The organism is Vibrio mangrovi, assembly GCF_024346955.1.
Lineage (GTDB): Bacteria > Pseudomonadota > Gammaproteobacteria > Enterobacterales > Vibrionaceae > Vibrio > Vibrio mangrovi.
Genome location: NZ_AP024883.1, coordinates 3,460,285 through 3,517,955 on the forward strand (window position 1 = coordinate 3,460,285; position 57,671 = coordinate 3,517,955).

At 46.5% G+C, this 57,671-nt stretch carries 54 protein-coding genes (2 of these 54 only partly in view); 19 read left to right on the plus strand and 35 right to left on the minus strand.

Annotated elements, in window-relative coordinates; all coding sequences use genetic code 11:
• On the plus strand, nucleotides 1–207 hold the final stretch of the coding sequence (locus OCU74_RS15435) for a Dps family protein (RefSeq protein ID WP_087481907.1). Its footprint begins 264 nt before the window's first position; the window shows 207 of its 471 coding nt (coding positions 265–471); its start codon lies beyond the left edge, outside the window; the stop codon is at nucleotides 205–207.
• 69 nt (nucleotides 208–276) lie between these two features.
• On the opposite strand, the gene OCU74_RS15440 is transcribed toward OCU74_RS15435, so the two are convergent.
• Nucleotides 277–1,503 carry an EAL and HDOD domain-containing protein gene (locus OCU74_RS15440; RefSeq protein ID WP_087481908.1) on the minus strand — a complete coding sequence of 409 codons (1,227 nt, stop codon included), beginning with the start codon at nucleotides 1,501–1,503 and terminating at the stop codon, nucleotides 277–279.
• Between the two features lie 8 nt (nucleotides 1,504–1,511).
• Nucleotides 1,512–2,129, minus strand: a complete 618-nt coding sequence (gene rhtB, locus OCU74_RS15445) for a homoserine/homoserine lactone efflux protein (RefSeq protein ID WP_087481909.1) — start codon at nucleotides 2,127–2,129, stop codon at nucleotides 1,512–1,514.
• Nucleotides 2,130–2,200: 71 nt separating this feature from the next.
• Between rhtB and OCU74_RS15450 the strand changes: the two genes are divergently transcribed.
• Together OCU74_RS15450 and OCU74_RS15455 are read left to right on the plus strand one after the other, a co-directional pair.
• On the plus strand, nucleotides 2,201–3,217 hold the full coding sequence (locus tag OCU74_RS15450; protein WP_087481910.1) for an alpha/beta fold hydrolase: 1,017 nt from the start codon (nucleotides 2,201–2,203) through the stop codon (nucleotides 3,215–3,217).
• A 135-nt stretch (nucleotides 3,218–3,352) separates the two neighbouring features.
• Nucleotides 3,353–4,174: a Cof-type HAD-IIB family hydrolase gene (locus tag OCU74_RS15455; RefSeq protein ID WP_087481911.1), complete on the plus strand. Its 822-nt coding sequence runs from the start codon at nucleotides 3,353–3,355 to the stop codon at nucleotides 4,172–4,174.
• Nucleotides 4,175–4,273: 99 nt separating this feature from the next.
• Here OCU74_RS15455 and OCU74_RS15460 read toward each other — a convergent pair whose 3' ends face one another.
• The 3 genes from OCU74_RS15460 to OCU74_RS15470 all read right to left on the minus strand — a co-directional run bounded on the left by OCU74_RS15460 (nucleotide 4,274) and on the right by OCU74_RS15470 (nucleotide 9,347).
• Complete coding sequence (locus OCU74_RS15460; protein WP_087481912.1) at nucleotides 4,274–8,386, minus strand: non-ribosomal peptide synthetase; 4,113 nt, start codon at nucleotides 8,384–8,386, stop codon at nucleotides 4,274–4,276.
• Nucleotides 8,383–8,595: an MbtH family protein gene (locus OCU74_RS15465; protein WP_087481913.1), complete on the minus strand. Its 213-nt coding sequence runs from the start codon at nucleotides 8,593–8,595 to the stop codon at nucleotides 8,383–8,385. The genes OCU74_RS15460 and OCU74_RS15465 overlap by 4 nt, the downstream gene beginning before the upstream one ends.
• Nucleotides 8,596–8,657: 62 nt before the next feature.
• Complete coding sequence (locus OCU74_RS15470; RefSeq protein ID WP_087481914.1) at nucleotides 8,658–9,347, minus strand: 4'-phosphopantetheinyl transferase family protein; 690 nt, start codon at nucleotides 9,345–9,347, stop codon at nucleotides 8,658–8,660.
• Between the two features lie 607 nt (nucleotides 9,348–9,954).
• On the opposite strand from OCU74_RS15470, the gene OCU74_RS15475 reads away from it, so the two are divergent.
• On the plus strand, nucleotides 9,955–11,913 hold the full coding sequence (locus tag OCU74_RS15475) for a TonB-dependent receptor plug domain-containing protein (RefSeq protein WP_087481915.1): 1,959 nt from the start codon (nucleotides 9,955–9,957) through the stop codon (nucleotides 11,911–11,913).
• Nucleotides 11,914–11,963: 50 nt separating this feature from the next.
• Here the strand turns inward: OCU74_RS15475 and OCU74_RS15480 are convergent, their stop codons facing one another.
• Nucleotides 11,964–12,422, minus strand: a complete 459-nt coding sequence (locus OCU74_RS15480; protein ID WP_087481916.1) for an EVE domain-containing protein — start codon at nucleotides 12,420–12,422, stop codon at nucleotides 11,964–11,966.
• Between the two features lie 47 nt (nucleotides 12,423–12,469).
• Between OCU74_RS15480 and OCU74_RS15485 the strand changes: the two genes are divergently transcribed.
• A complete protein-coding gene (locus tag OCU74_RS15485; RefSeq protein WP_087481917.1) occupies nucleotides 12,470–13,483 on the plus strand; it encodes a hypothetical protein in 1,014 nt (337 codons plus the stop codon).
• Nucleotides 13,480–14,094 (plus strand): tRNA-uridine aminocarboxypropyltransferase, encoded by a 615-nt coding sequence (locus OCU74_RS15490; RefSeq protein ID WP_087481918.1) that lies wholly within the window; start codon nucleotides 13,480–13,482, stop codon nucleotides 14,092–14,094. The genes OCU74_RS15485 and OCU74_RS15490 overlap by 4 nt, the downstream gene beginning before the upstream one ends.
• A 2-nt stretch (nucleotides 14,095–14,096) precedes the next feature.
• Here the strand turns inward: OCU74_RS15490 and OCU74_RS15495 are convergent, their stop codons facing one another.
• The 7 genes from OCU74_RS15495 to lptM all read right to left on the minus strand — a co-directional run bounded on the left by OCU74_RS15495 (nucleotide 14,097) and on the right by lptM (nucleotide 21,330).
• Nucleotides 14,097–16,571 (minus strand): bifunctional diguanylate cyclase/phosphodiesterase, encoded by a 2,475-nt coding sequence (locus OCU74_RS15495; protein WP_087481919.1) that lies wholly within the window; start codon nucleotides 16,569–16,571, stop codon nucleotides 14,097–14,099.
• A 95-nt stretch (nucleotides 16,572–16,666) separates the two neighbouring features.
• Complete coding sequence (gene yigB, locus OCU74_RS15500) at nucleotides 16,667–17,383, minus strand: 5-amino-6-(5-phospho-D-ribitylamino)uracil phosphatase YigB (protein ID WP_087481920.1); 717 nt, start codon at nucleotides 17,381–17,383, stop codon at nucleotides 16,667–16,669.
• 3 nt (nucleotides 17,384–17,386) lie between these two features.
• Nucleotides 17,387–18,316 (minus strand): tyrosine recombinase XerC, encoded by a 930-nt coding sequence (xerC, locus tag OCU74_RS15505; RefSeq protein ID WP_087481921.1) that lies wholly within the window; start codon nucleotides 18,314–18,316, stop codon nucleotides 17,387–17,389.
• 29 nt (nucleotides 18,317–18,345) lie between these two features.
• The gene (locus OCU74_RS15510; protein ID WP_234993612.1) at nucleotides 18,346–19,032 is read right to left on the minus strand and encodes a DUF484 family protein; all 687 of its coding nucleotides are present in this window, start codon (nucleotides 19,030–19,032) and stop codon (nucleotides 18,346–18,348) included.
• Between the two features lie 50 nt (nucleotides 19,033–19,082).
• Nucleotides 19,083–19,913, minus strand: a complete 831-nt coding sequence (dapF, locus tag OCU74_RS15515) for a diaminopimelate epimerase (protein WP_087481922.1) — start codon at nucleotides 19,911–19,913, stop codon at nucleotides 19,083–19,085.
• An 8-nt stretch (nucleotides 19,914–19,921) separates the two neighbouring features.
• Nucleotides 19,922–21,175: a diaminopimelate decarboxylase gene (gene lysA / locus OCU74_RS15520; protein WP_087481923.1), complete on the minus strand. Its 1,254-nt coding sequence runs from the start codon at nucleotides 21,173–21,175 to the stop codon at nucleotides 19,922–19,924.
• Between the two features lie 32 nt (nucleotides 21,176–21,207).
• Nucleotides 21,208–21,330: an LPS translocon maturation chaperone LptM gene (gene lptM, locus OCU74_RS15525; RefSeq protein ID WP_087482045.1), complete on the minus strand. Its 123-nt coding sequence runs from the start codon at nucleotides 21,328–21,330 to the stop codon at nucleotides 21,208–21,210.
• A 76-nt stretch (nucleotides 21,331–21,406) separates the two neighbouring features.
• On the opposite strand from lptM, the gene cyaY reads away from it, so the two are divergent.
• Nucleotides 21,407–21,721: an iron donor protein CyaY gene (gene cyaY, locus OCU74_RS15530; RefSeq protein WP_087481924.1), complete on the plus strand. Its 315-nt coding sequence runs from the start codon at nucleotides 21,407–21,409 to the stop codon at nucleotides 21,719–21,721.
• Nucleotides 21,722–21,875: 154 nt separating this feature from the next.
• Here the strand turns inward: cyaY and OCU74_RS15535 are convergent, their stop codons facing one another.
• Nucleotides 21,876–24,410 (minus strand): class I adenylate cyclase, encoded by a 2,535-nt coding sequence (locus OCU74_RS15535; protein WP_087481925.1) that lies wholly within the window; start codon nucleotides 24,408–24,410, stop codon nucleotides 21,876–21,878.
• 407 nt (nucleotides 24,411–24,817) lie between these two features.
• Between OCU74_RS15535 and hemC the strand changes: the two genes are divergently transcribed.
• From hemC to OCU74_RS15555, 4 genes are read left to right on the plus strand one after another with little or no spacing between them, the layout of a single operon-like run.
• Nucleotides 24,818–25,756 (plus strand): hydroxymethylbilane synthase, encoded by a 939-nt coding sequence (gene hemC / locus OCU74_RS15540; protein ID WP_087481926.1) that lies wholly within the window; start codon nucleotides 24,818–24,820, stop codon nucleotides 25,754–25,756.
• A 2-nt stretch (nucleotides 25,757–25,758) separates the two neighbouring features.
• Nucleotides 25,759–26,511, plus strand: coding sequence for a uroporphyrinogen-III synthase (locus OCU74_RS15545; RefSeq protein ID WP_087481927.1), 753 nt, complete (start codon nucleotides 25,759–25,761; stop codon nucleotides 26,509–26,511).
• The gene (locus OCU74_RS15550; RefSeq protein WP_087481928.1) at nucleotides 26,508–27,668 is read left to right on the plus strand and encodes a uroporphyrinogen-III C-methyltransferase; all 1,161 of its coding nucleotides are present in this window, start codon (nucleotides 26,508–26,510) and stop codon (nucleotides 27,666–27,668) included. Before OCU74_RS15545 ends, OCU74_RS15550 begins: the two co-directional genes overlap by 4 nt.
• On the plus strand, nucleotides 27,668–28,852 hold the full coding sequence (locus tag OCU74_RS15555; RefSeq protein WP_087481929.1) for a heme biosynthesis HemY N-terminal domain-containing protein: 1,185 nt from the start codon (nucleotides 27,668–27,670) through the stop codon (nucleotides 28,850–28,852). Before OCU74_RS15550 ends, OCU74_RS15555 begins: the two co-directional genes overlap by 1 nt.
• A gap of 72 nt (nucleotides 28,853–28,924) precedes the next feature.
• Here the strand turns inward: OCU74_RS15555 and hemN are convergent, their stop codons facing one another.
• The 5 genes from hemN to OCU74_RS15580 all read right to left on the minus strand — a co-directional run bounded on the left by hemN (nucleotide 28,925) and on the right by OCU74_RS15580 (nucleotide 33,384).
• Nucleotides 28,925–30,310 carry an oxygen-independent coproporphyrinogen III oxidase gene (hemN, locus tag OCU74_RS15560; RefSeq protein ID WP_087481930.1) on the minus strand — a complete coding sequence of 462 codons (1,386 nt, stop codon included), beginning with the start codon at nucleotides 30,308–30,310 and terminating at the stop codon, nucleotides 28,925–28,927.
• A 140-nt stretch (nucleotides 30,311–30,450) separates the two neighbouring features.
• Nucleotides 30,451–30,939, minus strand: coding sequence for a DUF2489 domain-containing protein (locus OCU74_RS15565; protein ID WP_087481931.1), 489 nt, complete (start codon nucleotides 30,937–30,939; stop codon nucleotides 30,451–30,453).
• Nucleotides 30,940–30,951: 12 nt separating this feature from the next.
• Complete coding sequence (gene yihI, locus OCU74_RS15570; protein ID WP_087481932.1) at nucleotides 30,952–31,497, minus strand: Der GTPase-activating protein YihI; 546 nt, start codon at nucleotides 31,495–31,497, stop codon at nucleotides 30,952–30,954.
• Nucleotides 31,497–32,135: a class I SAM-dependent methyltransferase gene (locus OCU74_RS15575; RefSeq protein WP_087481933.1), complete on the minus strand. Its 639-nt coding sequence runs from the start codon at nucleotides 32,133–32,135 to the stop codon at nucleotides 31,497–31,499. The genes yihI and OCU74_RS15575 overlap by 1 nt, the downstream gene beginning before the upstream one ends.
• 604 nt (nucleotides 32,136–32,739) lie before the next feature.
• A complete protein-coding gene (locus tag OCU74_RS15580; protein ID WP_087481934.1) occupies nucleotides 32,740–33,384 on the minus strand; it encodes a c-type cytochrome in 645 nt (214 codons plus the stop codon).
• A 171-nt stretch (nucleotides 33,385–33,555) separates the two neighbouring features.
• Here OCU74_RS15580 and yihA point away from each other — a divergent pair, with 171 nt between their 5' ends.
• On the plus strand, nucleotides 33,556–34,215 hold the full coding sequence (gene yihA / locus OCU74_RS15585) for a ribosome biogenesis GTP-binding protein YihA/YsxC (protein ID WP_087482046.1): 660 nt from the start codon (nucleotides 33,556–33,558) through the stop codon (nucleotides 34,213–34,215).
• A 719-nt stretch (nucleotides 34,216–34,934) separates the two neighbouring features.
• Here yihA and polA read toward each other — a convergent pair.
• Together polA and hemB are read right to left on the minus strand one after the other, a co-directional pair.
• Nucleotides 34,935–37,709, minus strand: coding sequence for a DNA polymerase I (gene polA, locus OCU74_RS15590; protein ID WP_087481935.1), 2,775 nt, complete (start codon nucleotides 37,707–37,709; stop codon nucleotides 34,935–34,937).
• Nucleotides 37,710–38,412: 703 nt separating this feature from the next.
• Entirely contained in the window at nucleotides 38,413–39,456 is a 1,044-nt protein-coding gene (gene hemB, locus OCU74_RS15595) for a porphobilinogen synthase (RefSeq protein WP_087481936.1), read from the minus strand.
• A 285-nt stretch (nucleotides 39,457–39,741) separates the two neighbouring features.
• On the opposite strand from hemB, the gene OCU74_RS15600 reads away from it, so the two are divergent.
• Entirely contained in the window at nucleotides 39,742–40,506 is a 765-nt protein-coding gene (locus tag OCU74_RS15600; protein ID WP_087481937.1) for a TatD family hydrolase, read from the plus strand.
• A gap of 38 nt (nucleotides 40,507–40,544) precedes the next feature.
• Here the strand turns inward: OCU74_RS15600 and OCU74_RS15605 are convergent, their stop codons facing one another.
• The gene (locus OCU74_RS15605; RefSeq protein ID WP_200807760.1) at nucleotides 40,545–41,516 is read right to left on the minus strand and encodes a LysR family transcriptional regulator; all 972 of its coding nucleotides are present in this window, start codon (nucleotides 41,514–41,516) and stop codon (nucleotides 40,545–40,547) included.
• Between the two features lie 206 nt (nucleotides 41,517–41,722).
• Between OCU74_RS15605 and OCU74_RS15610 the strand changes: the two genes are divergently transcribed.
• Together OCU74_RS15610 and OCU74_RS15615 are read left to right on the plus strand one after the other, a co-directional pair.
• Complete coding sequence (locus OCU74_RS15610; protein WP_087481939.1) at nucleotides 41,723–42,247, plus strand: NAD(P)H-dependent oxidoreductase; 525 nt, start codon at nucleotides 41,723–41,725, stop codon at nucleotides 42,245–42,247.
• A 155-nt stretch (nucleotides 42,248–42,402) separates the two neighbouring features.
• A complete protein-coding gene (locus OCU74_RS15615; RefSeq protein WP_087481940.1) occupies nucleotides 42,403–43,056 on the plus strand; it encodes an SDR family oxidoreductase in 654 nt (217 codons plus the stop codon).
• Between the two features lie 83 nt (nucleotides 43,057–43,139).
• Here the strand turns inward: OCU74_RS15615 and OCU74_RS15620 are convergent, their stop codons facing one another.
• Nucleotides 43,140–43,643, minus strand: coding sequence for a lactoylglutathione lyase family protein (locus tag OCU74_RS15620; protein WP_087481941.1), 504 nt, complete (start codon nucleotides 43,641–43,643; stop codon nucleotides 43,140–43,142).
• A gap of 117 nt (nucleotides 43,644–43,760) precedes the next feature.
• On the opposite strand from OCU74_RS15620, the gene OCU74_RS15625 reads away from it, so the two are divergent.
• A complete protein-coding gene (locus OCU74_RS15625) occupies nucleotides 43,761–44,678 on the plus strand; it encodes a LysR family transcriptional regulator (protein WP_087481942.1) in 918 nt (305 codons plus the stop codon).
• 19 nt (nucleotides 44,679–44,697) lie between these two features.
• Here the strand turns inward: OCU74_RS15625 and tatC are convergent, their stop codons facing one another.
• The 8 genes from tatC to OCU74_RS15665 form a co-directional block, all read right to left on the minus strand.
• Nucleotides 44,698–45,447: a twin-arginine translocase subunit TatC gene (tatC, locus tag OCU74_RS15630; RefSeq protein WP_087481943.1), complete on the minus strand. Its 750-nt coding sequence runs from the start codon at nucleotides 45,445–45,447 to the stop codon at nucleotides 44,698–44,700.
• Nucleotides 45,448–45,532: 85 nt separating this feature from the next.
• Nucleotides 45,533–45,964 carry a Sec-independent protein translocase protein TatB gene (tatB, locus tag OCU74_RS15635; RefSeq protein WP_087481944.1) on the minus strand — a complete coding sequence of 144 codons (432 nt, stop codon included), beginning with the start codon at nucleotides 45,962–45,964 and terminating at the stop codon, nucleotides 45,533–45,535.
• Nucleotides 45,965–45,972: 8 nt separating this feature from the next.
• Nucleotides 45,973–46,194 carry a twin-arginine translocase subunit TatE gene (gene tatE / locus OCU74_RS15640; RefSeq protein WP_087481945.1) on the minus strand — a complete coding sequence of 74 codons (222 nt, stop codon included), beginning with the start codon at nucleotides 46,192–46,194 and terminating at the stop codon, nucleotides 45,973–45,975.
• Nucleotides 46,195–46,236: 42 nt separating this feature from the next.
• On the minus strand, nucleotides 46,237–47,871 hold the full coding sequence (gene ubiB, locus OCU74_RS15645) for a ubiquinone biosynthesis regulatory protein kinase UbiB (protein ID WP_087481946.1): 1,635 nt from the start codon (nucleotides 47,869–47,871) through the stop codon (nucleotides 46,237–46,239).
• Complete coding sequence (locus OCU74_RS15650; RefSeq protein WP_087481947.1) at nucleotides 47,868–48,473, minus strand: ubiquinone biosynthesis accessory factor UbiJ; 606 nt, start codon at nucleotides 48,471–48,473, stop codon at nucleotides 47,868–47,870. The genes ubiB and OCU74_RS15650 overlap by 4 nt, the downstream gene beginning before the upstream one ends.
• A gap of 13 nt (nucleotides 48,474–48,486) precedes the next feature.
• Entirely contained in the window at nucleotides 48,487–49,239 is a 753-nt protein-coding gene (ubiE, locus tag OCU74_RS15655) for a bifunctional demethylmenaquinone methyltransferase/2-methoxy-6-polyprenyl-1,4-benzoquinol methylase UbiE (protein WP_087482047.1), read from the minus strand.
• Between the two features lie 114 nt (nucleotides 49,240–49,353).
• A complete protein-coding gene (gene rmuC / locus OCU74_RS15660; RefSeq protein ID WP_087482048.1) occupies nucleotides 49,354–50,901 on the minus strand; it encodes a DNA recombination protein RmuC in 1,548 nt (515 codons plus the stop codon).
• Nucleotides 50,902–50,997: 96 nt separating this feature from the next.
• Nucleotides 50,998–51,231, minus strand: a complete 234-nt coding sequence (locus OCU74_RS15665) for a hypothetical protein (protein ID WP_087481948.1) — start codon at nucleotides 51,229–51,231, stop codon at nucleotides 50,998–51,000.
• Between the two features lie 243 nt (nucleotides 51,232–51,474).
• Between OCU74_RS15665 and OCU74_RS15670 the strand changes: the two genes are divergently transcribed.
• The 3 genes from OCU74_RS15670 to OCU74_RS15680 all read left to right on the plus strand — a co-directional run bounded on the left by OCU74_RS15670 (nucleotide 51,475) and on the right by OCU74_RS15680 (nucleotide 53,451).
• The gene (locus tag OCU74_RS15670; protein ID WP_087482049.1) at nucleotides 51,475–52,074 is read left to right on the plus strand and encodes a pentapeptide repeat-containing protein; all 600 of its coding nucleotides are present in this window, start codon (nucleotides 51,475–51,477) and stop codon (nucleotides 52,072–52,074) included.
• A 17-nt stretch (nucleotides 52,075–52,091) separates the two neighbouring features.
• Complete coding sequence (locus OCU74_RS15675) at nucleotides 52,092–52,994, plus strand: DMT family transporter (RefSeq protein WP_087481949.1); 903 nt, start codon at nucleotides 52,092–52,094, stop codon at nucleotides 52,992–52,994.
• Nucleotides 52,995–53,070: 76 nt separating this feature from the next.
• Complete coding sequence (locus OCU74_RS15680; RefSeq protein ID WP_087481950.1) at nucleotides 53,071–53,451, plus strand: hypothetical protein; 381 nt, start codon at nucleotides 53,071–53,073, stop codon at nucleotides 53,449–53,451.
• A 71-nt stretch (nucleotides 53,452–53,522) separates the two neighbouring features.
• On the opposite strand, the gene OCU74_RS15685 is transcribed toward OCU74_RS15680, so the two are convergent.
• The 4 genes from OCU74_RS15685 to araA form a co-directional block, all read right to left on the minus strand.
• Entirely contained in the window at nucleotides 53,523–55,763 is a 2,241-nt protein-coding gene (locus OCU74_RS15685) for a type III effector HrpK domain-containing protein (protein WP_143693255.1), read from the minus strand.
• A gap of 295 nt (nucleotides 55,764–56,058) precedes the next feature.
• Nucleotides 56,059–56,895, minus strand: a complete 837-nt coding sequence (gene araC / locus OCU74_RS15690; RefSeq protein WP_087481952.1) for an arabinose operon transcriptional regulator AraC — start codon at nucleotides 56,893–56,895, stop codon at nucleotides 56,059–56,061.
• 129 nt (nucleotides 56,896–57,024) lie between these two features.
• A complete protein-coding gene (locus tag OCU74_RS15695) occupies nucleotides 57,025–57,546 on the minus strand; it encodes a hypothetical protein (RefSeq protein WP_087481953.1) in 522 nt (173 codons plus the stop codon).
• 49 nt (nucleotides 57,547–57,595) lie between these two features.
• On the minus strand, nucleotides 57,596–57,671 hold the 3' end of the coding sequence (gene araA / locus OCU74_RS15700) for an L-arabinose isomerase (protein ID WP_087481954.1). 1,427 nt of this gene lie beyond the right edge of the window; 76 of the gene's 1,503 nt are visible here — the last part of the coding sequence; its start codon lies off the right edge, out of view — the gene reads right to left on this strand; its stop codon occupies nucleotides 57,596–57,598.

Below are 57,671 nucleotides of genomic sequence, written 5' to 3' on the forward strand. Positions count from 1 at the left end.
TCAGAAATTCAGGAGCACAAACAGGCTTCTCAGGCTAAATCGACAGTAGAAGGTCTGGTTCAGGGATTTGGAACACTGGTCAAACAGCAAAGAGAAATTCTGAACATTGCCGGAGAAGCTAGTGACGAAGGAACAGCAGCGTTAATGAGTGATTATATCCGGGAGCAGGAAAAACAAATCTGGATGTTCAATGCCTGGTTACAGTAAAAATAACCTCAGGCTGAGGGCTCGCGATACCACTCACTGGTTTTGAAGATAATCGGTCAGAGGAAGCGTTTAGACAACATATTGTGCATTATTGCTCCAGCATAATGCCTCATAGAGTGACTGACTGACTTCCTCGACCGGAATACCGATTTTCTGGCTCTCAGTTTCAACGCCATGCCAGTCCCCTTTTTCAAAATATTCCTGAATTGTCAGTAGATCACCAAAGGCGCCTTCTCGCTTCGCTAACGCTTCTTTGGCAGGTTCAGGTAACGGCAGTTGTTCCATTAAATCATCGATTGAAGTATCTAGAATCGCATCCAGCACAGAAAAAAGTCCGATCATAAATGCCTGAGCTTTTAATTCACGGAAAGGTGCATGAACCGACATCAGCTGACAAAAGTGTGCACGCTGTAAAGATAACCGGTAAAGTTCTTTGGGCTTATTCACGGCAACATAAGATGCAACCGTCAGAGAGACGAAAGACCTGAGTTTCTCCTGTCCTAAATAAATAAGAGCCTGACGAAAAGATGAAATACTGACACAGATACGATCCGAGAGTGCATTCACAAAACGCAGTAACTTATAAGATAAGGCCACATCTTGTGACAGTATTTCTTCCACTCGATCAAAATTTACTTCAGTCTGGCAGACTTCGTTGAATAAGTTCATCGCCGTCAGATACTCAGGCATAACATACTGCCTTTTCATCACCTGAGGCTTCTTGAAATAATATCCCTGAAAGAAAGAAAAACCGGCGGCCTTCGTCTGAAGAAACTCCGCTTCCGTTTCTACACGCTCTGCCAGAAAACGACATTTACAGTCACTGGATATTTTCTGCTGTACAAACTGACAGGCCTCATCTACACCCATGGCCATAATGTCCAGCTTCACAATATGTACATAGGGAAGAAAGCGTTCCCAGGCCGGAGAATAGACAAAATCATCCAAAGCCAGCAAATATCCCTGACGGTATAAATCGCGGACAACACTGTATAACGCATCTGTCGGCTCACAGGTCTCCAGAACTTCAACGACAATCTGGTGTTTAGGTAGCATAAAAGGGAGGCGACGGATCAGACTTTTATAAGGGAAATTAATAAAGCAGCGGGAGGTTCTTCTGTCCGATGTCCTGCCAAGGGTCAGAAAATTTTCGGCAATCAAACGGTATGTTGCCCGTTCTGAACTGACATGAGATGGAAAAGCATTCATTTCCCCATCCCGGAAAAGTAACTCGTAGCCTAACGTCACACCTTTTGCATTTAATATCGGCTGACGGGCAACATATGTATATCGCATTTTCGAACCTAGGCCTTCGCCACAGCTAATAAAGCCCCACAACCTAAAAATGCTGACCCAAAGATCTTGTTCAGACGGCGCATAACCGATTCAGATCGGGCAAACCGCCCTAACTTTGCTGCAAGTGTGGTATATGTCAGCATAACTAATGTATCAATGATTACCGTTGTTCCCCCCAAAATGATCAGTTGCATCATTTGAGGTTGCTCCGGTTGAATAAACTGGGGGAAAAGCGCGACAAGGAAAACGATTGATTTCGGATTAGTCAGATTGATCAGCATTGATTTACGTAGCATGGCCCAAGGCTGATGAGAGATTTGAGCATCAGGATGAAAAGGAGTACCGGAATCCCGCCACTTTTGTATTCCCAGCCAGACAAGATAAGCAACGCCAATCCATTTGATGATACTGAAAGCAAGAGCGGATTGCGCAACCAGCGCACCAATACCAGCACCAACCAAAAGAATATGAAAACCTAATCCCAACTGAAGCCCGGCAATGGCAAACAGAGACTTACGGGTTCCGTAATTTAATCCGTTACTGATTGAATTTACGGTCCCTGACCCCGGAGCCAGACTAAAAATAACCGCCGTGGCCACATAAGCCAGCCAGACGTGTAGTTCCATGGGAATTCCTCTATACTAAACTACGCTTAAAAATCTTAGTATTGCGAATACTATCAGCAATAAGTCCGATTATGAACCAACATTCAATACCGACCTACCCTTATACGCAAGAGTCTCTCTTTGAGCAAGCAATCAACAATGATATTTCGTGTTTTTGGGAAAATAGACAAGAGGGAACGATCCCGGCATTTGACCGGAAACAACTCTACTGGTGTCGCTTCACTCATCCCGATCATAACCAGATGATATTTATTGCTAATGGTCGTATCGAATCAACATGGAAATATCAGGAATTACTCTACGACTTATTCAGACAAGGGTATGACATTTATACTTATGATCATCGTGGTCAGGGCTTTTCGGCGCGGCTTTGTGATGATGAACAAATCGGACATGTCGGTGAATTTGATGATTACATACGTGACATGGAAACACTCCTCGAGCATATAGAGACAAAAACTTATCAGGCCCGGTTTCTGTTAGCTCACTCAATGGGAGGAGCCGTGGTCACCCGGTATATTCAGACTCATCCCAGACATGGATTTCATGCGATGGCATTAACGGCACCGATGTTTGGTCTGAATATTCCTCGTCTGCTTCGCCCAATCGCTCTGCCTCTGACTCAGATTTTATCCGGTCTATCTGCAAAACCAACATATGCTCCGGGTTATCAGGCTTACTACCCGAAACCATTTGAAGACAATCCACTAACTCACAGCCAGATCAGATATCAGTGGTTCAGAGCACTTTATGAAGAGCATCCCGAACTAAAAATCGGCGGTCCCAGTACTCATTGGGTCTGGCAAAGTCTGATCGCGATTCGTCAATGCCACCAGCTTACCCGGCAAATCACACTTCCCACCCTGATACTACAGGCAGGTGAAGACACGATCGTCAACAACCATGCGCAAGATTTGTTTTGTCGTAAAGTCGCAAAAACCAATCCGCAGATCGACCTTGTGAATATCGCAGGGGCAAAGCACGAGCTTTTATTCGAAACGGATCAGTACAGAACCCCAACACTGGATGAAATTCTTAAACACTTTTCATCCTGTAGCCCAGATGTATCAGCGGTCTCAGCTTATTGATATATTCCCTTCGACAACACTTAGAGAAAAAGAGGAAAGTCAGATCTGATGATTTTACCCTCTTCTTCCCCTTTATCTTTTCGTAAAATAGTCAATAACGCAGTTTTGTATTTGTTTCTATCTAATGAGGATTTTATGACGTCAACCAGCAAAGATATTCGCATTGTTGCTTCTGACCTTGATGGTACACTGCTCGCCCCGGACCATAAATTGAGTTCATTTACCAAGAGCACGCTGAAAACACTCCATCAGAAAGGTTATACATTTATCTTTGCGACCGGGCGTCACCATGTTGATGTGGCTGGAATCCGGGAAATCGCAGGTATCCCTGCGTTTATGATCACGTCTAATGGAGCCCGTATCCATAGCCCTGATAACCAGTTGATGTTCAGCCGCAACGTACCGGCAGAAATGATCCAGAGTCTGATAGATGTCTGTAAAGATGACGAAGATATCTATATTCATCTATATCATGAAGATCAATGGCTTATCAGTCAGGCAGACGAAGCTCTCAGGCAATATCACAATGATTCCCGTTTTACTTTTCAGTTGTTTGATCCGGAAAACCCACCATTGGATAACGTGTCAAAGATATTCTTCACTCACAAACAACGCAGCCATGACGCTCTGGCACACTACGAAGAAATGCTGAATCAGCGCTTCGCCGGGCGGGTTACTATCGCATTCTCCAGTCCATGGTGTCTCGAAGTCATGGGACCGGAAATATCAAAAGGACATGCACTACAGGTCGTCGCCAATTCACTGGACAAAACGCTGACTCACTGTCTTGCTTTCGGAGACGGTATGAATGATGTTGAAATGCTCTCGATGGCCGGGCGGGGACTTGTGATGAATACTGCCCATGAGAAGGTATTGTCTGCACTGCCGCAAATTGAACGAATCGGCAGTAATGAAGACGATGCTGTTGCGCATTATCTCAACACGCATTTACTGTAAACAGCACTCAGATTTCATAGTCAGTGACAATCTGCACCTGAGGACAGTTCCGGGTTGTCACCATCATGGTGACAACCACTCCGGATCAGCACACTGAATTTACATCAGCATACTGACTTTCTGCACCATCGTTACCGAATCTACAGGTAAGCTTTTTAGCGCGCTACCGGAGTTCTGCGGCAGTATTGCAACCGGACTCAACGAATATTGCTCCAGCGGAATCATCGGACGCTCAATAATCTGAATCAATAACTGTTCGAGCTGACTCGCCAGATGTTGAGGAGAGTATCGTGTTGAGCGGTAAGCAACCAGAACTTCCAGCGATTCTCCGGGCGTCACAAAAATCGTCAGCGGCAGATGTGTATATCCCCGGTTCTCCATTGCTGTCAGTTTCATCCCATCATAATCGGTTGAAAACCAATGATCGTAATTCGGATAGTTATCGACAGATAACATCGTATCAAACCAGCATTCCTTATTTGTGAGCTGCTGTATCTCATCCAGTCCCAACATGTCCTGCTCAGACAAATGGATCTGTTCCGACTGAATCTCCCGTAGCTGTTCAATCAGGGAAATTTCCGGTCGAAGCCGGATACGAACCGGAATTGTATTGGTAAACAACCCGACATAGGACTCAATCCCTTCAATATCACAAAAACGCCCGGATATCGGTGAGCCAAAAACTACATCCTTACGACCTGTCATTGCGCCCAGAACCATTCCCCACACACCTTGCATCAATGAATTCACGGTCAACCCATTTTGTCGGCAAAGTGCGGTCAATTTTTGTGTCATCTGTGGTGATAAGCTGAATGAAGCTTCTTTAACCTGAGTCGCCGGTATTTCGCCCTGATATACCAGTGTCGGTTCAGCACCGGCAAGCGTCCGTGTCCATATTTGTCTGGCAAACGATTTGTCCCGGGATGCCAACTGACTGACAACACGTGCATAACTCTCAGGGCACTCCGGTGTGTCCAGAGTTTCCTGATAGTACGCCCGCAAAAGATCCCGAATCAGAATTGGCATTGACCACCCGTCGATGACTAAGTGGTGTTCAGAAAGAAACAGTGTATGCTGATTATCATGATGATGAACTAATACGGCATAAAGCAACGGTTGCCGGGAATCCAGCATATCAAATGGTCGTAAAACTTCCCGGCCTTCAATTGCTGCCAGAGCACTATCCTGCTCTTCAGAACTCAGAGTGTGGAGGGAACAGATTTCCAGTGGCCATAAGCCTGTGCACCTGTCATCACGGTCATTCGGAACTTCCGGTAACACCTGAACAGGACGACCTAATATACGCAAGTCAAAACGGGCCAGCAGTTGGGGATGACAAAGAACGACTTCATCCAGAGCTCTTTGTAAACGCATTACATCCATCTCTCCGACAAATCTCATTTTTGTCAGTGCATTGTAATTACTATGCTGACTGCCGGAACGAACCATAGACAGCAATCCATCCTGAACGGGTAACGTCGGAATGATTTCCTGAATGGCACCATATACCGCCGTAAACTCTGCTTTTTCTGCATCACTTATCTGAATACCGCAGCCAAAGGAAGGCGGAACAGGTAATGTTTGCCTGTCTTTACGGGACTCAATTTTCAGTGCTATTTTTTCCGGAGTCTTCTGTGCGAAAATATCTTTCGCTTTCAGAATATATCCATGCTGACGCACCCGGTTCACCAATGACATGGCAGAAATACTATCGCCTCCTAACGCAAAGAAATCATCTTCTGCCGATACCGCCGACAAACCAAATAAAGACTGAATCTCCTGACACAGAAAAGTTTCAGTATTAGTCTGAGGGGCTCGTCCTGATTGTCTGGTCAGAGAAACCGGCATTGTCGCCAACATTTTTCTGTCGATCTTGCCATTCGGATTGACTGGCATATGTTCCAGAATCACTATCACTGCCGGAACCATATAATCAGGTAAAACCTGAGACAGAGCCGCTAACAAACTTTCACTATCCGGTTGTCCGGAACACCCTGAATCTAAGACACAAAAACCGATAAGCCGGTGAGTCCCGGCAAAAGGTTGGGCAAGGACGACGGCCTGACTGACACCTTTCTGCACTGACAACGCACTTTCGACTTCCCCTAGTTCTATCCGGTAACCCCGGATTTTAACCTGGTCATCACAGCGCCCGACAAATGCAAGCTGACCATTCTCATACCAGCGAACCAAATCCCCGGTACGATACATCACATCACCGGCAGCAAACGGGTTCGCCACAAAACGCTCAGCTGTCATTCCAGGTTGATTCAGATATCCCTGCGCCATTCCTTCTCCGGCAAGATAAAGTTCTCCGACACAACCTGTTGGGACTGGCATGAGCGATTCATCTAAAACATAAGTCCGGGTATTTGCGATCGGACGACCGATAACCGGCGTATCATCCGCCAGCAGCGTGGCACTTACTGCATCAACCGTATATTCCGTCGGCCCATAGAAGTTTTCCACGATCAATTCCGGATACTGACTGGCCTTTTGCCATAACTTATATGGCACGGCTTCGCTGCCAATCAGAACCAGTGTCGGCACATGAGACCGGGTCATCAACCCAGCCTCCAGCATCTGATAAAACAGTGATGGAGAGAGATCCAAGGAGTCAATACGATCCTTCTCAACAAGCCGGGTCATTTCAAAAGCATCCCGCCGTTGTTCATTAGAATAGATATACAACGTATGCCCGTGGATCATCCATAGGATCTGTTCCCAGGACGCATCAAAAGAAAAAGATGTCGTATGGGCGGCTCTGACTATGGGTAAATCCCGGAATTGCTCCAGCCGGGACAGTGCCCGGCCAAAAACGGTTTTCCTGTGAGACAGTGCCAGATTAAGCAATGCGCCATGACGGTTTAAAACCCCTTTCGGCTTACCGGTCGAGCCTGATGTAAAGATAATATAGGCGGTGTCATCTTTTTCCGGTTGCGGATAATCCTCCGGAAAATGTTCCCATCGACAAAGGAGCTGCTCGACAGCCCATCTCTCCACTGTAGCATTCTGAATAGCTTGCTGTAGATACACTGAAGCATTCGAGTCCGTGATAACACCATGAGGACACGCCTGTTCCAGAATCGCATCAATTCGTTCCTGGGGATAATCTGGATCAATCGGCAAATAAACCGCACCACATTTCATGATCGACAATAACGTAATCACCGCCAGACCACTTCTCGGTAAAGCGACCCCAACAACATGGCCCCGTTGTACTCCGCTACGCAGCAGGCTAGCGGCAACAATACTGACCTGTTCACTCAGTTGTGCAAAGGTCCATGAATACTGTCCGTCACGTAGTGCCACCCGTTCCGGAAACATTCCAACCTGCTGCTGCAATATATCAAGAATCGTTTTGTATTCTCCGGACAAGAGCAACTCAGGCCCGGTAGACCATGTCCGGATATCATTTTTCTCCTGCGGTGGCAGCCATGATAACTCAGCAATCTGCTGCGCCGGGTACGAAGCCAGTTGTTCGGTCAGGTGTGCAAACCTCTGGCCATGGATAGCTAATCCGGCCTCAGTGTATCGCTGAGCACTGGCACATAATTCCAGATAAAATCCATTAGCTCCCGAACAGAGAGAAAATTCAATATCACTGACCGGCTTCCGTATCAACTGATGTGCTTCTGCCACCCCTGCCTCAAGCGGAACATCACCCAGAGACTTTCTAAAATTCAGCAAAGGACCGTCCCATGCTGCATTGCATTTCTCTAGGGACTGACTGAACGCTTCACGCTCATACTGTTGACCATGGGAAACCAGAAATAACGTTTTTCTCAGAGCATGAACCACCATGGGAAAAGACATGTCTGCCGAAAGTGTCAGACTTACGGGACACACTTTCTCTCTGGCACCGAAGAGCGCATCCCCAGAGGCTGAGACCGGCATACCCACAGTCACTTTTTCCTGACCACAGATCAGATAAAGGTAGAGAAACACACAAGCCAGAGCGATTTCAGCGTCATCACATTCCCCAAGATCATGTTGTAATAATGCATCGGACAGCCGGACCACATGATGAATCACTCCTTTTCGGTCCCGGTTCTCCGGTCGGGACGATAAGCCGGGCGGAGATATATTCCGACCATATTGTGACCAGAATTCTTCCGGATGATCATGGTGTTCAGACTGCCGTTCAGCCGAAGGCCATGACGAAACAAATCCGTTCATGTTTTTCGGAGACATAGTGATTAATTCCTTCATGATTTAAACCTGGAGGGGCGAACATTCTGCCAGTTCCGTTCGACATAACAGAGACAGGCCGACTTCTCATCCGGGCCAAAAACCACGTTCCAGCCCTGTGGTACCGGGCTGAATTCAGGCCACAAACTATGTTGGTTTCTGTCATTGGTCAGTACCAGAAACCGATGACTAAGATCATCAAATGGATTGGTATATTTTTCTTCATTCATTATTTTTAGCTACCCTGCCACCCTTCCTGCCAACTAAGGGAAATATTTGTGCTTTATCTACATCAGGAATCCTGTTCAGTACAAATCAGAGTCACGACCGCATCATCCAGAAACAGATAGTGTCCATGACAAAACTGTCTTCCGGTTTGCTGCTGAAGTATCTGGGAAAGTTCAAAGGTGAAGAGGGAATGCTCCGGATCAAGAGACACCAGCCGGGCATCATGAAAATCAAGATATCGCTGGACCAAAGGATAAAGAGCCTTAAAGAGACTCTCTTTTGCCGAAAACATCAGAGAAACGAATGTGGTTTCATCCCAGTCAGTGACACTTCGTATCCGGAGCTCCTGAGGTGTTGCCACCATTTTAGTCACCGACTCACAAAGTGTTTCGTTCATCATATTTTCAACATCAATGCCAATCGATAGCAGTTGACCATTCTTAGCAACAACACTAATTGCAGTATTATCCGTATGGGAAATTGAACCAACAAATCCGTCAGGCCATACTGGTGAGCGATGATTGCCGATACTGACCCAGGGTTCCGAAGCTCCCTGATTCAGTAAAGCATGCTTCGCCGCAATCCTGCCGGCAACAAACTCAGCTTTTCGTTTACTAACGGCCCGTTGCAGGGATTCAGGTAACGTGATGCCCTCTTCCGCTGCTCCGGTTTCATAATGTTCCCGCACGTAGCGATTCATAAAAATAGTCTGTCCACCCAAGCATAACTGCTCTTGCCAGGTCAGAAATGTCATCGCGTATCGTCCCTACATTCGTTCATGTTACCTAAAAATCAAACGACAATGATGGGCCAGAACAAGGGTAAGCCGTCCCGAGTCTGAGCACTCAATGTCGTTTGCCGGGGAAATTGCTCATTATCATTTTTCTGATCTTCCCCGCAAAATACCGACTTCACCGTTGCAGTGCAACAGCAGTTATTAGCATACAACCAATACGCGTATAAACACCAATAAAAAACCTCGGAACTCGCTGCGAAGATCGCATTATTTCCTATATTTCCTACCCATATAGTGTCAATTCTCACGATAACAGCCCAGCTCGAAAATCCAGTTGCCCCCGAATCACAGACCTGAATGCACCATTAGTCACAATAAATTCATCAAATATTCTTTACCTGCGAGTTGCAATCCGTATAATTCCAAATGAAAATGATATTAATAATAATTATCAATTAAATAGAGAAAGTAAGTTCATCTTGCCACCGGAGAACCTCTTCTCCGCTATGAAAACTGACTGCAAACCACCATCGTCAAACACAAGATGATGTAACAGATACACGAAGCACTGATGGCAAACGTTTTGGTTACCAAATCATTTTTCAATGAACATTTAAGGACAAGTATGAAACTCTTAAAAATAAGTTATGCAGTGGCTACAGCATTAACTGTCAACGCAGCTATCGCAGCAGAAAACGGGCAATCTGTCAGCTCAGATGTCATGGTTGTAACCGCAACCTCAAATCAAATGTCACTACAGGATGCTCCGGCTTCCGTTAGTGTCGTCACCAATGAAGAGATCAACCGTCTGCCAGCCACTGATGTTGCCACCGTTTTGGAAAATGTTTCAGGTCTTCGCGTCATTCGTTCGTCCGGCAGTGAGCCATATGTTGTCATCCGTGGTCTGCATAACTCGACAATGGCTCAGGACAACTACACTCTTCTTCTGGTGAATGGCAGAAGAATTAACTCGAGTGAAACATTAATCCGTGGAGCTGGCTTTGACTTTTCCAGCATCCCGATGAGCGCTATCGATCACGTTGAAGTTATCCGCGGGCCAATGTCGGCACTCTATGGCAGTGATGCCCTCGGCGGTGTTGTCAATGTTATCCTGAAAAAACCGACAGAAGAAACCCGGGTCAATGCCAGTGTCAGCTACAGTCAGCCTCAGGAAGGTGACGGCACCCTGCAAAAAGCCAATGCGTTTATCAGCGGTAGTGCGATTCCTGAAAAACTGCATTACACCACGGCTGTTGAAATCAGCGATCTGGACACATGGTTCCCGGATGATGTGACCAATGCTTCCTTTACCGGAAATGCAGAACAGGAAAGACGCGGGATTAACACGGAACTGAGCTGGCTTGTAAACAGTAGCAATAAGGTCTTACTTAATCTGGGCTACCTGAGAGACGACCGGACTTTCCCGAGAACAGACAAATATGACACTTCCGACGACACGGTTTACAACAGTGAAAAATTAACCACCTCATTGGGCCATCAAGGCTTGTGGAGCTGGGGAAGTACAGATTTAAACTACCTGTACGAACACTCGGAAATCGACTCATATAATCCCAGAGAGTTACCCACGCCGACAGCCAATGCAAAACAAAACAATCATACGATTGATGGTCAGCTGGCTATCACCACACTCGACAAACAGATTATTACGACAGGCTTTGATATTGCCTACACGTCGATCAATATCGATCGGAACTACAATGGAAGCCGCTCAGCCACTCAAGACAGTCTCTATCTGCAAGATCAAATAGAACTGACTGAAGCACTCGCGGCAACATTGAGCGGACGGTTTACGAACCATAATCAGTTTGGCAGCGATTTCACTCCCCGCGCCTATCTGGTCTACGGAGTCACGGATAGATTCACACTCAAAGGTGGATATGCCGAAGGATTTAAGACACCGACAATTTACCAGTCTTCCGAAGACTTCTCGATGGCAAGTTGTGGTGGTAGCTGTGAGTTAACAGGAAACAGCAACATCCAGCCACAAGAGTCCAAAAGCTATGAATTCTCCGGTAGCTATCAGGCTGATCGCTGGTTTATTCAGGCAACGGCTTTCTTTAACCAGATTGATGAGATGATATATGTGGATCGTTCTACCAGAGCGACAGGCTTTATCAGTTATAAAAACCGCGACGGAGATGTTGAGTCCAAAGGGCTTGAGCTGGAAGGCGAATTCGATTTAACGGATAGCTTATATCTGACAGCAAATGCAACTTATACCCACACGAAAAATAAACTCACTGATCTGGAACTTGCCAATACCCCCAGATGGCTGGCAAATGCCAATATCACCTGGACAGCAAACGACGAATTATCGATGTTTGCCGGGCTCAATTTTACGGGAAGTCAAAAAGACGAAGATCAGGAGGGAGATAGCAATCACAGTAAACTCAGCGCCTATGCGGTTACAAACATTGGTGCCAGCTACCGTCTGACCGATCAATTTACCATTAAAACCGGCATCACGAATCTGCTGGATAAACGGTTGGACAAAACCGATGAAGATTATGAAGAAAATCTGGTCGGTCGCAGCTACTACCTGACCGTCAACTACGACATGTAATTTACCATATCGATGGTACACAAAGGCGGACTTGTCCGCCTTTTCTGCGGTTATCCCAACTCTCGGGCAAGAATTGCCAGCCACTGTGCTTCCGTCACCGGCATGATCGAAAGTCGGTTTCCCCGTTTAACCAGAGGCATTTGAGCCAGTTCAGGCATAGTTTTCATCTCCGCCAGTGGAATAGTTCGCTGCATTTTTCGGACAAAAGCAACATCAACCATCACCCAACGCGGGTTTTCCGGGGTCGATTTCGGATCGTAAAATTCACTGGCAGCGTCAAAAGCGAAATGATCCGGATAAGCTTCCCGAACGACCTCAGCAATCCCGGCCACACCAACATTTTTGCAGGATGAATGATAGATCAACACCAGATCTCCCACATGTATCTCATCCCGCATCATATTCCGGGCCTGATAGTTTCTGACACCTTCCCAGCAAGAACGCTGCTGAACACATAAAGTATCAATTGAAAATGTGTCGGGCTCTGTTTTAAATAACCAATATGCCATAATGTTATGCTGTTTCTATACGATGCTCCGATGAAGGAAGATATACCATGAAGATACAGAGAATCCTAATACTAAGCCTGCTGTTCCCATTATTTCAGGCCTGTACCTCATCAACAGGTTCCTCTTCTTCAAAACAGGTATATCTGGGGCAATCGACTGAAATTCAGGTTCCCCGGATACTGTTCCGTGGTCAGATCGTAATTGGCCCTCAGACCAGCTCATTTACGCCCTGTCACAGTAATCAGCAATTTTTACTCACCTTACCCGCCGAACAGAATCAGGCTCTCAGCAAACAGGTTACATCGCCTTATCAGGCAATTTACGGAGAGATCATCGGATTCCTGACCGCACCCAGCCAGACAGGCTACAATGCCGACTTCCGGGCCCGGCTCATCGCCCGTCAGGTTAACTATGTTTCAGAGGATGCAGTCAAAGGTTGTAGTCAGCCGGTTCAAAGTACCGAAGCCCGGGGACAAGACCCACACTGGCGTGTGCGTATGACTTCACCGGATACATTTGATGTTACTTTCTCCCGCTTGCAACCTCAGGAATGGTCCTTCAAACTAACCCGCCATACAGTAGAACACCGCGTCTACACCGCACAACAAGGCACACTGACATTATCACCATCACTCTGCCAGCTCAGTGACCAGACTCTGTATGGCTGGATGGCAACATTCAATACTCAGAAAGGACGATATCGTGGCTGCGCCCGGCTGGGAAATCAGGATCCATCCATGTCATGGACAGCAACTTATCAGGCAACATCAACCCAGCAGGAAAACTTCACGGTATCATTAATCCTGAAGGCCGATCATTCGGCTCAAACCTTCTATTATTATCAGAATGATCCGGACCCGATTATAGAAACCGGCTTCTGGCAGGCTCTCAATCAGGATCAGGTACAAGTCGTCATGACACAGCATCAGCAACAGTATCTGCTCTCTCAGCGGATTTTTACCCGGAAGGGCAATCAGCTTTATGCACCGAAAGAACAAGTCGGCCGGCAGATATACGATATCAGCAATGGCGGGCTGACACTCTACCGGACAGCACCATGAGCCGGATTCAGCCCCCGCAGACATGCCCTCGTTGTGGATTGATGTATCAGTGTATCTGTCAGAAAATTCCCCGGCTCAGCAGTGAAGTAGAACTCTCGCTGCTGACTCATGAAAGAGAACTTCCCCGGGAAACCAATACCGGCCGATGGCTGGTTCATGCGTTGCCACAATGCCATTCATTCTTATGGCAACGCAAACAGCCCTGTGAGAAATTTCAGCAACGGTTAGATAAGGAACATTTATTTCCGGTGCTGCTCTTTCCTTCCCCACATGCCCTATCTGTTAATGATGTCAGCCAGCGTGCTCGGGAAGGCCACAAGAAACCCCATTTTATTCTACTCGACGGCACCTGGCAGGAAGCCCGGAAGATGGAAAGAAAAAGTACCTGGCTGGCAGAGATTCCCCGAGTACAAATCACCCCGGATTCGGCTTCAGCTTACCGGCTGAGACGTAACCAGCAGCCCGACGCACTCTGTACACTGGAGGTTATTGCAACATTGCTCCAGCAATTAGGAGAAGACAGACACGCACAGGCATTAAAACAGTTTCTCTACCAGTTCATGGATGCGCTGTCGGCAGATAAAAGCGGACATGCCAGTCACCGGGAATGAAGCTACTTCAGAGGCTTGGGTTTTCCCAGATAAAATCCCTGCATATAATCGACGCCCATATCTTCCACAATACGACAAATCGTTTCGTTATGAACGAACTCGGCAACCGTTTTGGCATTGAGGACCTGACACAGTTGAATCAACTGCCGGGCGATCTTACGCTGTTTCGGATGATGATCGATATTGCGAATTAAACTACCATCAATTTTGATCACTTGTGGTTCAAGCTTAATGATCTCATCAATATTCGAATAACCGCTACCAAAGTCATCCACGATAATTTTTACGCCCAGTTTACGGAAGTGATTGCAGACATCAATCATGTGTCCATAGTCTTTGATTTGCTCGGTTTCCAGAACCTCAAGCCCGACCCGGGACGGGTCATCCAGCAGACGAATGGCATTTTCCAAATGATCCAGCGTCCGTTCGCTCATAAAATCCTGAGGTGACAAATTAATTGAGAATGACTCAGTCCGGGGATTCATAACTTCAAAAGTCCGGGTAATCAGCTGTCGGCTCAGATGAGTATACAAATGCGTTCCTTCAATAACCGGCAGAAAATGACCGGGCAGAATAATTTCACCATCATCTTCGATACGAACCAGCATTTCATAAGAAGAAACCCGATGATTATCCGCTTCGACAATTGGCTGGGCATAAACCAGTACATGATCATTCAGAATTGCCCGGCTCACACAGGACAGCCAGTTGAGCTGTTCCTGACGAAGCACTTCCTGATGACGCAGACTGCCGGCATCGCAGAAATGCTTATTCTCCTGAGCGGCGATTCGTCTGGCTTCAATGGATTTCATCAGTAAATCATCAACATCTTCATCCGGAAAACTGCGCTTACTCACCATTCCGGTACAAATCGAAACCGAAAGATAATCAACTTCTGGCAGCCCGGCCGGTTCAAAGTTCATATTTTCCAGCTGATCGATGAACAGAGAGAGCTCATAATGAATCCCCTCAGAGGAATAGTTGCTGGCAAACACAGCAGCCCATTCACCGATGCCGATCGAAAACAGAGTGCTTCTTCCAGGCAATTCTTCTTCTAAAAATTGTACAAAGTAGCGGGTAAGATCCTGAACAATCTGATCGCCAACCTGATAGCCGTACTTTTCATTAATACGGCTGAAATTGGTCAGTTTAACGGATAGCAAATGTTCATTCTCAGCTAACCGGGCCAGCCTTTCCCGAAGCATCGCCCGGTTCGGTAAACCGGTCAGCGGGTCGGTCCGGTAACTTTGCATCAACGCTTCTGCCTGAGCCTGAAGTTTATTGGCCATATTCAGATTCATTTCATCCAAGTCCAGAAAAGAGTTCCGGATCAGACTGAACAACGGAGAAACAGATCCCAGATAGTGAGCATCCACTCGGGATCTACGGGCCGGAGGACAATCTCCTTCTCTCAGTGCCAGAAACGTCATACTGTGATGCATGATTTTCTGCCGGAAAAACTCACCCATACAATAACAACCGTCGGTATTAGCGACTTTCTGTAATGGCTGGAACTCCTGATTCTCTTCCATAAAGCTCAGACGGGAAACACAGCTATAAACGAAAAACTGTTGTGGCTGAGAGGATTCCAGCTGGCGGGCTTTCAGGTAGACCTGTTCTAAAGTCAGCAACGGGTGATCATAGCTAAAACGTACCTTATCTCCGACTTTCAGTGGATAATCGAAGCTGATACCTTCATCAAGTGTCTGGCTCAGTGGGATAAAAGTATGCTGGTTAGGGCCTTCTTCCCCCAGAAATGGAAAATTCTGTAAGAACTCAAAAGGCAGCTCATTCCCATTGCCGAGATACTGGTTGTAAACCCGCCGGATAGGAAGGTCATCCAGCCGGTAAACAATATCCTGTTTCACCTCAGTGACCTCAAACGCCTTTCCGATCGGGTTCCATTCAGAATATCCGGCAGTTGCCTGCCAAAGACGATGACCATGCATTGCAACAGCAACAAATGCATTGTGATAAATCTCTTTGCCGTATAAGACCCACTGACCATGCCGGGTCATACAGGAACAACCACCAGCAATCGGTAAATTTTCCGGTGCAGTCGAAAAAATCCTGAAAAAAGATCGAGTGGCTAAATCGAACCGATCAGCAAAGCAGATCATAGCTTGCGTTTTGAGGCCAATATTCAGATCGCGTAGTAACAGCTCACTATTCTGCTCTAACTCATCTTCATAAGGCACTATCGAGCTGGTCAGTGAGGTTTCCTGAAATACCGAGATCAGAACCAGCGTTTTACGAAAATAGATCTCACTGTGATAGATGACTTGCTCACTACTTAATCCAAGCAAATGAGCCTGCGGAAAACGCTCAAGAATCACCCCGGCCATCTCCAGAACCGTCGTCTGTACCTGATCGGAAAAAAGCTGAACAAGCATCGTTTGCTGTTCATCAAACGATAACCGGGCCAGCTGCGCTTTCAAATCATGGCAATCATCAAGCAATAAAGAAACGGTGAACATGGACTGTGTACACTACCTCGTTCAATCATCATCCGAGCGTGCAAACAACATAGTGGGTCATTACACGATAACAACATATCTCAGACATGGTACGCTTACAGTAAGTGTAACAAACTTTGTAACTGATGGATCTCCAAGTCCGGTAACAGCATCGCAGCATGTGCCGTACGCATATTTTTTCGTCGGTCATTCAGCCAGCAAGCACCGAAACCATTCATTTTTGCACCGTAAACATCCGTTCTCAGATGATCACCCACATGCAAAATATGGGAGGAAGGCAAACCCAGATCGCGTTGTGCTTTCACAAATAAATCGGGGTAAGGTTTAGAAAATCCATCCGGACCGGCTTTCAGGATCCGCTGAAAATAATGTCCCAGACCAATCTTCTCCGGATCAACATTACCGTTGGTAATGGCTACCAGCGGAATTTTACGGCTCAATAAAGTCAAAACCTGATGGGTTTCTTCAGGAACATCTATCTGGTTACGCCAGTAAAACATTTCATTAATTGCGTCTTCGGCTGCGTTCCGGGCATCATGGGCTGCATACCCCAGTAGTATCAAACCCTGCATTACATTTTCATAACGCCACTGAGTTACATCATGAACCAGTTCTGGGGATGACTGAGCTAAAGAAGCTTTCAGCTGCTTCCACCACTCATCCGGACGCAATGCACTAATTGGATGATTCAGATGCATCCAGTCCAGCATTTTATTTTCCAGCCGCCGAATCACCGGAACGTTATCGTAAAGCGTATCGTCCAGATCAAATGTCATCGCCTGAATAGAAGGAAGAAAACGATAGTAATACATAAGTTATGGTTTCCGTTTTTTCTTTGCCCGGGGATGAGCCTGATCGTAGGCCTGAGCTAAATGCTGAAAATCCAGATGCGTATATATCTGAGTCGTTGAAATATTCTCATGACCAAGCAATTCCTGCACAGCCCGGAGATTATGGCTCGACTCCAGAATATGAGTAGCAAAAGAGTGGCGTAATTTGTGTGGGCTGATATGACTGGCAACCGACTGCTTCATCCCCCATTCAGACATTCGTTTCTGAACATTACGATGTGAGATTCGGCTTCCCCGACTGGAAACAAACAGAGCAGGTTCATCACTACGGGCAAGCTGCCCCCGGACTGCAATCCACTTTTTCACCCAAATCACAGCCTGACCGCTAAACGGAACTTTACGTTCTTTATTCCCTTTCCCGATAACCCGAATCTCCCCAAGCCCGAGATGGATATCTTTCAGATTCACACTCACCATTTCAGCCAAACGTAATCCGGCACCATACATCAATTCCATCATCGCCCGGTCACGAATAGCCAGTGGGTCATCCTCATTGACTTCCAACAACTGAGCAACTTCATCGACATCCAGATTTTTAGGTAAGGGTCTTTTTTTCTTCGGTGCTGAAACACCTTTCGCCGGATTCGCCGCCAGCTCGCCTCTCAAAACCAGAAAATCGAGAAAACTCCGTAACGCAGACAAGCGAGTCGACAGACTGCTGGCCTTCATGCCATCACGCATTCCTTTTGCTGCAAGCTGTCTGACCCAGGCTGAGTCCAGTTTCTGCCAAACGGTAACACCCTGCTCAGCCAGATAAGCAGCCATCAGCGTCAGTTGTTGCTGATAGTTCCGCCGTGTATATAAACTCAACCCCTTCTCACTTCTCAGATATTCATAGAAGCGCTGAAGGGGTTGTTGTAGTCCATCCGGCAGTACCGGGCTTTCAGTATTCATCACGACGACTCATCACAAATATACTTGTACTATGAACTTTTCCACGGCAGAACACGCATCAGATGTGTCAAAACCGCAGCCAGATAACGCAGAAAGAGCGTATCCATACTCGGCTGGAAGTGCCCACCATCTTCACTGGAAAATGCCAGCACACCATGCATGGTATCGCCTCTGACCGGGAGAACAACATAAGAACCGAATTCGGGAGCTAATGAAAGTTCTCCAAACAAACCATCCCGGTCAGCTTTGCGCATTCTTCCCAGATAAGCACTGTTCCCATTAAAATAGTTCATGGCAAAACGTTGCCAATACTCCTGATCCAGAGCGTACTGTGCCGGAGCATCAGACAGACGGACATGTGCTTTCAGAGATAATTCCTGAGCTTTATGTTCAATTGCCCGGATAACCTGAGACAGGTCATCACACTGAAACATCTGCTCCTGCAAGTCCATAAATGCATGGAAGGTCCGGTCATTACTTGCAGCCAGAGACATCAGTGCCGTGATTTCTTCTTCCAGCTCCTCGATCCGGTGCCTCTGCCGATTCATCTGAATATGAACCAGCGACACCGCACCAAGCTGCTGATGAGGAAGCGCCAGCCGATCTACCAACTCCGGCCGACTCATAAAAAAGTCAGGATGATTTTGCAGATACTCGGCAACCACCTCAGCAGTTAACACATCATTTTCATCAAATTCAGTTTCAGTGTTTGACACGACAACCCTTTCTAACAGCTTGTTTCAACAACTTTTTAGCAATTCTTCTTTTAACAAGAGATCTGACCATCGAAAACATGGGTAGCAGGACCAGTCATAAATAAAGGCTGCCCCGGCCCTTTCCAACAGATTTTCAGCTCTCCGCCAGGCAGATGAACGCTAACGTGCTCACCCAGTTGCTCCTGAACAATCCCTACAGCAACAGCGGCACAAGCGCCGCTGCCACACGCCTGCGTTTCACCGGCACCACGTTCATAGACGCGCAACCGGACTTCATTCGGATTCACAACCTGCATGAAACCGGCATTTACCCGTTCAGGAAAACGCTCATGAGATTCGAGTAACGGACCAAGCGTCTCAATATCCGCCGTATCAACATCATCAACAATCGTGACCACATGCGGATTTCCCATACTTACTGCACCACAGAACAAGGTTTGCTCCGCCACCCGTAAAATATAGGTCTTTTCTGACTGCTTCGCTTTAAACGGGATTTTTGCCGGTTCGAACTCCGGCACACCCATGTTGACCGTAATCTGATCATCGTCTTCAACATTCAGCACCATTTTTCCTTTTTTGGTACTGACATGAATACTGTATTTGTTCGTCAGACCTTTGAGACGAACAAATCTGGCAAAACAACGCGCACCATTCCCACACTGTTCAACTTCACTGCCATCGGAATTGAAGATCCGATAATGAAAATCCGTTTCCGGATCATAGGGAGCTTCCACCAACAGCAGTTGATCAAAACCGACACCGGTATGCCGGTTTGCCAGACGGCGAATCAGCTCCGGTGAAAAGAAAATATTCTGGGTAATACAGTCTACGACCATAAAGTCATTACCCAAACCGTGCATTTTAGAAAAATGAAAATGCATAGGCCTTTTTACTCCGGTAAAACACTTTCCAGGGCCCACAAACTACTGAGCGGCTCACGCTGGCGCACCAGATGAACCTGCTCACCATCGACCATCACTTCTGCGGCACGTGAGCGTGTATTGTAATTGGATGACATTGCAAACCCGTATGCACCAGCAGAACGAACCGCCAGAATATCACCTTCCTCAAGAACAAGCTCTCGCTCTTTACCGAGAAAATCGCCGGTTTCGCAGACTGGCCCAACCAAGTCATAAACTTGTGCAGCACCGCTTCGCGGAATGACCGGAACAATATTCTGCCATGCCTGATACAACGCAGGCCGCATCAAGTCGTTCATCGCTGCATCTATGATTGCAAAATTCTTGTGTTCGGTATGTTTCAGAAATTCAACCTTCGTCAGTAACACACCCGCATTTGCAGCAATCGCCCGTCCCGGTTCGAAAACCAGTTCCAGATCCTTATGGTTCTCCAAACGAGAGAGCAGTGCTTTTGCATATTCTGCCGGCTGTGGTGGTGTCTCTTCATGATAGACAACCCCTAAACCACCGCCGACATCCAGATGACGAATATGGATACCTTCAGCTTTCAGATTATCAATCAGAGCCAGCAAGCGGTCGGTTGCATCGATAAATGGTTCAATTTGTGTCAACTGCGAACCGATATGGCAATCAATACCATGAACCTCAAGATGTTCCAGTTCATGAGCAAGACGATACACTTCAGGTGCGCGTTCAAAAGCAATACCAAACTTATTGTCACGCAACCCAGTCGAAATATATGGATGTGTTTTAGCATCAACATCCGGATTGATCCGCAAAGATACCGGAGCTTTAACTCCCAAAGACTGTGCGACACAATTCAATCGGTGTAACTCAGGTTCAGACTCGACATTGAAGCATTTAATCTTCAGTTCAAGTGCACGTTTCATTTCAGCTTCAGTTTTACCGACACCGGAAAATACAATCTTCGCTGGATCACCTCCGGCAGCCAGAACTCGTTCCAGCTCACCGCCGGAAACAATATCAAAACCGGACCCCAAACGCGCTAATGCACTCAAAACGCCTAAGTTTGAATTTGCTTTCACTGCATAACAAACCAGATGAGGATGTTCCCCAACAGCCTGATCAAACGCATGCCAGTGACGTTCAAGCGTCGCCTTAGAATAAACATAAAGCGGTGTGCCATAGTCCTTTGCCAATTCTGCTAAACGGACTTTCTCAGCCCAAAGTTGGCCATCATCCTGGTAATTAAAGTAATCCAAAATATTTTCCTACAATTATCAACAACTAAGGATTAAGGTTGTGTCTGTTCTGTTTGCGGCGTGTCGTCCTGAGGCATATACAACGGACCTGTCTGTCCACAACCTGCCAACGCTAACACGCACAGCACCAAAAGTGCAGTAAACTTTTTATTCATTTTGCATATATCGTGATTATTCATTCAATGATCCCTATAATCGCACCAGATTCAGGAAAAGCAATAGGATGTGAGGATGAACGACACTGAATTCCACCAACTTGTCGATCAAATGCTGGAACAAATCGAACAAATGATTGATGACTCGGGTGCAGATATCGACTATGAAACCACCGGTAATGTAATGACGCTCGATTTTGAAGATCGCAGTCAAATCGTGATTAACCGTCAGGAACCGATGCATGAAATCTGGCTGGCTTCAAAATCAGGAGGATTCCATTTCCAATATAATGAACAACAATGGATTTGTTCAAAAACTGGTCTGGAGCTGCTGACGTTAGTCAAACAGGAATGTGACAAACATGCCGGAGAATCGATAGACTGGGATTGATTCCATCCTTGTCAGCAACACCAATCGATATTAAAGGCTGAGCGTCCCGGCGGACAAATTATTATCCATACAAAACATTGCAGCTAGAAACTTAAACGCCGGGGCTCTGTGACATGAACATCCCCGAGAGAGAAAGCATAAGAAAGGTGGTGATTCAGGCGTTTACGGCTCTTGTCGGGCCGGTGCCGGAAGAAGTATCACTCCGGTAAGGGATAATATAGTTGCTGCCGTCATCGGCGTGAATAACCTGATAATACTGTGGCAAATTGAAATTAATCAGTTTCGATGCCACCTTCTTCTCATCCCGCATTGATGTGTAGAATCCGTTCAGGCTGGTAATCATTTCATCTTTACTACCGCTAAACTGATGATAAACCTCAACCCGGTTCGACTCATCAAGCACATAGATATTAAAACCGGCATCGGTATCTTCAAAGAAAAACTGAATTAACCCTTCACTGGCAAAACCGTCAATCGCCTCGGGCAGGTGATAATCCTGCTCCCGATCGATCATCATCAATGGGGAACCTTTGAGTTTATTCGTCGAGATACTGCGATAAAAATCGACCGAATTTTCCAGTCGCTGTACCGAAACACCCCGCCGCTCAAAGAACAGCCCATACATCTGGCGACCAACACGCAACGCTTTAAAACGACGGCGCTTTTCCTGCTCGACTTCGACCGGTTTCAGACGTAAATCAATACACTCAGCCAGCAATTGATAGATAGCATTGCGGATCAGACCGCGCAGGTTTTTACTATAACAAAAAACATCAACAGACTCCGGGGGCAAAGCATCCTGATGCATTTTGCACAGTACAGTTTTTAACGCATCGAGTATCGCGGTTTCCCCTTCAAAATGCAGGGTTCTGACTTCATGCCATGAATTGCGATAGACCAAGTCAATACTGCCGACCAGACAATGCTGCTCCGGACCGAAACTCAAAATATCAACGGATTTTAAATCAACCCGCAACGACTTTCCGGAAACCTCATAAGTCGGATCCTGTTCGAAATTAATAAACATCGCCAACTGGCTGATTTCACACGGACTGGCCAATGCATGCATGGTCGGACGACGCTTATGCAGCGAAAATGTATTTCTCAGATCACCGACCATCTGATAGAACTTATCAATATCCAGCTGCGCATCCTGAACGACCGCCTGTAATCGCGTCGATTCAGTGATCAGGCCATTAAAAAATGCCCATGCCACCAGCTTACTCAGATATTCATGGTGCTCCAGATAGCGTTGTCCCATCATCCGGCGCGGAACCAACGGCTGCTTATACAAATACCAGCCGGGAGGATTACTGCGGTTCTCCTGCACTTCAATAAAAGTCAGGTCCGGTTCGTGCAGGTCAGGAGAAATCTGTGGATTAAGCTGGGTTACTTTTCCCGGAAGAATTTCAAAAGCAGCATAAAGTTTACGGGAAAGAATTGAGATATCCTGAGGGCTGATTGATGAAGTAATATCGTTCCGGCGGGCAAACTGAATCAGATTACGATAGCTCTGCATTAAAGCATCCAGTAATCCGGTATGCATAAAGGCGACCTGCTCGACTTTCCAGTTACGCCGGTTATCCAGTTCAGCAATCACACTCTCAGACCAATCCCATGACTGAGTCAGTTCTTCTAACGCCATACGTCGCCACGGAACAGAACCAGCTCCAGGTTCGCGGGATAGCTTTTCATGCGTTTTCAGATAAAAACAGCGCCGCACCAGATCCAGCCGCGACTGGTCATTGATCCGCTCTAAATAACGGGTCACTTTTTCCAGCATCAGATAATAAGCATCCATCCCATAAAGATCCGGCTCATGGGTGAAAAAACGTCGCTTCGTATCGATACTTAATAACTGAGTATGAGGATATTCCCAGGAATAGGCCTCAAGCAGGATAGCTTTCAGAACAGATTTATAAGGAGAATCAATACTCTTATATAGCTGCCACAGACTGGCACCAAAATACTCTTCTGCCGGAATATGATTCAACCGACCAAAATCAAACCACTCAACACATTTGATATAAGATTTGCTACACAGATGGCTGACATACTCGTCATAGCACTCTTCCATCTCCGGTGGAATAATTTGCCACAGGAGCCGTTTTCCGGCCATGCGTACCGCCGAGCGGTAGAATTCATCAAGTAACAGCAAGTGTTGTGAAGATCCACAGTTTTCACCGGTCATTTCATCCGATTGCTTACACCGGAAACGTTGCTCATCCATGATGAAAAAGTTGGCTTCGACCCCCTGAGTTTTCGCCCAGTCAGTGATCAGCAGGCACTTATTAGCCAGTTTTTCCCGGCGGCCTGCACTCATCAGCGAAGACACGCAAACCCAGATATCCAAATCGCTGGATGTACTCTGACCAATCGAAGAGGTACTTCCCATGGTGTACAGCCCCTGAATTTCAGGTTCGCTGGATATCGGTAACGACTGTCCCAGAGTCAGCTCAGTATCATGAATAAACTGCTGCTGCATTTCATCCGCCTGAAATCCCCAGACGCCGGAAGGAACATCTTGATCGTAATAGCCGGGAATCACTGGATGGTTGAACTGAAAAAATGCGGGGATCAAGTGAAAAACACGTCGACTTTGTAAATCCATTAATGCCAGCGCACGCTCTGTACGTTGCCGGTTCAGATTATCTAATCTTTTGATTAAAGTCTCAGTGTAAGTCTGCAAGGGTAATATCCTTGGTTGAATCAAAACTCAACGATCTGTTTGCTCTTTATGCAAATCTGCCGTTAAAACGTGATCAATTTAACACTTTATGTATCAATGGTAAAGCAAACTCTCCCGGCATTCCCTTATGGAAAACGCGGAGAATTTGAGAACTGTTTTCATTGACACACATCTCACTCATGCTGTCTGATAATCATAGCTCAAACTATAAACAAGAGCTACATCACAGAATTTAAATTAGACTATGGTCGTATATCTCAAAATTTACAAGTTTTCTTGTTTACTTTTTCATTAGAGAAACGACAAACCGCAAATGCTATCTTTTCAAACGGTTGGGTGAACTTGGGGATCGAAAAGAACAGTGATAGGATATTGCTTATTATCCTTCCCAGATCAACTGACTATATATGACTGATTCATCGCCTATCCGTATTGCTACCCGTAAAAGTCCACTAGCCCTCTGGCAGGCAAACTATGTCAAGGATGCGCTTCAGGCCGCCCATCCGGGATTAATGGTCGAACTTGTCACGATGGTGACCAAAGGAGATGTGATTCTGGATACACCGCTGGCAAAAGTGGGTGGCAAAGGGTTATTTGTCAAAGAACTCGAAGTCGCAATGCTCGAAGGACGAGCGGATCTTGCGGTCCATTCAATGAAAGATGTCCCGGTTGAATTTCCGGAAGGACTGGGGCTGGTCACAATCTGCGAACGCGCCGATCCCCGCGATGCATTTGTCTCTAACAATTATCCGGGGTTCGATGAACTCCCTGAAGGTGCGGTCGTCGGCACCTGTAGCCTGCGGCGTCAGTGTCAGATCAAAGCGGCCCGCCCGGATATTATTATCAAAGAGCTTCGGGGGAACGTCGGAACACGGCTCGCCAAACTAGATGCCGGAGAATATGATGCCATTATTCTTGCTGCCGCAGGCCTGAAACGCCTGAATCTCGAAGACAGAATCCGGAATTATCTCGAACCTGAACAATCTCTGCCGGCTGTCGGCCAGGGAGCTGTAGGTATTGAGTGCCGTCTGAATGATGAACGATTGATTGAGTTACTGAAACCACTCAATCATCCGGAAACGGCTGACAGAGTTCGCTGTGAGCGTGCGATGAACACTACTCTCCAAGGCGGTTGTCAGGTACCGATCGGTAGCTACGCGCTTCTGGAAGGTGATGAACTGTGGCTACGAGCGCTGGTCGGTGAGCCTGACGGCAGTCAGATTGTCCGGGGAGAAATTAAGGGACACCGGCAGGATGCAGAACAACTGGGTGAAACACTCGCACAGCAGCTCTTACAGCAAGGCGCTCAAGAGATTCTCTCCGCCCTTTACCATGAGCACGACTGACCATGTCCGTACTGGTGACCCGTCCCGGAAAACCGGGGAAAGCTCTCTGTCGTCAGTTGGAAAATGTGGGTATTCAAGCAATACACCACCCTTTAATCCGTTTTCATCCGGGAATGGAACTACATCAGCTTCCAACCCGGCTCCAGCAATGTGATTTGGTTATTGCGGTGAGTCAGCAGGCGGTTCACTATAGCCAGGAATATCTTCATCAACACGCACTGCAGTGGCCTTCTGATATCCGATACCTTGCCATCGGTCAAAAAACCGCACAGCTTCTAAGCAATTTTACGCAACAGGCGGTAAACTACCCGCCAGTGAGTGACAGTGAAAACTTTCTTTCACTGCCTGAGCTTCACTCCCCGGCCGGTCTGCGGATTGAGATCCTGAGAGGAAACGGTGGCAGGGAGCTGATTGCTCAACAATTAAAGTCTCTGGGAGCGTTGGTGAACTATTGCGAAGTTTATCAGCGGGAGATGCTCCCTTTTGATGGTCGGATCGCTGTTTCCGACTGGCAAAAGGCAGCCATTGATTGCATCATCATGACAAGTGAGCAACAACTCCGGTTTTTCTTAACACAGATCTCAGAACACGATTCTCAGTGGTTATTGAATCAAACACTTTTTGTACCCAGTGAACGGATTGCACATTATGCCCGTTCGCAGGGAATTAAGAATATCATTGCTGTAGGTAGTGCCAGCAATTCAGACTTAATGGCCGCACTTCTGGCCGAGAAGAATGACAGGAATCATCAATGACTGATAAACAAAACTCCGTCACCCCGACATCAGAAGAAAAGCAAAAACCGACCTCATCTTCTTCCGAATCATCAACTGCAGCGTCCAAAACGGAAGTGAAGAGCTCTTCAGTAAAATCAGAGAAAAAAACACCGGCTTCAGGAGCAAGACTAAGCAAGATTGCGATTGTTCTGACCCTGCTGATTGGCGGTGGCGTAACGGTTTATGTCCAGCAGACGATGCAAGCCTATCAGGAACAGATCAGCCAGCTCCGGCAACAACTGAAACAGTCTGTTGGTCAGGTTGAGACTCGTGTTTCTCAGCTGAGTCAGGAAACGGATGAAAAAACAGCAACAGTCATCAATCAGGTGGATACAAATCTGAATCAGCAGCAGAACAGTATTGAAAGTCTGCAACGGGCTTTGGCTGATATCAAAGGCCGCCGTCCCAATGACTGGCTGCTGGCCGAATCCGATTATCTGGTCAAACTGGCCGGACGCAAACTGTTCCTCGAACATGATGTACTCACAGCGACACACTTGATGGAGAGTGCAGATGAACGAATCGCAGCTCTGAACGATCCGAGTCTGGTGCCATTACGTCAGGCGATGGCCAATGATATGACCGCGCTCAAATCCCTGCCATTGATCGATAAAGATGGTCTGGTTCTGCGCCTGACTAGTCTGGAACAACTCATTGATAAACTCCCACTGGCCAATGCAATTCTGCCGGATGCTCCCGAAGAGAAAAAACCGGAAGTCAGCGAAGATATCAGTCACTGGCAGGACAACCTGTTAACATCTCTGAAAGATTTTTCCGAACAGTTCATCACTTTCAGGACCAGAGACGGTAATGTTATTCCTCTCCTCTCTCCGGAACAGGATTTCTACCTGAGAGAAAACCTCAAGGCCAAGATAGAAACGGCTATCAGAGCAGTCTATGACGAGCAACAGGAAATTTATACAACGGCACTGTCAACCGCCAGTCAATGGTCGGCAGCATTCCTTAATCCTGACAACAATGATGTGAAACAGTTTAATCAGGCAACTCAGACACTGAGCCAGAACGAAATCACCATTAACTATCCGGTAAAACTGGAATCACAACATCTGCTGACCGATATCATTCATGAACGTCTGCGTAAAGAAGTCTCCGGTTTGATGAAGGAGGGAGAATAATGATTCGAGCCATTTTTCTGTTCGCAGTACTCGGTATCGGATTATATGTGGGGACACAATACTCCGGTCAGCAGGGATACGTTCTGATCTCAATTGCCAGTAAAACGATAGAGATGAGTGTCACGACCCTGATCCTTCTGGTCATTGCTTTACTGGCAATCCTTTTTGGTATCGAGTTTCTGATTAAAAAAGCACTGCGTATCAGCAGCAGTACCTGGCATTGGTTTGGTTCACGCAAACTAAAACAATCCCGTCGGAATACCAATGAAGGAATTGTGAAACTCATCGAAGGTGACTGGAAGCAGGCAGAGAAAAAAGTCACCCGGCTGGCAAAAAATCATGATATGCCGTTACTCTGCTACCTAATCGCTTCCGAAGCTGCACTGGAACAAGGCAATAAAGAGAAACGGGATCAATATCTGGCACTCGCAGCCAGACAGGATAATGCGACACTGGCAGTCGAGCTGACCAAGGCAAGACAGTATACCAAAGAGCAGCGTTTCGAAGATGCACTGAATGTACTCAATGAACTTTCGATCCAACACCCGGATAATCCCGTAGTTGTCAGCCTGCTAAAAAACACATATCACCATCTTCACCAATGGGAGCCTCTGCTTGGGTTGCTACCACAGCTCAGAAAACAGAAGTTGGCAGAAGAAGAGGAAATTACCCAACTGGAAGTTGAATCCCGTAGTCATCTGCTGGCACAGGCTGCTGCTATCCGGGGCAAAGAAACATTAACGGAATACTGGAAAGATCTGCCGAAACGGCTGAAAAGTATTCCTGAAATGCTGACATGCTATGTTCAGCTCCTCCTGAAATATCAAGGGGATCAGGAAGCATTCGCACTCCTGAAAGATCAAATCAAGAAGCACCCGAATCTAGCCAATTATACCCTCCTGCCAGAACTCAGGCTCGAGAGCTACCAGCCGGTCATGAAGCTATTGCATGACGTCATTCGCAGAGATGAGCAGAATGCTGAAGCTCACAGTGCTCTGGGGCACATCTATGCTCAGGATGGAAAACTACCGTTAGCCCAAGGGCATCTGGAAAAAGCACTGCAAATCAGAAACAGCATCTCTGATTATCAGCAACTTGCCCAGATTCTGGAACAGCAAAATATGTCTCAGGCGGCCCATGATGTCAGCAAGAAAGCGCTCTCACTTATTGAGCCGTCTTCCTAGCTTCTTGCCTCTCGGCAATGGACAAGAAAAAAGCCAGCAATGCTGGCTTTTTTATCCAATAGGAGCTTCCGCTCATATCACCCGGGAAAACTGCTGCTGTCTGGCTTTCTCACGCAAATAGCGATCAAAACACATACAGATATTACGAATCAGTAAACGTCCTTTCGGAGTCACCGTAAGTTGCGTATCACTGACTTCGACCAGATCATCGGCAATAAAAGGCTTAAGCAATTCTAGGTCTGTCCGGAAATACTGCTCGAAACTGAGTCGGTGCTCACGTTCTATCCGGGTTTTATTCAGCGTGAAATTACACATCAGTTGCTTGATGACATCCCGGCGGACCAGATCATCTTTATCCAGAGAAACACCTTTCCATAACGCATGGCGTTGCTGATCGACCTGTTGATAATACTTCTTCAGCTCTTTCTGGTTCTGGGCATAGGCATCTCCAACCATGGAAATGGCAGACACTCCAAAACCAATCAGGTCACAGTTACCATAAGTCGTATATCCCTGAAAATTACGGTGTAAGCAGCCTTCCCTTTGAGCAACGGCCAGATCATCTTCAGGAAGGGCAAAGTGATCCATTCCGATAAACTGATAACCGGCGCCGGTCAGCATACTGATTGTCGTTTGCAGGATTTCCATCTTTTCCTGAGGTGTCGGCAGAAAGTCTTCTTTGATCTTTCTCTGTGCAGCAAACAGCTGAGGCATATGTGCATAATTGAAAATCGACAAACGTCCCGGTTTCATCTCCAGAACACGATTCAGTGTCCGTGCAAATGTCTGTGGGGTTTGTTTTGGCAGGCCATAAATCAGATCAAGATTGGTGGAACGGAATCCAAGCTTTCTGGCCCTTTCAGCCAGAGAAAAGATAAACGCCTCATCCTGAATACGATTAACCAGTAACTGGACTTCTTTGTTGAAATCCTGAACCCCGATACTCAGGCGGTTAAAACCTTCCTGATACAAATGATCCAGTAACTCCAGTTCTATCTCCCGGGGATCGACTTCAATACTAATCTCAGCCCCCGTTTCAAAACGAAACTCCTGCCGGATTAGCTTCATCAGACGGCTGATCTGAGGTGCAGTCAGAAATGTCGGCGTTCCACCACCGAAATGTAGCTGGACAACCCGACGGCCGGAAAGCAGGGACGCTCGCTGGCGAATTTCAAGTTCCAGCATGTCCAGATATTCATCGGCTTTGTGCGAGTGGCGGGTGACGACCTTGTTACAGCCGCAGTAATAGCAAAGCTTATGGCAAAATGGAATGTGGACATAGAGAGAAAGCGGACGTTCCGGATACTGAGCGCAAGCCATGTCAAAATCAGCAATCGTAAAAGCTTCATGGAACTCGACCGCCGTCGGATAAGAGGTATAGCGAGGTCCGGAGTAGTTGTATTTATCCAACATCGCCTGATCCCAGACAACCTGCTGACTAGATACCTGCTGAAACATATTTATTCTTTCCGAATGCAACGATGGACATCTATTTTGCCACACCGACGCACTCACGCATCGGGCAGTAAAATAGAAATCCATCATTAATGTTTGAAAGTGCTACAGAGATCACTGAATAGACCACGGTAAATCGAGGTTTATACCATTTGAATCTGAATCTGCTGATTCAGCGGCTGAATCATATCCTTCAGTGTTGTCAGTTCGCGGATAATGTCATCACCCAGCCGGCCTTCTGCCTTAGTCCGTTCCAGATTTTGCTGCATCCTTTCTTTCTTTGGCATCACCTGACGCGCTTCCCCACGAGGCATATCTTTTACAATGTGATAAAGCTCCGAGATTGCCGGGAATTGCTTTTCAAAATCAATCCGCTGCTCACCCTGAACATAATCCATAATGCAGTAAACACGAATACTAATCTCCGACAGATCACACTGTCCCTGAATGCCAACCATACACAAGGTGTTCACATTCTCGAAGATATTCGCATTTCTTTTTTCAATGGCAAGTTCCTGGTGTCTGATAACCAATGCCTGTTGCTTCTTCAGCTTCACCAGCAGGTATCCGGCATAAATAGCCAGCCCTACAACAATCACGCTGCCGACAATCACCAGTATGGTCAGATTCATACGTCGCTCCTATTATTGAAAGTCATCCGGATCAAATCCGGTAAATTTCTCCAGAAGTTCGTCATCCGATGCCGATTTTTTCGATGCTCTGGCTGGTTGTGGTGAAACCTCATCCTCAAGTTCATCTTCACCATCAAACAGACCAAGCTGTTTCATCAACTGTTCGATTCGGTTGAGTTTTTCATCAACATATTGCTGCAATCCGGCGCCAAGCTTCTCACCCTGATCCAATCTGGCAAGTAACACGTTCAGTTGAGCATCGTTTTCCAACAACGCCAACTCCTGTTCAGCCTGCTCATAACGCTTTTCAGTTGTTAACTCAGGCTGAGCCTCTACAACTAACGGAATCTTTTTCTTGCTACCAAGACGTGGATCCCGCGGTTGTGACGTTAATCGGGCGGCGGCTCCTGACTCTTCTGAATGGCGGCTTCCGCTTTTCAGCCCTTTTCTTTTCTTCAGCTTCTTACGCAAACGTCCTTCGATATCCGTCTGAGAACGCTGGCGAACGACAACGACATCAGTATTCCCGGATGATCTGGCTTTTTTCTTACGGCTCATTACTGGCTTTTCCTCAGTAAAATTACATCACTACCGATAAATTCGATTTCGAGATTATCCCGCTTTGCTAAAAAACGGAAAGTCTCCTGACTAAAAAAGCTTACATGGGTAAGGTCATTTTTATAATGCCACCCAGCAAACGCTTCAACATCCCTGACCAATTTGGTCATTATTCCGATATATCCCCCGGGTTTGACCAACGCCAGCCACTGCTGCCACACCTGATCCGGTGTATGTAAGTGTTCAATCACTTCTGTTGCAGTGACAAAATCATAAGTTGATTTCAGCGCTTTTGTCTGCGGGAAATAGAAAATATCGTACAAGGCCATCCGGAACCCTTGCTCTTCCATCATCAGAGAAAGAGTCGGTCCGGGACCACATCCAAAATCTAACCCTTGAGCACAAGGCGCAATCCGTTCCATCAGCGGCACCGTTAAACGGGCTAGAAAACGCCGATATCCCGGATCAGAAGGATGATTCTCATGCAGATCATAGATGGATTTTTCTGATTCTGCATCCAGACGAAATGCAGGCGCAACACTCACCAGATAACATTGATGGCATTGCCAGTAGTCACGATGTTTATCTCGATGGTAAAAACTCAGTGACTCACTACCACACAGTGGACATGAGAACATACGGACTCCTTCTTACGGGATGCGCAACATACCAGAAACTTATCCGATAGTGGAGTATTTATGATTATTTATTCGACAAATGATCTCTGCCAAGGCTCAGAAACATAAAAAAAGCGACAGGAAAACCTGTCGCTTTCTAAACAGTCACCGTAGTGACGGAAACTATTCTGGCACATACAGATGCGCACAATATTCCTTTTGTTGTTCGTGCTTTCCCTGCAAAAACGTTGTTGTTCGTCATCAATCCTGATGAATTTTCACTTTCCCTGAAAACATCATTGTAACGAAGCACTTCCGTGGCTTGGTTCCATTACATACCCATTCCTTCGGGCCAAGCAGACCATCCTTATCAGACAAACTTCCTGTTTGTCAGTCGCTTCAGTACGAATCATTCATACCTGAAACGATGGGTACACTTTACGCTTTCTTTTAACCGGAACAACCCATCAGAAAGTGATTAACATCACACTACAAATGTAATATTAAAAATAATAATAAAATCATTAAATTAAAATGATGCATAGTTATAACTACAGGCAACCTATAGCAGATCTCTCACAATCAACATAGGAAAAAAGGAAAATCACCGTAAACCTGCAATGAATCAGTTCATATGTGTCATATAGTCAGCCAGTGACTCAATCTCTTTATCAGCCAATGAACGTGCAATATCCTGCATCATTCCGTTCAGATCATTATGACGGCTGCCATCTCTGAACTTGTGTAATTGCAGTTTCAGATAGTCTTCTCTTTGTCCGGAAACATCGGGAAATCCAGATGAAGCAATCCCCTTTCCAGACGGGCCATGGCAGGCAGAACAGGCCATTATATTCCGCTGACGATCGCCAAAGTGATACAATCTGGCACCATCTTCTTGTTCCGATTCCGGAGGCATACTGTCCGACTGGACACCTGACTGACTGCCGTCTTCAGGCAACCCCGCATAATAGGCAGCAATATCTCTCATGTCCTGCTCATCCAGTGCCATTGTCATCGCGCCCATTACCGGATCATATCTTCCCTGCTCTCCATTACCGGAGAGTCCGGCACGGAATGCCAAAAGTTGCCGGAGCAGGTAGTTCTGGTTTTGTCCGGCCAGACTGGGAGACAGCGGCACAGAGCTTACACCGGCCAAACCATGACAGGCAGAGCAGGTCGCAACTTTTTCCGGCCCGGCCTCTGGGTGCTCCTGAGCCCATACCATCAGACAAACAGACCAGCCGACAATGAACAGTACTAATTTCTTCATACCTTCCCGTGATAATGTTCCAGATTCTGATAGGAGTCGTGTATAATCGCCAGCTTCATTGAAATAAGTGGGTAAGTCTCGGCAGAGAACCCTCTTAAGCGTGATTGCTGCGATACCATTGCATACCGGCAATTCATTCGTCAACAGCAGAGAATCATCATGGAGTCCACATTGAGTGTAAAAATCCACTATCAAAATACGCATTTTATTACCAGTGCCCCGGACATTCGTCACCTGCCGGAAGATGAAGGCATCGAAATCGCGTTTGCCGGACGCTCAAATGCAGGTAAATCCAGTGCACTGAACCGATTGGCGAATCAGAAAAACCTGGCAAAAACCAGTAAAACACCGGGACGTACTCAATTGATCAACCTCTTTCAGGTGACTGAGGGATGTCATATTGTGGATCTTCCGGGATATGGATTTGCTCAGGTTCCACCGGAGCTGAAGAAGAAATGGCAAAAAGCTCTCGGTGAATATCTGCAAGCCAGGCAGTGTCTGAAAGGACTTGTCGTTTTAATGGATATCCGCCATCCGATGAAAGATCTGGACCAACAGCTCATCTACTGGGCCGTTGAGAGTAATATTCCTGTACAGGTTTTGCTCACGAAAGCCGATAAACTAAAGAGCGGAGCCAGAAAAGCTCAGGTTCTGAAAATTCGTGAAGCATCGCTGGCATTCTGTGGTGATGTCAGTGTCGATGCCTTCTCTTCGACCTCTGGTCTTGGTGTCGATACACTTCGCCAGAAACTTGATAGCTGGTTTGCTCCGGCATTTGAACCTCAGGAAGAAGAGATTCTCTCTGATGAAAGTGGTGAATCCGAACTGTAAACGAACCTCCCGGTTCCCCGGAAGAAATGACAAATCTAATTCAAATGATCTTTCTTCCGGCCATAAAAAACCCCGCCATCCTGGCAGGGTAACGGGAGAGATAATGAACTTCTTCTAATTGTTTTTGTGCCCTTAAAAGCATCGTTGAATCCACCTGATTTTGCAATCCCCTTGCAGCCTTTCCCTTCTAGAGCAAAATACCATTAATTATCTGATATATAAGCATTTAACTTAAATACCACTCTTTATTTACTTAATGAAATAACTATTTTGTGAAGGGTAATAAATTACAGAATCGTTACATTTTGTCATTCAGGAAACATAGAAAACAAACGGGAGATGACATACAAGATGTGAGGAGAAAAAGTGATTGTGTCATCACTTCATATTAGAATGAATCAGGATTTTATTGATACATAACATATATTTAACACAATAAAAAACGCCCCAGTCGAAAACTGACTGGGGCGGCTGAAACAGCCTAATCCAATAACGTGAAACAAAAGGTCTGAAAGATAGAACATCTTACCTCTGTACCCTACGTCATTAAATGTACAATAAACTGATGAAAAAGAAAACCCATTTTGTAGTTTTTTTTCATTTATTTTAATTCGAACAACATAACGATCTGATCTTTGATTACTTTTTTTTTGTTAAAAAAAAGCTGACACTTGTGCGCCAGCTCATAAAATTTATAACATTTCGGTAAAAAAACCGTATTAATGGGCTTGTTCCCAGCTATCGCCTCGCCCAACATCTGCAACTAAAGGCACACGAAGGGTAACAGCAGATTCCATCAATTTCTGTATTTTACTTTCAATTTCGGTCAGAGATGACTCTTCAACTTCAAAAACCAGCTCATCGTGGACCTGCATCAGTAATCGAACCCGTCCCAGCCCTTCCTGCTCAATCCATTTATCGACCAACAGCATCGCTTTCTTAATAATATCAGCCGCGGTTCCCTGCATCGGAGCATTAATAGCCGCACGTTCAGCCGCTTTTCTACGCATACCGTTCCGTGAACGAATTTCCGGAAGATGCAGACGACGGCCAAACAATGTCTCTACATATCCCTGCTCACTCGCCTGGGTACGCGTATCTTCCATATACTGCATCACACCGGGATACCGTTCGAAATACTTCTCCATATAGGATTGCGCTTCTTTCCGGGGAATTCCCAGCTGTTTTGCCAAACCAAATGCACTCATGCCATAGATCAGGCCAAAGTTAACTGCTTTTGCCCGGCGACGCTGCTCACTGGAAACCTGTTCAATCGGTACACCCAGAATCTCGGCAGCTGTGGCTGCATGGATGTCTTTGCCTTGCTGGAAAGCATCCAGCAGCGACTGATCTCCGGACAAATGCGCCATAATCCGCAACTCAATCTGAGAGTAGTCAATCGCGACAACTTTCCAGCCGGGTTCTGTAACAAATGCCTGACGAATTCTGCGCCCTTCTTCATTACGCACCGGAATATTCTGTAGGTTCGGATCCGTCGATGAAAGACGTCCGGTTGCAGTCACCGCCTGATGATAGGAAGTATGAACCCGACCAGTTGCCGGATTAATCATCTTCGGTAATTTATCCGTATAGGTAGACTTCAGTTTTGCCAGACCACGATACTCAAGAATGACCTTTGGCAATGGATAATCCAGAGCCAGCTCCTGCAATACTTCTTCATTAGTTGATGGTGTTCCCGATGGCGTCTTTTTCACAACCGGTAATCCCATTTTTTCAAAGAAAATATGCTGCAACTGCTTCGGAGAACTCAGATTGAATGTTTCTCCGGCGATTTCAAATGCCTTTTTCTCCAGTTCATCTAAACGCAGAGCGATTTCCTGAGACTGAACATTCAAACGCATGTCATCAATCAGAACCCCAGTTCTTTCCATTCTTGACAGTACAGGAACTAACGGAACTTCAATTTCCCGGTATACCCGCAGCAGATCTTCATTCTGTTCCAGATTCTCTATCAAACGGTGATGAAGTCTGAGTGTCACGTCAGCATCTTCTGCTGCATAAACACCGGCTTGCTCCAGATCGATCTGGTTAAATGTCAGTTGATTTTTACCCTTACCAGCGATCTGTTCGAACGAAATACAGCTATGTTGCAGAAAACGTAAAGCCAGACTATCCATATCATGCCGGCCACCAACGCTGTCATAGACATAGGAAGCCAGCATCGTATCATGCTGAATCCCGCGTAACTCAATGTCATAACGAGCCAGAATACTCATATCAAACTTCAAATTCTGTCCGACTTTATGGCAATCCTTATCTTCCAGAATCGGTTTGAGCTGAGCCAGAACCCAGTCCCGGTCCAACTGCTCGGGGGCATCCATATAATCATGGGCAACCGGTACATAAGCAGCTTCACCTTCTGTGATGGCAAATGACACGCCAACCAGATTGGCTGTCATATAATCCAGTCCATCCGTCTCGGTATCAAAAGCAAACAGGGAGGCATTCTTAAGTTTATCCAGCCATGCCAGAAAATCGGTCTCATTTAAAACAGTCTGGTACTGGCTGCGGTCAATATTGACCGCCGATGTATCCATCGCAGCAGCAGACGCTCCCGCCTGTTGCTCCGTTCCGGAACTTGTCACATCCTGCCCTTCAAGAATTTCATTCAGCCAGGATTTAAAGGTTAACTGACCATATAGCTGAATCAGACTATCCCGATCCGGCTGTTGCTTTGTCAGTGAATCCGGAGTTTCTTCCAGTTCAACATCCAGCTTAATTGTCGCCAGTTTATAAGAAAGTTCGGCATTGCCTTTATTCTCTTCCAGCTTCTTCGCCATGGTCTTGGAGCCCCGAAACCCCAAACCAGCAATCTTATCCAGATTCTGGTACAAATCATCCAGACCACCGATTCCCTGAAGCAATGCCGTTGCGGTTTTATCTCCAACTCCCGGAACACCGGGAATGTTATCGACTTTATCTCCCATAAGCGCCAGATAGTCGATGATCAGTTCAGGAGGAATACCGAACTTCTCAATCACGCCTTCCCGGTCCATCACAACATTTGTCATGGTATTGATCAGAGTGATCTTATCATTCACCAACTGCGCCATATCTTTATCCCCGGTACTGATCAGCACCGGAATACCGGCTTCTGCAGCCTGTGTTGCAATCGTACCAATGACATCGTCAGCTTCTACACCTTCGATCGCGAGTAACGGCAGTCCCATTGAACGTATAATCTGGTGCAATGGTTCTATCTGACAGCGTAATTCATCCGGCATCGGCGGACGATGAGCCTTATATTCAGGATACATATCATCCCGGAAAGTCTTGCCTTTGGCATCGAAAATCACGGCGATCCGATCTGAAGGAAACTGGCGCATCATACTGCGTATCATATTCACCACACCATAAACAGCATTGGTGGGAATTTCACCATTGCTCATGGTACTCGGATAGGCATGGAATGCGCGGTAAAGGTAAGAAGAACCGTCAATCAGAATTAACGGGTTATCAGGAATATGGGCCATAGTTTCTTGGTATCCGGATTTTTGAGGTCTCAAAATTATCCCCTTAGAATGCCACGAGTTATCTGAGGATTCCATGTCCCTTCACCTTTTTGCCGACATCTGTCGCCATAAAGCTCCGCACTCACAACATCATACTGTGGATAAATCTGTTCATAGTTTTGTTTCAGTTTGAATGAAACAGAACATGAATGAAAGAAACATACACATAAGTATTTGATATAAAGAATTTAAATAAAGGATCTGTGCAACCAGACACGATCCTTTTGTGATCAATCACTGTGGAAAAGTATATCGTTCTGTTATAACAAAGGAGAAAATTTGTAAAAAAGAAAAAAGCGACACCCGGAAGGATGTCGCCTAGCATAATCAAGAAAGTGATATCGTGTGACCAAATCGCTTTCTTATAAAGCTATAAATACACTGGAAGCAATGTGAGCAATGTCGTGTCAAAAAGAACGTGTGCAAGTCCGTAAACAATTCTCTTCAGCCAGAATATAGCTGACATCCAAACTGTGTTGTGAACTTCCTCATTCCCTAAGACGATAGTAATAATAATTATTCTCATTTAATGTGTCAAGCTCTAAATGCGAAAAAATCTCATTCAATTTTAATAAAAACATAATTCCATGATAAATAAGAAAAATAAAAGGCTGGCAAAAGCCAGCCTAAACTCTGTAGTTCCGTAGTATTGCGACACTGATTGCTATTTTCTCTTCAGTGCTGCAACCACGTCTTCCTGCTCTTCAGCCAGCCACTGAGCAACATCCTTGGCAAAATAGGTCAGAATGCCGTCCGCCCCGGCCCGTTTAAAACAGAGCAGAGATTCCATGACGGTTTCTTTTTCCTTCAACCAGCCATTGAGAAATGCGGCTTTATGCATCGCGTATTCTCCGGAAACCTGATAAGCGAAGGTCGGAACCTGAAGCTCTGATTTCACCCGGCGTACCACATCCAGATAAGGCATACCCGGTTTCACCATCACCATATCGGCCCCTTCACCGATGTCCAGAGCCACTTCCTGAAGTGCTTCGTCGGAATTCGCCGGGTCCATCTGATAAGTTTTCTTGTTGCCACTTTTCAGGTTGGCTGCCGAACCGATAGCATCCCGGAATGGCCCGTAATAGTTCGACGCATACTTCGCAGAGTAAGCCATGATTTGAGTATGAATACATCCGGCTTCTTCGAGAGCATCCCGAATCAGGCCAATCCGCCCATCCATCATATCTGAAGGTGCCACAACATCGGCCCCGGCCTGTGCATGAGATAGCGCCTGTTTGACCAACACTTCCGTCGTTACATCATTGATCACATATCCTTGTTCATCAATAATGCCGTCCTGCCCGTGAATCGTGTATGGATCCAGCGCTACATCGGTAATCACACCGATTTCAGGAACATGCTCTTTCAGCGAACGAACAGCCCGTTGAATTAAACCTTCCGGATTATAAGCTTCTGCGGCATCGAGACTTTTCACATCCTGATTTACAGAAGGGAAAAGTGCAATTGCAGGTACACCAAGGCTGGCAAGATACTGGGCTTCCTCAAGGAGTAAGTCGATCGATAAACGCTCTATCCCTGGCATCGACGCAATAGGTTCACGACGGTCTTTTCCCATCAGAACAAATATCGGATAAATCAGATCGCTGACAGATAGCTGATTCTCCGCCACCAGACGACGACTGAAATCATGTTTACGTACACGACGCATACGACGACCGGGAAACTGACCTACTATAGAAACTGACACGTGCTCCTCCTATCTCTTTCTTGTTCGTTGCTCGCAGAGTACATCCCCACAGAGACAAGTACCTGCCCTCACAACACTGATTTTGTTTTCGACACTACCATTTTTTATTGAAATATTACTTTATTGGAATATTGCTTTATTGAAACATCACATTTATCGAAAATGCTCTGAAATCATATCACTCTCAATCCTGTACACCATGCATATCAGGGAAAAATTCAAAAAAATGATCTCAGCATCACGATCCCTTATAATCCCTGATTCAGCCCATCATCGGAAAATATAATGATCGACACCCATGCTCATGTTTATGCCCAAGAATTCGACCACGATCGGGATACTGTAATCCAGCGGGCTCTGGCACAAGGCATCGACACGATCTGCATGCCGAATATTGACCTTGACTCCATTGAGCCCATGCTGGCCACTGAAGCTGCTTATCCGCATGTATGCCGCTCAATGATGGGTCTGCATCCCTGCTATGTTGATCAACAGGTTCATCAGACACTGGATACGATTTATGCCTGGTTTGATAAACATGACTTCATTGCTGTCGGAGAAATCGGAATTGACCTGTATTGGGATACCACTTACCGGGCCGAGCAGGAAAATGCATTTCTGACTCAGCTTGGCTGGGCGAAAGAGAAAAACTTACCGGTGGTCATTCACACCCGCAATTCGATGCAAGAAACCATTGATCTGCTGGCACAGGCTCAGGATGGCACGTTGCAGGGTGTATTCCACTGCTTCGGTGGCAGTGTCGAAGAAGCCAGAGCGATTCAGGATTTAGGATTCCATCTGGGCTTAGGCGGCGTGACTACCTTTAAAAACGGTGGGATGGACAAAGTCATTCCTCATCTTGATATGGACCAAATCATTCTGGAAACCGATTGTCCTTACCTTGCCCCGGTGCCTCATCGCGGCAAACGCAATGAACCGGCTTACACTCATCTTGTGGCTGAGCGAATTGCCGGGCTGAAAGAAATCTCTGTTGAAGAGGTGGATAAACTAACAACAACAAACGCTGCACAGTTATTCCGTCTTTCCTGAATCTGAGTCATCTCAATCGTCTCCTTTCCGGGAAGAAATTAAGAATCCTCTTGTCTGAACTGGTATGCCGCCAGTTTTTCTTCCGGAAAGTGCAGAGACTTTTCCTGTTCAAAGGCAGCCAAAAGGTAATCAACCGTGACTTTCACCCGGGGAGCAATCAGGGTACGGTGAGGGTATTGAATCACCATCTCATAGCTTCCCGGATCATACTGACCAAAAAGCACTGCTTTTAACTGACCACTTTCAAGATATTGCAGCGCATGATGAATGCCAATCTGTGCAATCCCCAACCCGGCAACGGCAGCCTGAACCAAAGCCTCAGGTGCCGATAATGTCAGTACCGCAGGCTCCGGGTCCATCGTCGTCAGACTACCATCGTCTCTTTTGAATCCCCAGGCATTGATGCGTCCGCCTAAAAACCGCCGGGCGATCAAACGGTGCTGGGTTAAATCTTCCGGTATCTGCGGCACGCCATGACTAGCCAGATAGTCCGGAGAGGCAGCAAGAACCGTCTTTAACCGACAAACCGGCCGGGTAATCAGAGAGGAATCAACAATTCGTCCGCCCCGAATCGCAATATCATAACCATCGCGAATCAAATCCGTCATCCGGTCATCAAAATCAACGTCAACCGTCAGCCCCGGATACCGTTCAAGCAATCCGGGTAACACCGGCAGCAAGTATTCCCGGCCAAAAGCAACGCTGGTCGAGATTTTGACGTGACCACTAATTTCAACCTTTCTTGCTACCAGACTATCGACTGCACTTTCCAGAGCACCCAAAGCAATACGAGCCTGAGATAAAAAGGCAGTTCCTTCCTCTGTCAGATTGATTTTTCTCGTTGTCCGGTTCATCAGACGAACACCAAGCACCAGCTCCAGACCTGCAACATTTTTACTGACCGCAGCCGCGCTGATACCAAGCTTGCGGGCTGCGGCTGAAAAGCTACCGGCATCCGCTGCTTCCACAAATGACAAAATTGCTCTGACATGTTGCGAGACTTCCATCATCACTCCCGAAATAAACTCAACTGAAATATAACTGACTCATGCATTATTAACCTCAAGTTGAAAAATGTTCAACCAGACACGCCATTAAAGTTACAAATAAACTCATTCATACTACGAACACTCAATAAAGAGTCGAGCCGATAGAAAACCACCTATGGAAAACTTCAGCCCGCAAATTCACTTTAATTCCCCCGGAGATAGATTCGATGAAAACTCTTGTTATTGTTTCACACCCCTATGCAGATCAGTCCAATGTCATCAAGTCACTTGAAAAAGTAGCACTCGATACGACTGATGTAACCGTGAGAAATCTGGACGCCATTTATGGCAAAAATGTCAGTAACTTCGATATCGCCGCAGAACAGGCAGCCTATGAAAACATGGACAGAATCGTTTATCTGTTCCCCATTCACTGGTTTAACATCACACCGATGCTAAAAGCCTATCTTAACGAGGTATGGACATATGGCTGGGCATTCGGTCCGGAAGGCGAAGCATTAAAAGGCAAAGAAATGCTGGTTGTGACCTGCGCTGGTGCAAGTGAGAGTACCTATACACCTGCCGGACTGGTGCAAAGTACGATAAAAGATGTACTTACCCCTATGAAAGCCAGCGCATTATATGTGGGAATGAAGTATATTGAACCCTTAGCTTTTTATGAATCTATGGATGTTTCATCAGAAAAACTTGCTTCATTTCAAGAGCAGCTTTCTCAACGGTTGCTTGCTTAAGCACATCTAAGCTTCATGAATGACTCCGGCTCTCATCAGGACAGTCTGAACTATCGTATAACCGGAGTCATTCTCGCCACACAGAAGCAAAAGCAAGTGAGCGTAGTCAACAAGTTGTCACTTCTGGTAAGCATCAGCAATATAGGAGATAAACCATGGCTCGAATATTTATCGTCGGTGTTACCGGAGGCGTCGGCTCAAGACTCGCCCCCAAATTAATTGCAGCAGGTCATCAGGTTTCCGGATTGTATCGCCAGCCGAATCAGAAAGCGGCTTTACAGGATGCCGGAATCACACCTTACTTAGCTGACTTAATGAATACCACAACACAAGATTTGATCGATGTAACCCAGGGTCATGACATCATCATATTTTCAGCCGGAGCAGCCGGATCCGGGTTAGACAGAACCACCACCATTGATTATGAAACGCCGGTCAAACTGATCGAAGCTGCACAGGCCAACGGTATTTCACGCATGTATATGGTCTCAGCCTTTATGGACTCTCTCCGGGGCAGCCCTCATAAAGAAGCCTTCGAACATTATATGAAGATGAAGCGGCAGGCAGATAATGCTTTGGTCGCTTCCAGTCTCGACTGGGTTATCGTCAGACCGGGAACGCTTGTCACTGATGATGGTGACGGCCTTGTTCATCTGGATCGCGCCATCCCTTACGGCACTGTTGCCAGAGGTAATGTTGCCGGAGTTCTGGCCAAACTCATCGACACTCCAAGCATTACCAAAGAGATTTTTGAGCTATGCGATGGTTCAACACCAATTGATCAGGCTGTCGAGGCTTTGATTCGCTAACCTGCCGGATAAAGAAGCAGACAACACGCATAGTCATGCGCATTGTCTGCTCAGTCATGCTTTGCGATCACCGTATCAATTCGTTATTGATATGCTCCGGCCGCATAGTGAAGTTCATAGCTGTGGCTATATATTTCCAGAATATTGCCGAACGGGTCTTCCATATAGATCATACGATAAGGCTTTTCTCCCGGATAATAATATCGTGGAGCTTTCATCCGCTTTTTACCACCAGCAGCAACAATTCTTTCTGCAAGCCCTTCAACATCCGGATCCTGAACACAAAAGTGGAAAATTCCGGTTTTCCAGTATTCGAAATTATCTTCAGGATTTATCTGATTTTTAAATTCAAACAGCTCAACACCAATTCTGTCACCTGTCGACAGATGTGCGATACGAAAACGCTCCCAGCCTTCACCGAAAACATCAGTACACATTTCACCAATAGCCGAATCATCTTCAGTAATATCCGTAGGTGACATGATTAAATACCAGCCCAGAACCTCAGTATAAAACTTCACAGCTGCTTCTAAATCCGGTACCGAAATACCAATATGAGAAAATGAACGGGGATAAGTCATCGACATAAGTTGCCTCTCTGTTTCAGGAAAATTATCTGTTGCCCGAGAGACTACTTAAAACTTGTAAAGCCCGAAAATTATCATTTATCATCATTTTGATAATTTTTTATTATGAGAAAAGTTATGCTCAATCCGGTCTGGCTGAACACATTCAAAACACTGATTGAAACGGGACACTTCACGAGGACAGCAGAGAAACTGTTCATGACTCAGCCAGGAGTGAGTCAGCATATCCAGAAACTCGAAGAAGCCTGCGGACATAAACTGCTCCAGCGTTTTAATAAAAGCTTTGAAATCACGGAACAGGGAAGAATGGTATATCAATATGCCCGTCAGCTCGAACAGGGTGAAGCCACGTTACTCGACCGGCTCAACTTCCATGATCCATATACAGGGCAATATCGTATTGCCTGTTCCGGTGCACTGGCTTTATTTCTGTATCCCCGGCTGCTTGAGATACAACAACAGCACCCCAGACTTGTCATACATCTGGAATCAGCACCGAATCACGCCATACTGAAAGGAATACAAGCGGGTGAAATTGATATCGGACTGGTCGCATCCATTCCGAATAAAAGCCTGTTTGATGCAGAGCAGCTTTGTGATGATCCTTTGTGTCTGGCTTTGCCGAAAGAGAATACCTTTCAATCAGCCCCATGTCAGACACTGATGAAGTTAGGACTCATCCGCCACCCGGATGTCGATCACTATCTATCTTTATATCTGGCAGACATCAGTCAATCAGTTATCTCCTCACTAAAACAGGAAGACATCCCGGTTTCCGGCTACATCAACCAGATCAATCAAATATTAATTCCAGTTTCCCGGGGATTAGGATTTACCGTACTGCCGCAGTTTGCAGTCGAAAGTTTTAGTGATGCTGCTAAGCTCGACATCATAAAGTCAGATCAGAGCGCGTCGGAAACACTCTATCTGGTGAAGAAACACAGCCGGAAACTCCCCGAAAGATTCCACATGATCAATCATCAGGTGAAATCTTTTCTGACTCACTACGATGAGTACAGAGAACCGTATCAATAGTGTCTCTGGGCGATCTCAGCTATGAGTCAGATTCCTCAACCTCTGACTCTTTCTTCGTATAGAAACGGGCACAAAAAACACCGATTTCAAACAACAGACACATCGGTACGGCCAGCAATGTCTGAGAAATAATATCCGGCGGTGTCAGCATCATCCCGACAACAAAGGCGGCCACAACAATGTAAGGGCGTTTCTCCCGTAATGTTGCCGGAGTCGTTGCGCCGGTCCAGCAAAGCAAGATAATAGCAACCGGGACTTCAAAAGCGATTCCAAAGGCAAGAAACAGCGCCAGTACGAAATCCAGATAGCTGGAAATATCCGTTGCAAAAGAAACGCCGCCCAGAGAAATTGCCGTAAAAAAACCGAAGATCAGCGGAAAAACCACAAAATAGGCAAACGCGACACCACCATAAAACAGAACTGAGCTGGAAAACATCAATGGCATCACCAGCCGGCGTTCATGCTTATACAACCCCGGTGCCACAAAAGCCCAGATTTGATAGAGAAGAAATGGTACAGCAACGAATACGGAGACAATCAGCGTCAGCTTCAGTGGTGTAAAGAACGGAGATGCGACATCGGTCGCAATCATGGTTGCGCCCTCAGGTAACCGTTCAACCAAAGGCTTAGAGATAAACTCATAGATATGATTGGAAAAGTACACCAGACAGATAAATACAACGATAACCGCCACGACACAACGTAATAAACGATCGCGTAATTCCAGTAAATGACTAATCAGAGGTTGAGTTTGCTCAACAGACGACATATTGACTCCATATTGCGTCAGGATGAAACCACAGCTTAAACAACATATTCCACTGTCGTTTCATGTCCGTGACGTAAGATCGCTGCTATTCAGGATGTTTCTCTACAGGAAGCTTCTCGGGTAACACAGACTCAGTCGAACTCACTTTATCAGCCAGTACATCATGTTCTGGCGCTGAAGGCGCTTCCAGCGACTGTGCTAACGGCTGCTCTTCTTCTGCCGATGCAGCATAAGGCTGCTGAACCTCACGAGCAACCTCTTTCAGGGACTCGATCGATTCATGCAGTTCAGGAGCTAAGTCTTTCACTTTCAGCTGCTCAGCCTTCTGGTAACTTTCTCTCAGTTCCTGGATCTGCAGCTCTTGAGACAGCTCATTCTTCACATTGTTTGCCATCTGTTTTGCCGATGCGATAAAGCGAGCCACGCTACGAATTGCATGTGGCAAACGCTCTGGTCCCAACACAACCAGCGCAATAACCGAGATTAATACCAGCTCCCAAAAACCGATATCAAACACAGAGATACCTACTCTTTATCCTGATGATTCTGAGCAGAAGAGGCGATTTTTTGTTGCTCTTCATCCGTTTTTTCACGCTTAGCGTCAGAAGGTTCCTCATTCATCGCTTTCTTAAAGCCTTTGACAGCACTTCCCAGATCACTTCCCATGCCCCGCAATTTCTTTGTCCCAAAAAGCAGAACAACGATGACCGCAATAATAAGCAGTTGCCAAATACTAATTCCACCCATGCCATTACCTTTTATTTCGTAATCAAACACATCACAGATACTCTACCGGCGATAGAACATCCAACTTAATAACCAAGACATACCGCCGATAACTGCTGTGCCTATCGACAGATCCACCTCGTGCCCGGCGATAAACACAGCCGAACAAATAATCGAAGTTGCACCAATACCCAGGAAAAACTTCCCTCTGGCCTGATCCCGTTTCACCTGCCGGTAATCCTGATACATCGCGTTTACCCGCTGGTTCATCACTCGCCCTTGCTTTAAGCTTTCGTAGACAAGTTCCGGTAGCTCCGGCAGTTTTTCAGCCCAGAATGGTGCCTTCTCACGGATAGAACGAAGTATCGCTCCCGGACCAACCTGATCAACCATCCAACGTTCCAGAAACGGCTTCGCCGTCTTCCACAAGTCCAGCTGAGGATACAACTGACGGCCCAAACCTTCCACATAAAGTAACGTTTTTTGCAGCAATACCAGCTGAGGTTGGACCTCCATATTAAAGCGACGTGCAGTATTAAACAAATTTAATAAGACATGACCAAATGAAATCTCACACAGAGGCTTGGCAAAGATCGGTTCACACACCACCCGAATCGCACTTTCGAACTCATCGACATTAGTGTCATAAGGCACCCAGCCAGATTCCACGTGCAATTCAGCGACCCTGCGGTAATCACGATTGAAAAATGCCAGAAAGTTTTCAGCCAGATAGCGTTTATCTTCTTTGTTCAGCGTCCCGACAATGCCGCAATCCAATCCGATCCACTGTGGATTTTCAGGATGAGCCGGTTGGACAAACACATTGCCCGGATGCATGTCGGCGTGAAAGAAACTGTCTCTGAATACCTGAGTAAAGAAAACGCTGACCCCACGCTCCGCCAGCAATTGCATATTCGTACCATTCGCCTGCAACGCTTCAATATCCGAAACCTGTATTCCGTAGATACGCTCCGACACCATCACCGTTTCATTACTGTGCTCAGAAATTACTTCTGGAATATAGAGTTCTTCGCTCCCTTCGAAATTGCGCCGCAACTGAATTGCATTCGCAGCTTCCCGGCGCAGATCCAACTCATCTTTCAGGGTTTTCTCATATTCACGGACAACTTCAACCGGCTTTAAACGCCGCGCTTCTGGAAGTGCTTTCGCCACAAGACGTGCCATGCGGTACATCAGTTTGATATCTGCAGCAATCACCGGACGAATATCAGGACGAATCACTTTAATCACAATTTCCCGGCCATTGGATTTTAGTGTCGCCGTGTGTACCTGAGCAATCGATGCCGAAGCCAGAGGTTCGATCGCAAAGTCATCAAACCAGGTTTCAACTGCCCCACCCAGAGCATCTTCGATCTGCTTCTTTGCCAGATGCCCATCAAAAGGTGAAACTTTGTCCTGTAATAGTGCTAACTGATCCGCAATATGGGGGGGAAACAGATCCCGCCGGGTGGACATCATCTGCCCGAACTTAATCCAGACGGGCCCTAATTCCTGAAGTGCCAGCCGCAGCCGCTCACCCAACGCTTTTTCCGGGTGACGGTTACGTAACCAAAACAGGGATTTTCGGGCCAGTAACGGCGCTCTGAGCAAGTGATGATCAGGTAAGAATTCATCAAGACCGTATTCCAACTGAACCTTGATAATCCGGTATAACCGTTTGATTTCCGTCGGCGTCATAGTTTCTCCGTCAGAGACTGGATCCGGACTTCAAGCCGGGATAACTGACTCTGTACTTCGTCCACCTGATCACAAAAATCAGCCAGTTCCAGTGGCCCCGGCGCAATCCGCCACTCCTCTGTCAGAACCTGAGCCAGATGAGACTGATGACGCTGATGATGAGATTGCAGGAAATGACCGAAATCCTTAACCCCCTGAGCCACAGTATGCGCAACTACGTCTCCGGTCAGACGCGACAACCATTCTTCCCAGTCCGGCTTACAGTCTGTCATCAGCTGAGAGAATTTCTGAGCCAGTTGCATGTCACCTTCCAGAACCAGTTTATCCTGCTTAATCAATTGAGTGATATTCGCCTGTTCCTGTAACTGTGGCAGAATTGATAATGTCAGAGAGAGATAGCAATCCGGCGTTCCTTCATACTGCGCCAACACATCAATCTGCTGACTGAACACAAACGTCAGCGTTTTATCCAGTTCTTTAAGATGGATCTGAATGACATTCCCTTTCAGGCGGGCAAGCTGGCGCACCAGTGCCGGGTCGTCCTGAACAAGTCGGTTCAGGACAGTTTCAATCGTTGCGGTCAGTAAAGGTTCAAATGGCATAGGCACCGCCTCTTCAGAATTTATAGCCACGATGAAGTGCGACAATGCCAGCAGTCAGATTGTAATAACTGACCTGCTCAAAACCTGCATCGACCATCATCCCTTTCAGGGTTTCCTGATCTGGATGCATACGGATAGACTCGGCCAGATATCGGTAACTGTCTGCATCATTGGCAATCACCTGCCCCATTTTCGGCAGGAGGTGAAAAGAGTAGGTATCGTAGATTTTAGATAACGGCTCAAAAATCGGCTTTGAAAATTCCAGAACCAGCAAGCGTCCACCGGGCTTCAGCACACGATACATCGAACGCAGTGCCTGATCTTTATCCGTCACGTTCCGTAAACAAAAACCGATAGTGATACAATCAAAATAGTTATCGGGGAATGGCAATTCTTCCGCATTTGCCTGAACATAATGGACATTCCCGATAATGCCATTGTCCCGTAGTTTGTCCCGGCCGACACACAACATTGAGTTATTGATGTCTGCCAGAACAACGTGTCCTGTATCTCCGACTATCCGGGAAAACTTCGCGGTCAGGTCTCCGGTACCGCCGCCCAAATCCAGAATTTTCTGTCCCGGACGAACGCCGCTGCAATCAATCGTAAATCTTTTCCATAGCCGGTGAATGCCGCCGGACATCAGATCATTCATAATGTCGTACTTTGCTGCGACGGAATGAAAGACTTCTGCCACCTTACGGACTTTCTCCTCCTTGGCGACGGTTTCAAAACCAAAATGAGTGGTTTCCTGATTTGCTGCCATTTTTTCTGATTGCACGCCTTTACCTACCTTGAATGATGCAACATAAGCCACAGATAGCATTACCAAATTCCCTGTTTTCTCAGGTGAACAAATGTGGCTGACTCATTGATTGCGCTAGTTTACTTTATCCCCTGTCGGATGTCTTTCTGCAATCGGCAGATTTTCTTCCGCTGATTCTTCTTCAGAAGCTGCCTTTCGGGACTCGTCAACCCATCGGGAAGCGATGGGGCGCTTCACTTCAACACCCAACTGCTTAAAACTTTCTGCCTGACGAATTGCATTACCACGTCCGCTTACCAGCTTATTCATCGCTCCCTGATAGTTCTGACCGGCCTTCTCCAACGCACTGCCCAACGCATCCATGTCATCAACAAACAGACGCAGTTTGTCATACAGTTTTCCGGCTTTTTCCGCAATCAACTGTGCGTTCTGATTCTGGTATTCATTACGCCATAAATTGTCGATGGTGCGTAAGGCAACCAGTAGTGTGGTTGGACTGACGATGATGATGTTTTGTTCCATCGCATCTTTGACTAAAGCGGGTTCGGCCTGAATTGCCAGTTGAAATGCCGGTTCAACCGGAATAAACATCAACACATAATCCAGCGTCTGAATACCTTTCAACTGCTGATAATCTTTATGACTAAGCCCTTTCAAATGGGTTCTGATTGCAAGTAAGTGCTCACCTAGTGCTTTATCCCGCGCTTCATCATTCTCTGCATGGTAGTAGCGTTCATAAGCAACCAGAGCCATCTTAGAGTCAATCACCACCTGCTTATCATTTGGCAAATTAACGATCACATCCGGCTGATAGCGTTTTCCTGACTCATTTTGCAAACTGACCTGCGTCTGATATTCGTGTCCTTCACGTAATCCGGATTCTGCCAGCACCCGGGCCAGAACAACCTCACCCCAGTTCCCCTGCTGTTTGTTATCACCTTTGAGTGCCTGAGTCAGATTCAAGGCTTCTTGCGCCATCTGCTCATTCAAACGTTGCAGGTTTTTCAACTCATGTACCAGTGTATGCCGCTCTTTGGCTTCCTGGGTGAAACTGTCATTCACCTGCTTTCTGAACCCTTCCAGTTGCAGTTTCAGCGGATTCAGCAACCCTTCCAGACTCTGTTTATTCTGTTGATCAACCTTCGCTGTTTTGACATCAAACAACTGATTAGCCAACTGTTCAAACTGCTGTTTTAAGCGTTCCTCAGCCCTCTCCAACAACTGCAATTTTTCCTGACTGGCTGTCATCTGAGCTTCATGACGAGCTTCCTGCTCCCGAAGCTGCGCCTGCAACTGCGCCTTTTGCTCCCGCAACTGAGTCAACTCACTACTTAATTGTGCCCGTTCCTGTTGCAAAGCCGCCATTTGCCCCAGCTTTTCGACTGAAGCCATATGCTGACCATGTAACTGTCTGAGTTCTGCCATCGCCAGATCCTGTGCATCCTCAGATTCATGCAAATCAGCCTGAGTCTGCCGCAGTTGAGTCATAACCTGAGAGAGTTCCTGCTCGTGAAGCTGCTCCCGGCTATCCAGCTGTTGCTGCAACCGGCTCAATTCCAGTCGCATTTTCTGCTTCATCCACCAGCCCGTAATACCGGCCGAGCCAACGACACCGATGGTCAAAATATACAACAGGGACTGATATTCAATAATCCATTGCATCATGGGAAAAAATTCTGTTTCTCAGCATATATAACTAAAAATGGTATTGCCGGACTGGATCAATGTCCAGTGGATTTGAGGAAAGGATGACTCAGACTAGCTACTGATGTCCTGAGTTGTGAGCTGACCGTATACCTCTCTGACACATTCTATGGATTCATCGGGTACATTGACGACCTGCTGGCACTGCTTGCAAGTCATCACCACTATTCCCATCACCATTCCGGCCGGGCCCAGCAAATGTACATTTTTCAGCCGGGAAACGATCTCCGTCGGACCACATGACGAGCAAAGCCCCCAAATTTTTCCACGTACTTTCTCACTCGTCATTGATATTTCCTTCCTGATTGCTGCAGAGAGTCAATTCCTCCAATGTCCCGCAACCCTACCGACTAAAACAGAAGAAACCGAATCACTCAGCTTGGTCATGCGATCAGGCTCCCACGAATTAATCAGGTTGTCACATTTGGTTTTATCCTTTATATGACACAGATAACATGGTTTGTTGATGGTTATGTTATGCTCTGGCAATCAAAGCAGCCGATAGAAAATACAGCACACAGGGAGACAAATGTGGAAAAGGTACAAAGCAATAAAAGTTACTTTGAAACAACATTTAAAAATATCTCTCTACCGGCGTTTACCTGTACCGACTCAGAGTTTGAGTCCTGTGAATTTATTGACTGCGATTTTTCGCAGTCAACATTCAAACACTGCAAATTTCTCGATTGTACATTCCGGCAATGTAATCTGAGCCTGCTACAAACTCCGCAAACCCGCTTCTTCGAAACTGAGTTTACCAACTGTAAACTCGTTGGTGTCGACTGGACACAGGCTTACTGGCCACCTTACTATCCAGATCCTGATCTGAAATTTTATGAATGTATCCTCAATGATTCATCAATGTTCGGACTGACTCTGACCGGACTGGTTCTGGAATCATGCAAGCTCCACGATGTAGATTTCCGGGAAGGTAACTTTTCCGGAGCCACCATGACAGACTGTGATTTCACCAACAGTCTCTTCATGCGTACCAACCTGCAATCCGTCGACTTTACTGATTCAGTCAACTACACCATTCATGTGCTGGAAAACCAGGTACAACAAGCCAGATTCTCCCGTTTTGAGGCATTGAGCCTGTTGGAAACATTGGGAATTGAGCTCGCCGACTGAACAGGAAAGTGTTATCAATGAACGAAAAACGTGCCCTGATGTTCGGTATTTCTGCAGTTCTCCTCTGGTCAACTGTTGCCACGGCATTCAAACTGACGCTGGCACAACTGACACCGATACAGATGTTAGCTGTTGCATGTGTTATATCATCAGCAGTGTTGCTGGCGATTTGCACATTACAACGCCAGCTCCGTCACATCATCCCGACATTTACGGCGAATCCGGGTTATTTCATCCTTTCAGGTCTGATTAACCCATTGTGCTATTACCTGATTCTGTTTCAGGCCTATCGGTTGTTACCCGCGTCTCAGGCACAATCCATTAATTACAGCTGGGCAATCACTTTAACGATCATGGCGGCTGTTTTTCTGAAACAGCAAATCCGCAGACAAGATTATCTGGCCGCAGTTCTGTGTTATCTCGGTGTGTTGATCATTGCCACACAAGGTAATCTGCTGGCCCTGCATTTCGACAGCCCGCTTGGGGTCGGACTGGCGCTGCTATCGACATTACTCTGGGCCGGTTACTGGATTTTGAACACTCAGAATAAAGCGGATCCGGTCATTGGTTTGTTGTTAGGATTTCTTATCGCGACACCGTGTATCATTGCTTTGTCTCTTTACGAAGATGCAGACTGGTCTCATATCACGCCCCAAGGCTGGCTGAGCGCAGTTTATGTCGGATTATTTGAAATGGGGATTACTTTTTTTCTCTGGCTCAATGCGCTGAAACAAACCCGTCACACCGCCAGAATCAGCAACCTGATTTTTATCTCTCCGTTTATTTCACTGGTACTCCTGTCCGTAATCATTCACGAGCAGATTCATCCAAGTACTATTCTCGGGCTCATCTGTATTATCGGAGGGCTGGTTATTCAGCAGTTCGCCGGGAAAAAACGAATGCATGCGGCCAAACAATAACACAACCAGTTGCATATTTGTATGTATAAAGAATAAACTCATCGGGCCAAATAATAACTTACTAAAGGATATCCCGATGAAATATAGAACGTTACTTACAACCGCACTTTTTCTCAGTACCAACGCATTTGCTCAATCAATCTATGTTGATGCCATAGGAAATAATGTGGGCCCGAATGGTGGCGAATATTACGAAGTAAAAGTAGAACGTGACGTCACTTATGAGCTTGAAATTACCGACAACGACGCCATTTTCAATACCAACGACGGTGCCAGAATGACCAATCTTGGGGTCATGTATGTACAGCCACCAAGAAAGATGAGAATTGAAACCGTTGAAGCCGGCAAAAAAACTTATATAGAAACAGAAGGACGAATGTACTTCTTTTTTGTCGATGATGGCCTCTTAAACAGTGGTGGTGCACACGTCAGTATCGAAAAAGTTAACGCTCAGTAATCAATTGTTCACAGCCTCTGCACAAACAACAGAGGCTGTATTCACAAGTAACTTTCTACACAAGTAACTGTCTACTTCGGTCTGGTAATGCCGAACTGATTGAGTGTCTGCGTCACCGTGTGGTCAAAGTCCCGCCGCTCTCTGCGTTTTTTCGCCTTACCTTTGAAAAAGCCCACCAGATCAGCAATACCGAACCCAACAGCGACCGCAGCACCGGCAATAGCACCAATCGGTCCACCGGCAGCACTTAATGTGCTGGAAATAGCAGCCCCCGCCGCCTGACCAGCCGCGGCTGCAACTGCACGTCCTGCGATAGATGCTGCCATCTTCGTCGCAAATTTAGCGCCTTTTTTCGCGATCCACTTCGCCCCTTTCTTAATCGCTGTATCTTTCAGTTTATCAAGTAACAAATTGCCACTGCCGGTTTCAAGCTGCTGAAACTGCTTCGACATAACATTGTCTTTCGAACTCATCAATGCTTTCAGAGTCGAGTCATTAATCGCATTGAGTTGCTGAGAATCGATTCCGGCTTTTTTCAGCGCTTTCTTCAGAACATTACCACCCGGAATCCCCAATCCACCATCGGAAGTCTTTGCCAGAGCATCATCCATAAAAGCGACACTGGTCCAGTAGCCGTTAAGTGCATCTTCTGCCGAAGTTCCCTTTTTATTAGCCAGTTCAGTCAGCAAATCACCGCTACTGACTTCTCCGGATACCTGCCGCAGTTTCCGCTCCAGATCCGGGCGATCGCTGACAATGTCCGCAACTTCAAGATGGCTGCCGGTCAGATCCTGATATAATTGCACTTCATCATGAAATCCCGCTAACGCCTGCGTTGCCTGTTCCGCAGACAACGGTTTACCATCATGGCTTTGCAATGATTTTTTCAGCGCGTTTCCAGTCAGTACTTCATCATGCATATGCCGGGTGACACTCCGGGATAAGTCAGAAGAAGAATTGATGATTGCTTTCTTATTCTCTTTGGACTTTTCTTCAAGAAATTTCTGTACATCCGGATCGTCCTGTAACTGCTCAATCTTCGCTTGCAGCTCTTTCTCAGTTCCTTCAGTATCACGGATGTCACGTCCGGCAATGACATATTCATTCATCCGCTGCAAACGCATCAACACGCCAGCTTTCGCGGCACCGGTATATTGTTCCGGATGTTTAAAAACATCGCCATCCAGTTTACTGGTATCGATTTTAGCCGTTGCATTCGACATCGCTGCATATGACATAAAGTCAGCAAACTCTTCACCGCTCGTCGGTGCCAGATTCTCGATAAAAGAGCGAAAATCATGAAAATCGGCCAGTTGATCTCCACCATGCCGGGCAACATCTTTGCCCCGCAATCCCAGATCATCCAGAATATTGAACATCCCCGGATTACCCCATAATCTGGAGGCTTCGATCAATTGTGGTGGCAATCCCGGATTGTTTGCCGGATCAGATAATGCCTGCAAATCACTTTTATTGAGATACTTAGTATCCTGCTGCCCTGCTGCGCCATAAGCCTTAGCCGCAGAACCGGAACGGATAATCGGGTCATTGGCAAACATCAGCGCAGCAGAACGGGCCATACTTAAGCTTTGCTCGTCTGCCTGTGGATGTTTCTCATGGTATTCATCCATCATCTCACCGGCTTCTTTGGCCCGGTCTTCCAGCTTGTTGGCAAAAACCTTCAGGTCTTTACTGGTGATTTTGCCGTCGGCTTTCGAATATTTTCCGCCCTCAGCCGTATCGGCAGCGGTCCGTATCGCCGGGTTGGCGTTAATAAAAGCCATTGCCCGTTCACCGGCAGCACCACCATCCCGGGCAAGCCTTGCTGCCGCATAAGCCCGGTTAAGCTCTTTGGCGGCCCCTTCTCTCTGTCCCGGCGGCAGGTGACTGACCATTTTATCCCATTTATGTAACTCTTTAGGACTGCTGTATTTAGAGTTATCAATGGCGGCCAGCACTTCCGGATCCTTCGCCGCATTATAAGGTTCCATCGTCACAGAAAACTGAACGGAGCTGGTTGTTTTCTCCACCTCTTTCATCGCATTTTCGATGATCCGATCCAGATTCTTTGCATTCTCCTGCTGTATCTGCCCTACTCTTTTGAAGAACGAGGCAAATCCCCGACTGTTCCATTGAATACCTGGCTCAGGAAAGCCACCATTAGAACCCATCGTTTTGGCAGAATCAGATGCAGTGCCGAAGCTGATTCCCTGCCCTTTCTGCTGAGCCGGCGGAGACAATGCATTCTGCAATACCTTCGTCGACTCATCACTGAGCGTAATCGGCATATGTACATTACTATCGACTCTCACAATACTCTTTCCCTATCGGTTGAATACATACAAGTGGCGGTTAACCGCCATATCATTCTCCGACGCAGGAAAGGAATGCCTGTCGCTATTCAAAGTGAATAGCGATTCATTGAAAACACTCGGAGTCCTGCATCTTGAAATTATTCGGGTATATATGTCTTACGTGGTATATGAGTATCCGCTGGTTCCTTAATCAGTCTATTTAACTGTTTTTTCAGTCAATATATGATTTCTGTCGCAATTATGCGGGTAAAGAACCACAAAGTGCGGGATCAGAGACGCTCAGGCTATCTATTCAGGTGATCTGTTCACGATAGCGTTTCGGGCTGACACCCGATTTGCGTTTAAACACACGGGAAAAATAGAGTGGATCGGTATAGCCGACAATCCGGCCGATTTGGTTGACCGAGTAGTTTGTCGTGACCAGTAATTGCTTTGCCCGGCTGATACGCTGATCATCACGCCACTGGGTGATAGTCATCGACATTTCTTCACGGAACAGATGCCCCAGCCGGGAGGGAGAAAGACAGATATGCGAAGCCACCATATCCATAGTGAAATCCTGATTAAGATTCTGGGTCATATAATTCATGGCTTCAATTACCCGTGGGTCAAGCGGTTTACTGACCACATCGGGCTGCATACTTTTGCAACGAATCAGAAGTTGTTCCAACAGGTTGATCGACAGATCGCTCCGGTAGGGTTCATCGGATTTGGACGTATACTCAATATCGATAAACAGATGTTCAAGATTCTGAATGGTTGTCTGATCCAATCCACGGGTGACATAAACCCCGTGGTGTTCTTCCTGCCAGTTCAGCCAGTCATGCCAGAACGCTCTGGGACGAAAGTACACCCAGCGGTGAAACCAGCACACACTGTCTTCTTTACGATGGTAATAATGGGCCGCCGTCGGGGGAAACAACAACAAATCACCCGGCCCGACATCCAGTGCGTCTTTGCCGGAAAAAAGAGTTCCCTCACCTTTACTGGTCAGGTTAATAATGTAGCCTTTCATCCCGTTGGGCCGGTCAATGGTAAAATCCAGTTCGTCTCCTTCAATAATCGGAGTCAGTCCGGCCACCAGATGTGCATCAAAGTTATACCCGGGTTTGAGCGGATCGTCTTGCATTCCACATCCTATACTGCTGCTTTCCTGTAACATTTGAGTGTACGATAACTCTCCGATTCCGTACGTTTTTTCACTTCACAGTTTCGTGCAAAACTTTTTACACCTGACTCTCTATTCTAAGAAAAACACTTAATTCAGAAAAATCCACTGGGTCGCAGAAAATGCCTCCCTGAAATGCTTATTCCCGGACGACACCAGATAGTCGCTCGGCCGCTCATTATACTGATGCTGTAACTGCTCCAGCCGGTTTTTCACTTCCTGAACCGAGGCCTGTTCGGTATGGCCGGTATGCATCGCCTGAATCTGATGACGCATATCCAGACGTGTCGGCACCCGGTTTCTCGCCATATACTCAATCACCAGTGCATCGGGACGGAAAGAATAAGAGATCCCGAGCGAAAGTGTTTCTTCGAGCTGAACATTGCACCACTGCTCAATCCGGTTATCTTTGACCCGAAACCGCCAGTGAAAGTCTTCCATACTGACGACTTCATCATTATTGATTAACTCCAGTTGACCACTAAAAGCCAGTCGGGAATGGGAGAACAACTGAAATACCACCGGCGTATGTGAAACAATCTCTAATTTCCAGTGGTGATGAAACAGTTGCGCCCGATCAGACAACTGAAGCTCATCCGGATCTATCTTCACGTTGGCTCCTTATACGGTGTCTGCCATTCACGGCAGACACCAGACCGGTTTATACCTGACCATTCAGCCGGTAGTACAGGCTGCTATATTTCAGATCGAGTTTATACTGACGCAGATCGGTCTGT

What these genes read in the sequence shown, in the direction of transcription:
- OCU74_RS15440 (WP_087481908.1), bottom strand. Translation starts at nt 1,503, where the DNA reads ATGCGATATACATATGTTGCCCGTCAGCCGATATTAAATGCAAAAGGT.
- rhtB (WP_087481909.1), bottom strand. Translation starts at nt 2,129, where the DNA reads ATGGAACTACACGTCTGGCTGGCTTATGTGGCCACGGCGGTTATTTTT.
- OCU74_RS15450 (WP_087481910.1), top strand. Translation starts at nt 2,201, where the DNA reads ATGAACCAACATTCAATACCGACCTACCCTTATACGCAAGAGTCTCTC.
- OCU74_RS15455 (WP_087481911.1), top strand. Translation starts at nt 3,353, where the DNA reads ATGACGTCAACCAGCAAAGATATTCGCATTGTTGCTTCTGACCTTGAT.
- OCU74_RS15460 (WP_087481912.1), bottom strand. Translation starts at nt 8,386, where the DNA reads ATGAAGGAATTAATCACTATGTCTCCGAAAAACATGAACGGATTTGTT.
- OCU74_RS15465 (WP_087481913.1), bottom strand. Translation starts at nt 8,595, where the DNA reads ATGAATGAAGAAAAATATACCAATCCATTTGATGATCTTAGTCATCGG.
- OCU74_RS15470 (WP_087481914.1), bottom strand. Translation starts at nt 9,347, where the DNA reads ATGACATTTCTGACCTGGCAAGAGCAGTTATGCTTGGGTGGACAGACT.
- OCU74_RS15475 (WP_087481915.1), top strand. Translation starts at nt 9,955, where the DNA reads ATGAAACTCTTAAAAATAAGTTATGCAGTGGCTACAGCATTAACTGTC.
- OCU74_RS15480 (WP_087481916.1), bottom strand. Translation starts at nt 12,422, where the DNA reads ATGGCATATTGGTTATTTAAAACAGAGCCCGACACATTTTCAATTGAT.
- OCU74_RS15485 (WP_087481917.1), top strand. Translation starts at nt 12,470, where the DNA reads ATGAAGATACAGAGAATCCTAATACTAAGCCTGCTGTTCCCATTATTT.
- OCU74_RS15490 (WP_087481918.1), top strand. Translation starts at nt 13,480, where the DNA reads ATGAGCCGGATTCAGCCCCCGCAGACATGCCCTCGTTGTGGATTGATG.
- OCU74_RS15495 (WP_087481919.1), bottom strand. Translation starts at nt 16,571, where the DNA reads ATGTTCACCGTTTCTTTATTGCTTGATGATTGCCATGATTTGAAAGCG.
- yigB (WP_087481920.1), bottom strand. Translation starts at nt 17,383, where the DNA reads ATGTATTACTATCGTTTTCTTCCTTCTATTCAGGCGATGACATTTGAT.
- xerC (WP_087481921.1), bottom strand. Translation starts at nt 18,316, where the DNA reads ATGAATACTGAAAGCCCGGTACTGCCGGATGGACTACAACAACCCCTT.
- dapF (WP_087481922.1), bottom strand. Translation starts at nt 19,913, where the DNA reads ATGCATTTTCATTTTTCTAAAATGCACGGTTTGGGTAATGACTTTATG.
- lptM (WP_087482045.1), bottom strand. Translation starts at nt 21,330, where the DNA reads ATGAATAAAAAGTTTACTGCACTTTTGGTGCTGTGCGTGTTAGCGTTG.
- cyaY (WP_087481924.1), top strand. Translation starts at nt 21,407, where the DNA reads ATGAACGACACTGAATTCCACCAACTTGTCGATCAAATGCTGGAACAA.
- hemC (WP_087481926.1), top strand. Translation starts at nt 24,818, where the DNA reads ATGACTGATTCATCGCCTATCCGTATTGCTACCCGTAAAAGTCCACTA.
- OCU74_RS15545 (WP_087481927.1), top strand. Translation starts at nt 25,759, where the DNA reads ATGTCCGTACTGGTGACCCGTCCCGGAAAACCGGGGAAAGCTCTCTGT.
- OCU74_RS15550 (WP_087481928.1), top strand. Translation starts at nt 26,508, where the DNA reads ATGACTGATAAACAAAACTCCGTCACCCCGACATCAGAAGAAAAGCAA.
- OCU74_RS15555 (WP_087481929.1), top strand. Translation starts at nt 27,668, where the DNA reads ATGATTCGAGCCATTTTTCTGTTCGCAGTACTCGGTATCGGATTATAT.
- hemN (WP_087481930.1), bottom strand. Translation starts at nt 30,310, where the DNA reads ATGTTTCAGCAGGTATCTAGTCAGCAGGTTGTCTGGGATCAGGCGATG.
- OCU74_RS15565 (WP_087481931.1), bottom strand. Translation starts at nt 30,939, where the DNA reads ATGAATCTGACCATACTGGTGATTGTCGGCAGCGTGATTGTTGTAGGG.
- yihI (WP_087481932.1), bottom strand. Translation starts at nt 31,497, where the DNA reads ATGAGCCGTAAGAAAAAAGCCAGATCATCCGGGAATACTGATGTCGTT.
- OCU74_RS15575 (WP_087481933.1), bottom strand. Translation starts at nt 32,135, where the DNA reads ATGTTCTCATGTCCACTGTGTGGTAGTGAGTCACTGAGTTTTTACCAT.
- OCU74_RS15580 (WP_087481934.1), bottom strand. Translation starts at nt 33,384, where the DNA reads ATGAAGAAATTAGTACTGTTCATTGTCGGCTGGTCTGTTTGTCTGATG.
- polA (WP_087481935.1), bottom strand. Translation starts at nt 37,709, where the DNA reads ATGGCCCATATTCCTGATAACCCGTTAATTCTGATTGACGGTTCTTCT.
- OCU74_RS15600 (WP_087481937.1), top strand. Translation starts at nt 39,742, where the DNA reads ATGATCGACACCCATGCTCATGTTTATGCCCAAGAATTCGACCACGAT.
- OCU74_RS15605 (WP_200807760.1), bottom strand. Translation starts at nt 41,516, where the DNA reads ATGATGGAAGTCTCGCAACATGTCAGAGCAATTTTGTCATTTGTGGAA.
- OCU74_RS15610 (WP_087481939.1), top strand. Translation starts at nt 41,723, where the DNA reads ATGAAAACTCTTGTTATTGTTTCACACCCCTATGCAGATCAGTCCAAT.
- OCU74_RS15615 (WP_087481940.1), top strand. Translation starts at nt 42,403, where the DNA reads ATGGCTCGAATATTTATCGTCGGTGTTACCGGAGGCGTCGGCTCAAGA.
- OCU74_RS15620 (WP_087481941.1), bottom strand. Translation starts at nt 43,643, where the DNA reads ATGTCGATGACTTATCCCCGTTCATTTTCTCATATTGGTATTTCGGTA.
- OCU74_RS15625 (WP_087481942.1), top strand. Translation starts at nt 43,761, where the DNA reads ATGCTCAATCCGGTCTGGCTGAACACATTCAAAACACTGATTGAAACG.
- tatC (WP_087481943.1), bottom strand. Translation starts at nt 45,447, where the DNA reads ATGTCGTCTGTTGAGCAAACTCAACCTCTGATTAGTCATTTACTGGAA.
- tatE (WP_087481945.1), bottom strand. Translation starts at nt 46,194, where the DNA reads ATGGGTGGAATTAGTATTTGGCAACTGCTTATTATTGCGGTCATCGTT.
- ubiB (WP_087481946.1), bottom strand. Translation starts at nt 47,871, where the DNA reads ATGACGCCGACGGAAATCAAACGGTTATACCGGATTATCAAGGTTCAG.
- OCU74_RS15650 (WP_087481947.1), bottom strand. Translation starts at nt 48,473, where the DNA reads ATGCCATTTGAACCTTTACTGACCGCAACGATTGAAACTGTCCTGAAC.
- ubiE (WP_087482047.1), bottom strand. Translation starts at nt 49,239, where the DNA reads ATGGCAGCAAATCAGGAAACCACTCATTTTGGTTTTGAAACCGTCGCC.
- rmuC (WP_087482048.1), bottom strand. Translation starts at nt 50,901, where the DNA reads ATGCAATGGATTATTGAATATCAGTCCCTGTTGTATATTTTGACCATC.
- OCU74_RS15665 (WP_087481948.1), bottom strand. Translation starts at nt 51,231, where the DNA reads ATGACGAGTGAGAAAGTACGTGGAAAAATTTGGGGGCTTTGCTCGTCA.
- OCU74_RS15675 (WP_087481949.1), top strand. Translation starts at nt 52,092, where the DNA reads ATGAACGAAAAACGTGCCCTGATGTTCGGTATTTCTGCAGTTCTCCTC.
- OCU74_RS15680 (WP_087481950.1), top strand. Translation starts at nt 53,071, where the DNA reads ATGAAATATAGAACGTTACTTACAACCGCACTTTTTCTCAGTACCAAC.
- araC (WP_087481952.1), bottom strand. Translation starts at nt 56,895, where the DNA reads ATGCAAGACGATCCGCTCAAACCCGGGTATAACTTTGATGCACATCTG.